Origin of the sequence: Lysinibacillus sp. NPDC096212, assembly GCF_044763105.1 — a bacterium.
Lineage (GTDB): Bacteria > Bacillota > Bacilli > Bacillales_A > Planococcaceae > Lysinibacillus.
On sequence record NZ_JBIWFQ010000014.1, the window covers coordinates 1 to 57,671 of the forward strand.

Here is a 57,671-nt window from a genome sequence, read left to right on the forward strand (position 1 = left end):
TTTGAGTACGCTTAAAAACAGTTTTTTAGATGCTTGGTAGCTTAAGAATTTCCAATTCCGATGTTTTTTATGGTTGACATATCACCACTGGGCTTTATCTACTATTGCTTAATTAAAAATGAACAGATCTGTGTATAGAATAAAAAATAAATCCCAATAGCTAAAGTGAATTAATTATGCACCAATAGTACCCCTTAACTTAATAAAGATAACCTAATAAATCTATCTTGCCATTTTCCAATTTTAAATTGCCCACTTCTTTAATCATAAGTTCATTTATAATTTCATGTCGTATTCCGTAAGTCGTTTGATTTTCATCGTCTATTTTTAACCATGTACACTCATTATTAACAGACTTAAATCCTGCATGTCCTCAATACGATCCGCAAATCGAATTAATGACTACTAAATGAATTACAACATAAATGAAAAAGGGTAAGACAAGTGATGGAATGAATTATTTTTAATAGTAGTAAATAAATTAGAAACTAGAAAAAACACAGACTATATTGAGTACATAAACTTTTCAACTACTAAATGCTAATTACTAATTCATAAATTTTTCTTTTACGAGAAAATTAAATAATAAAATTTCGGATTTTTTAAGGAAATTATTGCTTTGATAACACATATGGCCTTCTATGTTGGATGGCCTAAAGCAGCTACAGCGTTAATACTGAGTAAAAAATGACCATATGGTAACGCTTTAAAAGCGTTCATTTAACAGATAATGCTAATATGTGTAATCTAAATTATAGAAAATATTTTACTGTATTAAAGCAACTGTACCTTATTTAATAAAGGAGAGGATTCAGCAATTATTAATGTTGGAAGTGTAGCAGGTATAATCTGCTAGGCTCCTCCGTCCCATACGCAACCAAGGAACTAGTAAACTCAATTCTTTTAAGTACGTGTCAGAAATCCAATTCGATTATAGTCAAATATTTACGTGGGAGTAAAAAGAATATCCGCCTTTGCTTTTAAAAAAATCAGCGCCCTTTAGGTCGCTGGTTTTCCTAGTTTAGAAAGATTGTGAGTTAATATAACCTACTAATGCTTTTTCAGTTGATTTCATTATTTCTTCTTTGTCGTTAGTAGACATGTCTAAGCCTTGAGCACGTATTAATTTCATTTGGTTAATCCCCATCATGTGCAGAACTCCGCGCATATATTGTGGCGCAAAATCTAAATTTACATATCTGTAATTAGTATCAGATTCACTTCCACTCGTAAGGATAAATGTGACCTTAGTAGTTTCGTCTGACATTAATCCAACTGAACCAGTTTCTGTGTATTTGAATGTTTCTCTTGCTGTAAGAATATTATCCAGATAGTCTTTAAACTTTGCAGGTACATTCCAATTGTGCAAAGGCATATAAATATAAATATAGTCTACTGACTTCCATTGTTTAATTAATTTATATTGTGCTTCATGTTTTTTTAATCGTTCAGCAGTCATTTCTTTAGGATTTGTAAAATTTAAAGTGTCAGCAGTAACTTGCGGGATAAAATTATTTGGATCGTAAACGTTTAATACTTCGATTGTTCCTTGACCATTTAATTTTCCTTGTAAAGTTTTTAATCCAACATCTGCTAAGCGGTTTGCTGCTCTTTTTTGATTGTTGTAATCAGGATGAGTCATTAACTGTAAAATTTTCATTGTTCCACCTCTATTAATTTGATTATTTTTGTAGCCCCAGTCTTTTTCTAATTTACTCTTAAACACGTTTTAATTAAAGACTAAATTAATCGACGATTAACACAATCCATAATATATGTTATATTTATTTTTGTCAATTAAGTAAACTTACCAAAGAAGGAGGTTTCATTTATTTGACTAGTACTCTAAATCCTCTTAAGATACAATTGATAATACTTTATCAAAAGTAGGTGAGTTTATATGCAATATAGTGTTGGAGTTGAATATGCTTTACATTGTTTGGTCTATTTAATTGGTGTTCCTTCCAAGGAAAGTGTTGGGATTAAGGATTTGGCAGAGTTCCAAGGACTTTCTGAGACATTTCTTTCAAAAGTTTTCGGTAAATTATCTAAGGCTGGCATTGTAAGTTCTGTCCCCGGTGTAAAGGGTGGATATAGGTTATCTAAGTCCCCTGAAGAAATTTCCTTTTGGGATGTAGTTGAAGCAGTTGAAGGTCCTAAGCCTATTTTTCAATGTAAAAATATTAAAGATAATGGATATTTGTATAGAGAAAGCTGCTGTTCAGCTCCCACCTTTTGTACCATCAATTTAGTTATGCTCTCCGCTGAAGAAAAAATGCGTGATGATTTACGTAGTAAAACACTTTCATGGTTAAATGAAGAACTTGACAGAGTATTACCTAAACAAATACGTGAAGATACTCGGAAATATTTTTCGAAGAGCAACAAATAAAACAAACCTTTCTTAAATTCCTTTAAATGAGGAATTAAGTGAGGTTTTTTCTTAGTTCAAGGAAATGTTCTTTCACTATTACACCCACTCCTCAACTAATCTGCCCGTTAGCAATCCATGAAGTTCATAATCAGCGCTTCATCACAGAAAATGAAGATGGTTCAGAACCATCAATACTGATTCTACGGCTACGTATCGTAAAAAATTGATTAGATAGATAAGGAAAAAACATTTGAAAGTAACAATCTTCAGGAATTTCGAAACATTCGATTAACGAACAGTGACTACTATTGCTCACCTTTTTTTAATTCTTCTTTATTCGAAAGACATTCAGGGTAATAAACGATAACAAATGGCATATCTCTCATTCTCTTTTTAGTTGTAGTGTTTTTGAGGTTAATTGCTATTGTAAAATACATAAAACTTCATAATCAGAGAGGCTGGGACAAAAGTATTTCAGCCAACAAAAATACCGAACTATCCACTAAAACGCTCATGAAATGTTTCGGAATAGTTCGGTTTTTCTATTTATCGTGTTTTGTTAATTTAGAGATTATTCGGCTTTATGAAAGAATCTGTTAGTTATGTCTTAGCCTCTTTTTCAAAGCATACAAAAAGAAAAAACGACATACAATATGCCGTTTTTCAAAATTGATTTTATATCTTTCATTAAAACGGTGCAAAAACCCACACAGCTACTGAATCAACAACCGTTTATAGGGTGCTATCCTTCACTGATCTCGCCAGAAACTTGTCAATCTTTGATTAATTTGGCTTGTGGTCAGGATAAATGGACCTGCAAGCGCCGGAACACCAATGGATACAGCAAATTTCCCCATAAAATCTACTAAATTTGGCCCTGCCACAGCACCAAGTGTTGTTGGCTAGTAACCATATTTCAAAGAGTAATAAAATTCTTCTGCTGTGGCACTTTAGTAATCTTTTGCCTAAAACCCAACGTCTTACCATTAAATGACCAATTTCTAATTCTTTCGCTCTGTTTTGTAACTTATAATTATTACTTTTGCTTGTTCAACTAACCAGCACGTTAGTGAAATAAGAAATCCTATTAACTTTAAAGCTAATAGGATTTCTTATCAAACTTTATTTTAAAACCACACCAACAAAGTGGAAGGCATTTAGTTTTATTATGAAAAAATGATGGAGTAAATGAAAAACTAGTCCCGGATTTCAGGACTAGTCTTTGGAATAACTTATTTATTCTTTATTTGTTGCGATTACACGTGGTTCCGTCGTACTATTTGATGCATCAGTAACAATAACTGCATTTTGTTCTTTGCCTTTATTTGTTGCGATTACATGTGGTTCCGTCGTACTATTTGATGCATCAGTAACAATAACTCCATTTCGTTCTTTGCCTTTATTTGTTGCGATTACACGTGGTTCCGTCGTACTATTTGTTGCATCAGTAACAATAACTGTATTTTGTTCTTTGTCTTTATTTGTTGCGATTACATGTGGTTCCGTCGTACTATTTGTTGCATCAGTAACAATAACTCCATTTCGTTCTTTGCCTTCTTTCAGCGTTGGTGGCTCTTGACCAGTTGCCGCAAAGACGGTCATCCCTCCAATGACTAATGTACACGCTAATGCTGTTCCTAAAACCGACTTTTTCTTTAAGGTCATAATGGACACTATCCTTTCTTCAATCCCATTTTTACTAAAATGATTACAAAGCGGCGTAACCGTATAGGTTTCATCTGCCATATTGATGAGAGATAGTGCATATGTTGACTTTGCCTTATCTCCAAACTGTCTAATAACCCTTTCGTCGCAAGACAATTCAATGTCTCTGTTTACTAAAAAATACATAAACCAAACTAAGGGATTAAACCAATGCAAAGCTACCATAATCGTTAAAATTACTTTCCACAAAACGTCAAAGCGTTTAATATGAATTAATTCATGCGTGAGAATAAACTGAATACTTGCAGCGTCTTCCCAATTTGTTGATTTCGGCAATAAGATGACTGGTTTAAAGATTCCATATGTTAACGGGGTTTTAATTCTATCTGATACTGCAATTTGAATCGTTCTTTTTAATTTATGATCGTTTAGCCATCGATCGAGATACTCATTATTCTTCACTGGGATGGCAGTTTTAAATTCTTTATAAAATCTAACATAGGCCACTATAAAGAATAGAAAAACCCCGATACCCCCACAGGCCCAAAGGTACTGGACGGAATCGCTTGTCATCAAAAGCTGATGAGAAAACGTGCTTGATGTTTGTGCGATTTCGATTGTATGGTGCATACTTTCCGAATCATTTGAGTGAGTGAGCGTAACAAATACGTTTTTCAGCATAGGCTGTATGCTCAACTTTGAATAAAAAGAATAGGGGATGAGTAGTTTAAATGCAACGATTCCCCAAAGAATTAAAAATGTTTGCTTTGGCACTTTATTTCTTACTAACATCCTCATCAATAGCACAATGATGAGGATGAGAGATGCGTCTACACTCATGTTGAGAATACTCATATCATAATTCCTCACTCAAGATCTTTAACAATTTGTTTTAATTTATCAATCTCACTCGCGGACATTTTTTTCTTGTCTAGTAAGGATGCGAATAGTAAAGATTTAGAACCATTAAATATTTTATCAATCAATTCCGTCGTTTCTTGTTCTTGTATCTGTTCTTTTCTGACGATTGGATGACAGATAAAGTTAGGTTCAATTCTTTCGATGGCCTCTTTTTTTATACATTTCTTTATGACGGTATAGGTGGTATTTTTATTCCAACCTATTCGTTCGTTTAACATTTGTGAGAGCTGTTTAGCTGTCAAATCGCCTTCTTCCCATAAAATATTCATGACTTGTAATTCCGAATCAAACAATTTAACTTGCATACGCGCATGCTCCTTTTCTTAAGTGGACTATTGCAATAGTTTGCCACACCCTAATACTACTGCGATAGTCTGTAGTTGTCAAGACTATTGAGATAGTCTGTTGGAAAGAATCCATTTTAAGGGCATAATTATACAGATAAATTAACCTTTGAATACTGTGTCTAAACCCATTTATCAATACTTATCTTAATTTTTCTCTAGAAAATTGATTCTCCAGTCCACCCAACTACCCATAATTTGCAAAAAGTTTTTGGACATCAGATGACTTTCCCATTTGATTTCTACTTTCTTGATGAAATTAGTGTTCTCCTCCTAGAACTTTCCGAGCTAGTATGCCAACGCACTCGATCGAAAGGATGGGTGGTAGTTTCAACATCAAGAATAAATTCTCTTACTTTCAAAGTGACCTTTTGAACGTTTGGGAAAAAATATTATTAACAGAAGACTTTACCAACTATTTCCACAAGCCTTCGATCAGGTTAAGTTATGGGCTGTAGGGAGGCAGAAAAGCGGGTTTTAGCCTGTCTTCGGACGTATTTTTATTAGCAATGTTCCTAATGTAAAAAAGAGTGCTAGGTCCTCATTGAATTTAGATTTGCTTTAGAACCTGCACTTAAAATTCTGATTGATGTCAACTGTGAAGTGAAGCCGAAGCAAATTAAAGAGCCATCATCAAAGAAGACTTTACTAAGCTTTTATCGAATTTTAAATGTAGATAAGATAAATGGGCCTGCAAGCGCCGGAACACCAAACAGCAAATTCACCCATAATATTTACTAAATTTGGCCCTGCCACAGCCCCAAATGTTGTTATTTAGTTACCATATTACAAATAGACAAAAATTTTCTGCTATAACAATTTTAGGGCGGTCTGTTGCCTATTTAGTTACGAACAGGGCTGCCAGTATTCGGTGTATCAACGCCAACAAAGGAATCTTTTTGAATACATAAAAAATCAATGCTATACTCATAACACTTTTTTTATTTAAATCTTTAAAAAGGCTTAGGGATATCTCCTAAGCCTTTCAATCTTTCTCTTATTGTATAACGCTTGATTTGAAATCGTCTAAAGAGGTAAAGTAGTTATCAATCCTTATTCCAATCTATTGAGTTAGTATTTGTTGGTTTAAAATAAGATTTATACAAAATATTCTTATACAAACCTAATCTAACAAAATGATCAGAGCTTTGGTATATCCTTCCCGTCTCTACTTCATTAGAATGTAATTAAGGTTTAGGATGTATACTCATTATAGAAAAGTGAAATTATAAAAAAGCTTCAATTGACGCTGCTTTTTTCAATTCGAGAACAAAGGCTTTATATTTCTCTTCACGCTTTTCATATTCAAGGATGACACGAATGTATTCCTTTTGCATATCTCCGTTTTCAGGTGATTTTTGGTATTCATGTTCAATTTCTTCCTTGGATACACTGTTGTCTCCCAACTGATTATCAATAAATCGTTGCATACGCAATTCTTGCAATACTAATTGTTCAATCTCCAGTTTAGAGTAATCTTCTGATTCATCAATTCCAAACTCGTCAAATAATTCTTGCATACAATCAGTAATTTGTTCTTTATCAGGTTTCCATCCGGAAATGCTTCTATCCTCATTCATTTTTTGTACAATAAGCTCATGTTCAATGACTGATTCAAGAGCACAATAATAACACTCAAGAAGGTCTGATGAAGACATTTCAGAAGGTATGATACCCAACTTCATGTCGTTAATCAGCTCAATATTTAAATAGTTTAAATTTATTTCATAATCGTTAAATCTTGCCACGATGAATGGTAGTTGGATTTTTTCATTGTCAGTCAACATCAAAAAATCCGTAATAACTACATCCTCTCTACTTATACTTTGGCTGGAATTATTTTGTTTGTTTATCACTAATCATCACCATTTTCAGTCAATTTTTTAATTGCAGTTTCTATTTTTACAAACGACTTTTTAGCTCCAGGGATATTTCCTTTAATTAACAATAGGTTGCGTTCACTATCAACCTTTATGATTGTAAGATTTTGAATAGTGGTCTGTTTTCCACCCATACGTCCGGGCATTTTCTTTCCTTTGAATACTTTCATGCCATCATTTTTGGCGATTACACCGATGGAACCAGGAGCTCGATGGAATCTTGAACCGTGAGATGCAGGACCGCCACTTAATCTATGTCTTTTAATGACACCTTGAAATCCTTTTCCTTTAGATATACCAGTAACATCTACTATGTCGCCTTCTTGGAATATATCTGCACTAATACGTTTTCCAACATCTAATGATGCTCCACGAATTTCTTTAACATATCTTTTAGGAACGGTATTTGCCTTTTGACTTCTTCCAATTTCCGCTTTGATTGGATTCTTTTTATCAGAAAATCCAATTTGGATTGCATCGTATCCGTCATTTTCCAAGGTTTTCTTCTGTAACACCACATTCTCTTCCACTTCGACAACCGTCACAACTATGGGATTTCCACTATCACTAAACACTTGAGACATGCCTATTTTTCTCCCTAAGATTCCTTTTATCATAAATATCCTCCTAATAATTTAATTTATTGTTAGTAATAAATTATTAGGGTACTTCCCACGTTCTAAACATTACTCTCACCCTTATTTATTGGTTATTGTTTTTTGATAGTTTCCATACAACTGCCCGCAAGCAGCATCTATATCAATACCAAATTGGCTTCTAATGGTAACGTTAATTCCTGCTGACTTTAATTCTTTATAGAAGTTTACAACTTGATTCTCATTTACTTCTTCAAACCTCATAGGTGAACTAACAGTAGGGTTATATCTTATGATGTTTACATGAAACAAGTTCCCTCTCTTATATCTACCTCTTAAAAGGCTTACTACTTTTTTCGCATGGTCAATAGAATCATTAACTCCAGGCAACATAATATAAGCAATATAAACTTTTCTTGAGGTCACACGTATATGCTCATCTAATGTGTCCATTACATCCAATAATGGGTAGCGTTCATTAATTGGCATTAACTTGCTACGTTGTTCATTAAAAGGAGAATGTAATGAAAACGTCAGGTTGACCTGCGGATAGTTTTCAGTCATTTTTTTTATGCCCGGAATAATGCCTATAGTCGAAATAGATAACCTGCGAGGACTTAAAGCAAATAACTCCGGATTTGTAAGTACATTTAAAGCATCAAAAACTTGCACATTAGCTAATGCTTCTCCCATTCCCATAAAAGAAATACTATCAATTGAATGTCCTTTTAAGTGAAAGTACAAAATTTGATCAGTAATTTCATCTGACGTTAAGTTGCGTTTTAAACCTATATCTCCTGTTGCACAAAATTTACAACCAAAATTGCAACCGCACTGCGAGGATATACAAAATGACTCCCAACCAGCTTTATATTTCATATTTACCGTTTCTATTTTTTCGTCTCCTGAAATTCCAAATAAGACTTTTATAACTTGTTCAGAATGTTGTGCCTTTAAAGCAGCAATATTTAAAATCGATTCTCCAAACTCCTTAATTAACATTTTTCTTAGGGATTTAGGAAGAACCGTTATGTCATTGAAATTATTTATTCTCCCTTGGAATATAGCATTTGAGATTTGATTCATTCTAAAATTAGGAAATTTATTCTGCATCAAGAACTCTTGAATTCTTATATACTTGTTTTTTTGTTGCATGTTTTCTCATCCTTCCATAAAACTCTGGTTTGTTTGAGTAAATAGAAGGGAGTTATCATCTAACCTTTTTATAAAAATTAGGCACAAAAAAAACACCGACACAATTATCGGTGTTATGCTTAAATAAAATCACGCACAAATAAACAAGGACATTATGTCATTGAATTAGAGTTTATTTGCCGTAGAGAAAAAGCTCCGATAACTGTTTTTGTATGGTTATTTGGCTTAAAAAAGGACAGACTACTCCCTTTGTACGCCAAACCATTTCCAATTTTTGCATTTTTACCATACAAAATTCTAAAAACTGTTATCATTGCTTTCACCTCTTTCTTGTCAATATTAGTAATAAGCACCATATCATAAAGATTCCCATATGTAAAGTTTAAAACATAAACAAATGCATGACGTTAAAGTATTAACTAATCTGCACGATAGCTTAAGATACAGCAGCCAAAAATGGAGGCTGTATCTTAAGCTCTTGCAACTCATTGGTTACTTTGACACCCAGCTAATGATAATGTAGCATAACTTACATTAGCCACTACCATGCCTGATATAGCACTGCCTGAAGCCCCTGCTAGTGCAACTAAAACATCTATTTTACCTTTTGTTTTTGCGCGAGAGGAAGGCCCAGTTGAATCGACTTTTTGAGCAGTACTTGTTTCAATTTTAAAAAACGAATACGAATAGTTAAACATCTCTTCCAAAATCCGTTGAATATTTAAACACTTTTAAAATCTATTTTTATGAAATTTTTCTTTTATTACCATCATCGAGTTACGAATTACATTAATTTCACTATCCGTTAGTCCACTAAACAATTGAATTATTTGTTGATCTGACTGAATATTAATTTTCTCTAGCAATTCTTCTCCCTTTTTTGTCAATAATAGAAGGTTTTTTCTACTGTCAATCGTTGAGCTTTTTTTCTCTATTAATTCTTCCTTCTCTAACTTACGTAAAATTCTGCTCATATAGCTTCTATCAATATTAAGTTCTTGCACGAGAATATTCGCAATACACTCAGTTCTCTCGCTTATTTCAAATAGTATTCGTGCTTCAGTCAGTGAATAATCTGTATCAAGAATTTGGTTATTAAATAAACCAAGTACCTTTGTGTAAAATCTATTGAATTGTCTGATATCGTAAATAATCTCTTTATCCATATATTCTCCTTTAGTTGACTTTGTCCACTTTTAACATTAATATAACTATATCCTTAAAATGTGGACTTTGTCCATGTTTTAGGGATGCCATTTTCAAAAAATCTTTCGCAATCTTATCTTTATTATTACCGAATTAAAGGAGATTATATAATATGATTATTCGAAAAATTAGAAAAGAAGACAATGCAAAGGTAAAGGAAATAATACAAGATTCACTAAAATCACTTGGATTAGCGATTCCTGGGACAGCTTATTTTGACCCTCAACTTAACGACCTTCACCAATATTATAATAATTTAAAACATGCAAACTATTGGGTAGTAGAAATGGAAGGAGAGGTAGTTGGTGGAATTGGTATAGCACCTCTTAACGAACATGATAAAGTTTGTGAATTGCAAAAGCTATACTTAAGTACAAAAACACAAGGTTTAGGATTTGGAAAGATGCTAATGGAAACAGCTTTGTCATTTGCATCTAAACATTATGCACAGTGCTACTTAGAAACAATGCATCAATTAAAAACTGCATGTATGGTATATAAAAAATTTGGATTTACACTTTTACATGAGCCACTCTCAGGTTCTGAACATTCTACTATGAATGCCTGGTATTTAAAAGATTTGAATTAACCAGAAGTCCATTAAAAACGGCTATTTGAGGAATTTTTATCGCATATTAGAATTCTCTACTGCGGCACTTTAGTAGTTTCTTATCTGAAACCCAACGTCTTACCATTGAATCAACTTTTAATTCTTTCGCTACTGTTTTATAACTCATTCCATCTTTTGATTCGAATTAATAAAGTTATTTAGTTTTAATCAAAAAGGTAAGAGCCTTACTACAAAATAAATTAGAACAAACAACTAATGAATTACTCGAAGCGAGATATACAATTGAGAAAATTATAGCAGCCTTTAATGAGGTAATTAAGGCATGTAATCAAACAGAAGCAGATTATAAAACAAATAGCTAATTACATAGTTATTTGCTTTTATTAAGAGGAAAAGGTTCTTTTGATTTACATTTCGGAGTACCGAATGCCAACAAAAGAACCTTAAATTAAGTTATTTTTTAATAAAATTTTATTTAAGTTCACACTAAATTCTTGATTTTACTGCATGTTAAAAAAAAGATTACATTGGTTACTTAGAAACTATTTTAATAACCATTAAAAATTTTAGTATCAATAATTTATCTCAAGCTTTTCTTGACCAAATGACAACTGGAATAAGGATTAAAGATAATAGACCTCCAGCTAAAGATAATGTCGCATAACTCGCATTAGCCACTACCATCCCCGAAAGAGCACCACCTGAAGCTCCTGCTAATGCAACTAAAACATCAATTTTTCCTTGCGTCTTCGCACGAGTGGAAGGCTCTGTCGAATCAACAATTTGAGCAGTACCACTAATTAAACCAAAGTTCCAGCCCAATCCAAGTAAAGAAAGAGCTACGATTAAAAGAACCATAGAATCGCTCGGTGCGAATGCTGCTATTAAACCTGCACATAACAACGTCACTCCCGAAGCTATACTCATGGCTGTTCGTCCAATTTTATCAACAAGAATACCTGTTACGAGCGACGGAAGATACATGGAACCAACATGAAATCCTATAACAATTCCTACTTCCGATAAACCATGACCATGATGTTTCATATGTACTGGTGTCATCGTCATGATAGCAACCATTACGATCTGAGTAAGAACCATAACCGTTGCACCAACTGTAAGACCTCTTTTATTGATAGCTTTTTCACTAAGGGATTCCATCTTATTTCCATATTCATTCTCTCGTTTGTTCGCTTCTATCATTTTTGCTATTTCTAACGGATCAGGACGCAACATAACAAAAAGGACAAGACCCGCTAAAATAAATGCTGTTGCAGATAAGATAAATGGACCTGCAAGCGCCGGAACACCAATGGATACAGCAAATTTCCCCATAAAATCTACTAAATTTGGCCCTGCCACAGCACCGAACGTTGTCATCATCATTGTTGTACTGATAGCCGTTGCTCGTTGTTTATTATTGGCTAAATCTGTCCCTGCATAGCGAGCCTGTAGATTTGTTGCAGTCCCTGCACCGTAGATTACTAGAGAAGCGAATAATAAAATAACACTATTCATCATGGCGGCAATTACTACACCAATTGCACCGAGTCCTCCAACAATAAAACCTGTTGATAAACCTGTGCGACGCCCATAACGTTGTGATAATTTCCCTACAACTAAAGCCGCACCTGCCGATCCTAAAGTAAATAAAGCGGATGGTACTCCTGCATAAGCATCCGTTCCCAGCATTTGTTGAGCTAAAAGTGCCCCTACCGTAATACCTGCTGCTAGCCCTGCCCCACCAAAAACTTGTGAGAGACTAACTACGATTAGCACTCGCTTATATAAGCCCTTTAGCTTTTCAGGTGAATCAATATAACTGTCTGTCACTTCTTGTGCTTTTCCAAGCATCTTTCAACACCTTCTTTCTACTTTCCCCTACATCTGCACGAAGAAAAATCTTTCTTCTGTACCGGGGACAAATAACGAAATGATAGTAAATAATCATACGGTTGTGTCTGTTCTTCTATATTCGTTCACCTACACAATGTATCAGTTTTTTTATAAACCACAATATACATACAAAAAAGAGTGGGATTTTCGGATACTAGATGCACCACAAATCTTTCTGGTTTTAGTGGCACTCCCTATCCAAGCTCACGCTCATCCCACACCTGATGGATTGGGCATTCCCGTTCGGAAAATCAATAAAAATGTAGACTTAACTAAGAAATAAGAACTGTCAAAAACCGCTTACAGATTTGACAGTTCTTTTTCTGGTTATATTTAATGAGCATGCATAACAACATTCTTTTTCTTTGAATAAAGTAAAAAAGTGATGGTTAAACTTAAGCTAATAATTCCAAAAACAAGCCCCAATCCACTTAAACCAACTAAATCCAGCATCATGCCTGTTGATAATAAGACGACCTGAAAGATGACAGAATCAATCATATTACGAAATGAGAAAAATCGCCCATGAAAATCTTTTGGCACTTGCTTTTGAAAAATCACCATTGTCGTTGGGAAAAAACAGCCTACTGAAAAACCAAAAACTCCAAAAGCCACTAATGCCAAAATTTTAATATCCGAGAATATTAGCATTAGCTCCATCGAACCGATGATAAATGCTAATATAAAAAGTAGTGTTCCAGTGTTCAGCCGTTCTGTAATAAATTTCAAACCAGCTGCACCTAGCATAAAACCTATGCCCTCAACTGTATATAATAATCCTGATATTGTCGTTGAATGATGAATCTCAGAAATTTTCATAATAACTAAATTAAAGGAACCTAAAAATAATGTTGGAATTAACATTAAGACAAGTGTCATTAAAACAACAGGGTGCTCCCTCACCATCGGTAACACTTCTTTAAAGTCGCCATTTTCTTTAGTTGCCGACGATTGATTTGCCGTTTCATCTAATTGTAGGAAGTTCGTAATAACAAACATCATTATATAGACAATAAATGAAATGATGTACAACCATTTCAGCTCAAAGAAACTTAGCATGAATCCCGCTGCAGCAGTACCTATAATCCTTGAAATCGTTCGAGCATTCATTTGCCAAGCATTTAATGTAATTAAATCTTTATCCTTAACGATCATTGGAATAATAGATTGTAGAGCAGGCATATAAAAGGCGGCTGCTATTTGCAACGTAATTAAAAAAAGAATCATCCAAATAACCGAATTTGTATAAAGTGCCATAAACATAAATAAAACACTTATAATTCGCCCTACACTAGCCCACTGTACAACTGTTTTTTTCATCGACTTGTCAATAATACGCCCAGCCAACGGACCTACAACTAAACCCGCCAATATACCGCTAGAAATAATTAATGATTTGTGAAAGTCAGACGGAACGACCTCCTGCATAAAAGCAAGATTCCCTATAATCCCAGCCCACAAGCCAAGACCTACAACAAATTCACCTAATAAAATTATCCATACATTCCGATTATGCCACATGCGTATCTCCTTGTTGTTTCATTTAGTAATCATTACATAGTAATAAAATTACAAATATTCGCACAGAGGCGTTTTACAATAATTGTATTTTTATGAATGTTAAAAAATATTTTCTACTCTATAAATATGTATTCCGTTTAGACCTTTCATTATGTTTTCTTGCCTTTTCGAATTGCTTTAAACAGTATACTATTTTTATAGAAAGTAAAAATCAGGCAAAAGTTTGAAATAATCAACAGGCAAATGACAAAAAACATCGTTTGATTCTATTATCAAACGATGTCAGACTGTAGATAAACGTTACTTTTTTTGTATAAAACTTTATGATAATTTTAATCAGCAAACCTACCATTTAGCATTTTGTGAGGAGCGTCGATACTGTCACATTTTCCTCCTGAAGTTTATGTGGTAAGGCTAGTTTTTTATATAGTGTAAAGCATAGCCATCATATTATTTTGGTTTCAGCTTGTCGACTCTTACTGTTGATGTGGAGATTGAAGCCAAGCCCGTGGAAAGCGTCACTCGGAGTGAAAATCAACTATTTATTGATACACACTAATTTATATTTATTCTTTTGTCGACAAGCTGACATCATTTGATACATGATCAAACGATGTTTCATCTTTACATAGCTTCTAATTGACTAACGAGCGATTTTCTTCGGCGCTCGGCGATTTTTTGACCTACTAATACAATGATAAATATTAAACCCACGGTTGTTGCCATCATCCCTGCAATGGACGTATCCCAAAGCTTCGCTAAATAATAGCCTATTACCGATGCTGCAGCCCCAAATAGCATACTATACATAAACATTTGTTTAATCGTTTTGCTTATTAAATAGGAGGTGGCAGCTGGTCCTATTAACATAGCGACAACTAAAATCGCGCCGACACTATCAAATGCAGCAACGGTTGTAAAGGAAATGGTTGTCATAAAGCCATAATGTAGAAAAATTACTGGTAAACCGATGGAAGCAGCATAAACTGGGTCAAAGGTTGTTAACTTCATTTCCTTAAAGAATAATAGAAGGAACCCAATGTTAACTATCAGTACAAACAATAGCATCCATACGGCCTTTGGCATTGTGATTGACAGTAATGTCCATCTATCCCAAGGTACAAATGCAATTTCACCCATTAATACATGCTCAACATCTAAATGTACATTACCAGCAAATAATGTGATGAGTAGAACACCTGCAGCAAACAAGGACGTAAAGACAACACCAATGGCAGCGTCCTCCTGAATGCCAGAGGAATTTAGTAATTGCACAAGGTAGGCCGTCAGAATTCCTGCGAATGCTGCCCCAATTAACATCCAAAAGCCATTTAATGTTTGAGTAATAATATAAGCCATGACGATGCCAAACAATACTGTATGACTAATCGCATCTGCTATCATCGACATTTTTCGTAAAATTAGAAAGACACCTGCAATCCCGCATGTAATTCCGACTAATATGCCGGTAAAAACAACCCAAAATTCAATCAACCTAACTCACCTTGCTTTCGAAACTGCATTTTCCTACGATATTTATTAAATTGCCCAGCTGGACTAATGAAATAGGAAATAAAGAAAATGGCAGCTGCTACTAATACAATAATAGGACCTGTCGATAATCCTGTTCGTATTGAGCTAATAAAGGTTCCAGTAATACCTGACACTCCACCAATTGCTGCACTAAGTACAAGCATTGAGCTCAGCTTTCTTGTCCATAATTTAGCACTAGCGGCTGGAATGATTAATAATGCCGACATTAAAATTACACCCACTGCCTGTATGCCTGTGACAATAGTCATGACAATTAAAACAGTTAGGGTAGCTTTTAAAGCTTCAATCGGTAAGCCAATTCCCTTGGCATAAACAGGGTCAAAGATAAGGAGCTTCCATTCTTTATAAAGAAGCAGGCTGACCACAATAATTATGGTTGCACTTAAAAGTAACCACATTAAATCAGCTTTTGTCATCGTCGCTGCTTTCCCAAAAATAAAATTATTTAGACCACTTTGATTGCCTAATGGACTTCGATTGACAACTGTTAAAAATACAACGCCAATCCCAAAAAATACAGTTAAAACCAACCCAATCGCTGCATCTGCTTTCAACTTCGAAAAAGAAACAATCCATTGTATACAATACACAGACAAAGCAGATGTAATGCCAGCTCCAAGCATTAATATAGGTAATTCTTTTTGCCCTGTTAATAGAAAGGCAAGTGCGATTCCTGGCAGTGCAGCATGTGCCGCCGCATCGCCTACCAAACTTTGCTTTTGGAGGAAGGAGAAGGTCCCAGTTATACCTGCAGCTATTCCAAGTAACATCGTACCGATTAGTACCCAAAGTAAGTTACCACTTAACATATTCTCCCTCCTTATACATTTTGCAGCATGAACAGTTTACCACCATAAGTTTTTTGTAATTGCTCCGGTGTAAAAACATCTTCTGTTGCTCCTGATGCTAAAATTGTTTTATTTAAAAGAATTGTATAATCAAAGTATTCTTTTACTGTTTGTAAATCATGATGTACGACAAAAATACTTTTGCCTTGAGCTTTTAAATCTTTTAAAATATCGATTATCGTTTTTTCTGTAGCAGCATCTACCCCTGCAAATGGTTCATCTAAGAAATAAATATCTGCATTTTGGGATAGCGCTCTTGCTAAGAACACCCGTTGCTGTTGTCCGCCAGAAAGTTGACCGATAGAACGGTCAGCGAAATCCTGCATGCCTACACTAGCAAGAGCCTGTTGTGCTAAAGTTTTATCCTTCTTAGTTGGTCTTTTAAATAATCCAGTATGTCCGTAACGTCCCATTAGTACAATATCAAGAGCATTAGTTGGAAAATCCCAATCTACAGCATTGCGCTGAGGAACATACCCAACTACTAAGCTTTTTGGTTCAAAAATTTTCCCAAGAATTTCAACTCTTCCTACCTTATTTGGTAGTTGATTTAAGATGGCCTTTAAAAATGTAGATTTCCCCGCTCCATTTGGACCTATAATGGCTGAGAGATGTCCCGTAGGAACTGAAACACAGGCATTTTCTAATACTATTTTCTTATCATATGCGACTGATAAATTTTCAACTGTTAATGCATTCATATTTTTCACCTACTTCAATGAATCGACGATTGTATCGATGTTATGTTGATACATACCGATATATGTACCTTCTTTTGTTCCCTCAGCACCCATAGCATCCGAGAACAATTCTCCACCAATCACAATGTCATGACCTTTTTCTTTTGCACCTTCAATAACAGCTTTCATTGCTTTATCGGAGACACTTGATTCAATAAAAATGGCTTTAATTTTGTTTACCACTAAAAAGTCCACCATTTCTTGCACATCTTTCACACCATATTCTGAATCTGTACTTAGCCCCTGTAAGCCACGCACTTCAAATCCTTGACTTCTACCAAAATAATTAAACGCGTCATGGGCTGTTACTAATATACGCTGCTTTTCTGGGATTTCGTTTACTCGATCCTTTGCATATGTTTGTAATTCATCAAGCTTTTTCAAATAAGCTTCCTCATTTTTTTCAAAATCCTCTTTATATTGCGGATATTCTTCCTGAAGTTGGTCTCCGATTGCCTGTACGACTCCTTTCCAAAGTTCAATATCAAACCAAATATGTGGATCATGTATCAAAGTTTCATCATCACTAACAAGTAGATCCTTCTTATTTAATTTTTCACCTACAGCGAGCACAGTTTTGTTTTTTGACATTTGCTCAAAAATATCAAGCATTTGCCCCTCTAGATGTAATCCGTTATAAAAAATAACTTCTGCTTTATCTAATTTTGACAAATCACTTTGTGTAGCTTTGTATAAATGGGGATCTACCCCTGGTCCCATCAAAGCTGTTACCTTTAAATGATCGCCGCTAATTTCTTTAATTGCATCTGCAATTTGACCAGTTGTTGCAACCACAACTCCTTTCTTTTCACCCTCTATTTCAGTAGAACAACCAAATAGCAATAGTGAAAATGATAAAACAAGTACTCCTAAAAAGCGTTTCATGAATTTCAATACCTCTTCTTTCTCTTTATATTTTAGGCATAATCCGTAGTTGATATGATCATTCTGACAACTAGACATCTTTTACGGGCAATAACGCGCTACTTCCTGTTATCACTTTTTTCAGAAGGTCAATTGTTTGCTATACCCACCAAATCGAATGCTGTCAACATCTAGTTCATATCACCAATAGCCTATTTTATCTGATTTTCTTTACAAACTGGCGCCAGCTTATTCAGAAAACAATTGTCATCATTCCCGCTTCGACAGACTCAGTTATTTTCCATAAAATGCGAAAATTAATGAAATATCTCACGAAAAAATCGTCAGTTTCAAATTATCCGATTCTTTCATTCACACATTTTTATTTCCTGAATGATATTTTGTTTCCTTAAAGAAAAATATATGCCCAATACGAAAAAAAATCAACCCCTTTACAAAAATTTCTCGAAAAAAGGTTTTTTCTTCTAAAAAATTTACACATTTTTTACTTTTGCCTAGCACAAAAACGACGAGGTTGATATATAACTGCTCAAAACATTAAAAAAATGCGAGAAATCAATTTTAGACATTGATTTTTCGCGCTTTAAATTTTGAAAACACTTAAGTTCCAGCCTCTTTATATTTCTTTCATTATTGTGTAACACTTGAGTTGAAATCGGCTAAATATGGTAAAGTAACTATCAATCCTTACTCCAATCTATCGAATTAGCTTTTTAACCCTTCTACAGCAGTACAAAAATCGCACATTAACAACATTCATTTTTATAGACGCTAGAGATACAGGAGAAGATGAATTTATTGCCCTATCTGATGGTGCTGATGATTATGTAAATAATCCATTTTTTCCAAAAGTTTTATTAATGAGGGCGAAAAAATTGTTGCAACTGGAATCCATTCAACGAATATACGATATTTCAATTGATATTTCAGGCAAACGTGTTTGGAAATCCGGAAAAGAATTGATTTTAACAAAGACGAATACTAGCTTTTACGTATATTTAGCCTAAATAGAAGACAAATATTATCGCGAGATCAACTACATTTAGTATGGGGAATAGACTATGAGGGTGATCCACGAACGGTAGATACACATATTCGGCGTCTACGTGAAAAAATTGGAGAGGATATTATCCAAACGCATCATGGTGTCGGATATAGCACAAGGGAATGAAACGGAAAATTGGAACAAAATTTACTATTTATATAACTCTTGTTGTTATCATCACATTTAGCATCTCACTTGCGGTATGTCAATTTTTTCTACCAAAATATTATCTTCATCAATTGAACCAAAAAGTAACGAATGCTTTTTCAGCGTAAAAGGAATTTGAAGATAAGAGTTTGGTCGAGCATCAATTTGATGTAACTATTCTTAATATCACTAGAAGATAATATTAATGTCCTAAATGAAAATTTAAAACAGCAACTTGCAAGAGAACATATTGCACTTAATATATTTGGGTTTCCGAAAAAGTACTACAAAAAGTTGATGAGGATAAGATTGTCGGCAAGGTTTATAATTAAGGAAAACAAAAGTCCAGTTTTATCGCTAATTATGATTGGAGCCTCTATGGCTAATTTTATTGATATAGCTTATTTTATTAATCGTTTTAACATATTCTTTTTGAAAGTCAGCGTCTTGGTAATTATTGTTATTACTACCTTTCTATCTCGAAAACTAACAAGACCGTTAAATGAACTCAAAAAAGTTGTAAAAGAAATTGGCGAGTTGGATTTTAAACAGGCTAAAATTCTGACAGGAGATGAAATCGAGGATCTTGCAAAAAGTATTAATAAGATGAGTAAAGCACTAGAAAAAGCGCAGCAGGATCTATCTAGACGGAACATTGACTTAAAGCAATTTATGATAGGTTTAACACATGAGCTTAAAACTCCCTTAGCATTAGTTAGAGTATATTCCAGTGGAATTGAAGATGATATGGATGATGGAACTTATCTTGCAACCATTAACAAACAAGTTGATAGAATGAAAAAATAATTACAGATATGCTTTATTTCGCCAAAACAGAAGAAAACGATTCTAATAAAACAAACTTTATCCTGATATTGTCGTTGAATGATGAATCTCAGAAATTTTCATAATAACTAAATTAAAGGAACCTAAAAATAATGTTGGAATTAACATTAAGACAAGTGTCATTAAAACAACAGGGTGCTCCCTCACCATCGGTAACACTTCTTTAAAGTCGCCATTTTCTTTAGTTGCCGACGATTGATTTGCCGTTTCATCTAATTGTAGGGAGTTCGTAATAACAAACATCATTATATAGACAATAAATGAAATGATGTACAACCATTTCAGCTCAAAGAAACTTAGCATGAATCCCGCTGCAGCAGTACCAATAATCCTTGAAATCGTTCGAGCATTCATTTGCCAAGCATTTAATGTAATTAAATCCTTATCCTTAACGATCATTGGAATAATAGATTGTAGAGCAGGCATATAAAAAGCGGCTGCTATTTGCAACGTAATTAAAAAAAGAATCATCCAAATAACCGAATTTGTATAAAGTGCCATAAACATAAATAAAACACTTATAATTCGCCCTACACTAGCCCGCTGTATAACTGTTTTTTTCATCGACTTGTCAATAATACGCCCAGCCAACGGACCTACAACTAAACCCGCCAATATACCACTAGAAATAATTAATGATTTCTGAAAGTCAGACGGAACGACTTTTTGCATAAAAGCTAGATTCCCTATAATGCCAGCCCACAAACCAAGACCTACAACAAATTCACCTAATAAAATTATCCATACATTCCGATTACGCCACATGCTGTATCTCCTTGTTGTATCATTAATTAATAAATCGTAACAAAATTACAAATATTAACACATAGTCATTTTACAATAATTTAATTATATGTATGTCTTGAATATATTTAGTTCTTTAATTATGTAATATCGCCTTATCGATCACATCAGGAAAGCGATAAAAAACATCGTTTGATTCCATTATCAAACGATGTCCGTGTAGCTTTTATAAAAAGATTGATTGTTTATAAAGAAATGCACTTAAACTTACAGGTTAGGTTAGTCGAAGAAGAAACTTTCAAAACAATAGAAAAGACCTCTTACCCTATTCTAGGATTGTAGACTCCCAATAAACACTAATTCTGATGCATCTCTAGAATCTAAAGCACCGTTCATAATTTCTTGTACATCATTCAAAGTATCCTTAAGGCTGACAGATTGGCCCGGTTTATTTGTAAAGGGCTCAGCAGTATAAAAAGGCTGAGTTAGATATGCTTCAAGTCTCTCTCCTCTTTGATATGTTTGTAACTCAGAGGCCGGAATCCGTTCAATCCCACTAGCATTCACTAATGAACGTAGTTCCCGATAACGGCGAAGAAGTTTTAGGGCTTTTTGTTGAATTGTGAAATGTTCCTGATCTAAATGTGCTCCTTCGAGAACAGTTGATGTTGAACTAAGAGGATTAACAGCTGGATAGCGGTGTCTTGCAGCAAGATCAGCATCAAACTGCCAAAAGGTTTCAAGTGGTCCATAAGGTAAATCTTCATCAACAACTTCACCTGTTAAATCTACAAGGAAAGTTGTAACAGAATGAATTCCAATCCCTTGGAGATTCTCCTGCAGTTGTTGGATTCCTCCTGTTATAACATGGGTTCTGTCTGCAACGAACATAATATCCTTGTCTCCACCAATATTCGCAATACTCTCATACGTGTCTTCAATGGTGTTTGTAATGATTTCTACATTTTCAACAAGGTCATTTAATCCTTGATGTTCACCTTCAGGCATTAAAAGGATTGTTTTATATGCTTCATTTTTAAATCGATAGAGTAATTCTGCTAATACAACGAGCTGACCCATTCCAGGGCGTGCAACCAATCCGACAGTACCTCCTTTTGCTAAAGGAGCAAATAAATCTAAAGTTTTGATTTTAGTTTCTATCATTTCGATTTTCTCCCCTCTGATAATCAGATTATCCAAGCTGCAATCGGCTAATGATGCAAGTGCAACTAAAGTCCGAACCTCGGCTCTACCAACAGGTATTTTTCCCGTGCATAGGTTAGAAACGGTTGCTGATCGCAAGCCAACTTGCCGGGCTGCACTTGTTAAATTCGGTACTTTCCTGCGTAATAAGCTTACGTTTAATCTCAAGTCATCCATTTTTCCACAATTCCCCTCCTTTACTCTATATAGTAAATTAAATGGAGTTATAACGCAATAAAAATTTACTCCTTAAAATAATTTTAATTACTTTAGAGAGTAAATAATATACAAGGCTATTCAAACTCAAGGAAGAGGTGCATTGAATGAACGATTAAGTTGTATGAACACATAAAAATTGTTTTAATTTTTCATTAACTAACAGGGGCTTTAGTGCAACAAGCGTATCAAAAATAATCAAACTTTTTATAATAAATTTTATTTGCCACATAAAATAAGAGCATGTTTTGATTAATCTTTTTTCAAAACATGCTCTTTGAATTTGTCCTTATATCAAAGTTGATATTGTTAATTTAATCAAAATTACAAAGCTACATACAATAGATAAACGTTATGTTTTTACATAAAGCTTTATGGGAGTTTTAAGGCAAATCAGGCATTTATGAGGCACGTCAAAACTGGGTCTACGAAAAATTAGCAAGATATCTCGCTTTCAATTTATTTTAATTTTCTTACAAGGCGACGCCAGCCTATCCAGAAAATAATGACCATCATCCCTGCACCAACAGACTCGGTCAGTTTCCATAAAAGTATAAGAATTAGCAAAATAATTAACGGAAGAATCGTTAGCTTTAGATCATCTAACTCTTTCATTCATGCACTCTTCTTTCATAAGTGACATAATTAGTACTCAAATACTTCCAACAAGCATAAAACACTAAAATTTCTTGTATAAAAAGTGCTGGTGTTTACTCTCGAATTTATATTTTTTGATATGACATATCTCCCCCATCCTACATTTAAATAACATGGATATTGCTTATCTTCATCATATTCTGAAGGTAGCATAATGGAAACCTTCTGCTTTTTTATTTTCACTTGATGATTTTGCATCAAAATTTTTAGCACCATCATTAATTGTTACAAAATGATGCAACGCTTTACTAACAGTCGATGATAGCAGCACTGAATTCTTACATACTCGCTTCTTCCTGAACAATTTCGAATATTTTTGCATTTAACTTATATTTAACCTTCCGCATATTTCAGTTGATACTTTTCCATTACTCGGCTAAAGAACGAGGCTAGAACTTGCTGAAATAGCATACCAAACACTACAGGCATAACCGTCTTTGCAGGAAAGTATGTAGTCGCTACTACAACCCCTACAGCAATATTACGCATCCCTCCTGTAAAAACGAACATCGTAACAATACTTTTATCCTTCCAAAGTATATGCCCTAACACTAAACAAAAAGCATATCCTGATACAGCAAGTAGAAATACGACCAAAATAACACTAACAAGCTCCAAATTAATATTTTTAATATACGGTGCAATTGCACTACTATTAATCATTACAATACTAAATAAGCTAAGTTTTGAAAAAGGGGCTAATTTCTTATCTAGTGTCAGCTCAATTTCACCTTTAGTAAACTCATTTAACGCTACACCTATTAGAGAAGGCATAACAATCATCCAAAGTAAATCTAGAATGAGACCAACTGTATCAATTTCGATTGTTTGCCCTACAACAATATGAAGTAATGCAGGAATGACAACGGGCGAAATGAGTGTATCGATTAAAATAATTGCAAGACACAATGTAAGATGCCCCCTACAAATACTAACCCAAATAAAGCTAGTTACTCCTGTTGGTATAGCTACTGCTATAACAAAACCAATTGTTAGTAGATGATCTTGAAAGATGATGTTTGATACAAAATAAGCCCAAATTGGCATGAGTAGGTGTAAAAATGCAATAACAATTAATATAGCTGTTGGGTATTTTTCAAGATTTTTTATTCCTTCAAAATTCATGCTTAAACTACCTGCAAATGTCATAAAAGCAAACAACCACGGCACTAAAAATAAGAGCTGATGCCCTACGTTCTCAAACAACACACCAATCACTAAGCTAAGCGGTGTTAAAATAGGCATCCATTTTTGAAGGTATTTATTAAAACTATTCAACATCTCTTTTTATTCCTTCTTTCATAAAAGAATAGTTTTCTTTAGTTTATAAACTAGAAAAATTTGCAGTTTATATCCATATCCTTCAAACTATTAACATGACTAGAAAGAAAGGATGACTGTGACTAATGAAAAAATTAGTGTGCACTTTATTGCTTCCCCTACTTGTTGTGGCAACTGGATACACTGTACAAGCTGCTGGCTTTAAAGATGTGCCAGAAGATCACTATGCCTATGAAGCCATCATGTGGGCAGAGGAATATGATATCGTTAATGGCTATCCAGATGGTACATTTAAGCCCAATGCAACAATCACAGAGCAACAATTCGCAAAACTACTTGCTAATTTTTATGAGCTTGAATCACCTTATGATGAGTTAAAAAAACAAACCCCTGCTGCAAACGGGTCTGACGAATATTATAATCGTCTTGCGAGCTACGGTGTTCCATTAAACGGATATTTCGATAATAATATTCGCGCAGCTAGTGTGAAGCGAGGTGTTGTGGCACAGGCAATTACACATTTAGCTAATGGTAAAAGTGGATTAGATCAATCCATAAAGTTTTTAATCGATTATTATATTTCCACTGGTCAAAACTTCCAGTATGAAAACCGCAATTTACAGAAATTTTTTGGCGTATCTAACAATATGACACGAGCTCAAGTCGTGACAATGCTACACCGTATGGATGAAAGAAATTTTTATGAAATTTCAGAGGACGCACAGGCCATTCATGAAAATACGAGTAAGGCTTCTTTAAATACACGAGCGAAAAATGGTCAAAGTCAGCTAGATCAAACAATGCAGCTGATAACACCTTCTAAAAGTGCTTGGGATGGTAACTATTCGTATTACTATAAATGGGGTACAGGCTCAACTGATTTTAATCGTCGTGATGTCTATATTTCAAACGCAACAAGCAAAAGCTTTACTATATTTATTACTGCCAATGATGGGACAGCTACAGGGAGTGTCGACGGGACAGCAACGATTACTTCTAGCACTAAGGCTGTGATGAACAAATCCTCAAATGGCAATCGTTGTGTATTAGAATTTGAGCGCCTTAATAATGCGCTTAAAATTACCGAGGTAGATTGTCGTACAGAGCATGATGAAGGAACTAATTTTTCTGGCACTTTAAAGAAACAATGAGTTTTCCATAGGCCAACTGAAAATAAAGGAACACCCTTGAGGTACTTTTATAAATCACAATAATACTCTTTCTTAGTGAAAAGAACTAAAAAGTGCGAAATGGATAAAAAATCATTCGCACTTTTTTAATTATTTTAAAAAATCAATCAAAATGGATTCTAAATCGAAGTCTGGTACAACAAAATATACCTTTAAAACTGCTTATACATCTTCATGGCAATCTCTATAAAATCAGCGAGATACGGAGATATGTGTTTATCCTTATGCCAAGCGATATCCGTAAAAATATCAGCTAAATTCATGGATGTAGTCAGTTCTTTTAAACGATTGTTTTCTAATTCCTTCTCCACCACCATTTTGGGTAAGAATGTAATACCTAAACCAGACATCACACATTGCTTAATAGCTTCAATACTTGCAAATTCAATCATTTGTATTGGTAGCGCACCTTCCTGCTGAAGCTGTACTTCCAATTGATTACGGTAGGAGCAGCCGCTTTCCGCCAAAAGCATCGTTTCATTTGAAAGTTGCTGTACAGAAAATACCTTTTTCTCCGCGTTGTTACTAGTAGAAGCACTGACAAATACTAATTGCTCTCGAATAAGTCGCTCACGATGTAACATGGGTGTTTCCTTATACGCATCTGTAATAAACGCGATATCTAGATTGCCTGACTGCAATAATTCTTTGGCGATTTCGGTTGTATTGACAGGCTTAAAAATGATTTTTACTTGCGGATGGGCTTTCTGAAATTGTTGTAAAATACTCGGCAGACGGTACACACATTGACTTTCCTGTGCACCTATTTTTAACACTGCTTGTGCTTTTTCATTTAATACAGCTTTTTTCATATCCATATTTAAATCTAACATTTTTTGAGCATACTGTTGTAATCGCTTGCCCTCCTCTGTAAGGGTAATGCGTTTTCCAAGCCTCTCAAAAAGAACTACACCAAGCTCTTCTTCAAGCGATTTAATTTGTGCTGTAATACTCGACTGAGCATAGCCTAGTAGCTGTGCAGTCTGGGTAAAACTTAACGTTTCTGAAGCTGTTAAAAACGTTTGCAGTTGTTTAAGATCCATCTTTCCCACCTCTAAATCGTTTTTTTCGATATATATCATCGAAAGATTCTGCTTTATCGATAATAAATATAAGTTTACACTTGTTATAGTCTGAAGAATAGAGGAGGATTCTAATGAATATTACCACTTTTATCGGAAGCTCTAGAGCCGGTAGTAATAGTGAACAACTAGCTGATTATGTATTAGATGGCATAAATCATGTAAAAATAGATCTAAAAAAATTAACGATTGAGCCCATCAACGATTTACGTCATGATAACGATGGCTTTCAGTTTGTAGATGATGATTATGATCAAATTATCCATGCATTTTTAACAAGCGATCTCGTTATTTTTGCAACACTGATATATTGGTACAGCATGTCGGGAATCATGAAGAACATGGTGGATCGACTGAGTCAAGCTATCCGAGATGAGCGGTTTCCACAGCTAAAAGAGAAACTACAAACTACAGAAGCCATTGTTCTTGCTGTCGGTGGTGACGACCCATATATAAAGGGTCTACCAATGATTCAACAATTCCAATATATTTTTGACTTCTTAAAGATGCCGTTCTCCTCATATATTATCGGTGAAGCAAACAAACCTGGTGAGATAATTCATGATGAACAAGCACTGACGCAGGCATCCATATTAAATAAGAAATTAAAAGCACGTATTTATCCCATTTAAAAAACGACCTGAAAGCGGCTATGCTTTTAGGTCGTTTCATTATGTTGTAAACAAAATGGTCGAGGAAATCTTGGTGAAAATTAAGGTGTCCTAATAAATAGTAGTATGCCCCTTCGCAAAACGAGGGGTTGATTTCCGTTCCGACTGAGCGCTTTGTTGCTGACGCTTCGCTTTCGCACAGAGATAAAACATTTGCCGCTGATGCTTCGCTTTCGCACAGATAAAACATCTGCAATTTGTGCATTACGTAAAATAAAATCCGCCTCAATTTTTCCTTGCGTTGTTAATATATTTTGTGCAAGCTGTTGTCATTCTCTGCACCCCTGTTTTCTTTTTGAATTATCATGCATGAACACTCGCCTAAATTCAAGTTAAGATTTATCATTTAACAATGAATATTTTCTTCATTTTCAATAAATAATCAAAAAACGACCACAGCTTAATGGTCGTTTGTAAATTCGAGTTCCTTAGGTGGTTCCCCTTTTTTATTCATCAAACGCATACGAATTGGTTCGATTTTTAGTGTAACCATTTCATCATGATTACCAACGAAAATGCTTGTAAAAAATTCTGCTAACTTATTTTTTATTCCATCCTCTAGAATTTCTGTTAGCTTTCCTTCAATTTCAACATACGTATCACCAAAGCCTCTATTTTCGTATCCATACAATATATGTGTATATGGATTTTTACGAAGCTCCTCCATTTTTTCAGAATGTTTATTCGTTACTGTGTACAAAACAAAATCTTCATGTTGGAATGTCATATAGCGTGAGAACGGTTTGCCATTCGCAACTGTTGCCATCGTTCCTATTTTTTCCCGATTTAAAACTTCTAATATTTCATCTCGTACAGAGGTCATGTCATCTCATCCTTTCTGATTTCCTTTATTTTGTCCTTTTTTAGCGAGTCTAACCTTATTTTTTGAAAAGTGTGAAATGACAATCTTCGGCTTATTTATAAATTTATTGCTATAATATTTTGTTAGACAACACGAATTTTTAGAATGAGGTTATAATGATGAAGCAAGCTTTTTTCACACGGTGTCTGTTCTTTTTAACAGGTATTTTAGTTTTATCTTTAGGTATAACGTTAACAATTAAAGGTCAGGTTTTTGGTGTTGGTTCGTGGGATGTGTTACATATTGGGCTAGCTAATACATTAGGATTAACCATTGGTACTTGGTCAATTCTCGTCGGACTAGCCATTTTAGCATTTGATATGGTTATCACGAAGAGATTTCCACTGCCAGGCACATTTATAGATATGTTTTTAGCAGGTATTTTTATTGATATTTTTAACTATTGGATACCAGATATAGATGGTTTTTGGATGCAGCTATTCGCTTATGTATCTGGCTTAATATTACTTGGCTGGGGCTGCGGTATGTATATGGTGGCAAATTTAGGAATCGGTCCTCGAGATACATTGATGCTTCTATTTGTTAATAAGCTGGGCTGGAGTGTCACACGTGCACGAACAACTTTGGAAGTATCAGTTGCTATACTTGGTTTTTTACTTGGCGGGCCAATTGGGGTTGGAACAGCTCTAATGGCTTTTGGTCTTGGGCCAATTATACAATTCGCACTAACATTTAACGAGAAATTATTTACAAAATGGACTGGCGTGAAAAGCGCTGTGATTTAAGCTTACAAGACAATGCAAATAATGCATTGTCTTTTTTTATTCAGTTGAACTGTATATGAGGTGAACTTGTGAAAAAACATAAATTACTACCATTATCTGAAACCATGCATTATATTCTACTCGCCTTACGTGAACCGTTACATGGCTATGCAATGATGCAAAAAATCGAGGAAATGAGCGCTGGTAGTGTAAGGATTGCTGCTGGCACTATGTATGGAGCAATTGAAAATCTGTTGAAATATCATTGGATTTCGCCTGTAGAGACCCAGGATACAAGGCGCAAAGTTTATCAAACAACAGCTGAGGGACTAGAAATATTGGCGGTCGAGCAACAACGATTGCAGCGAATTTTATCTTTATATGAGGGAGTTGATGGACATGATAAAGTTTAAAATCTTTTTTGATATTGAAAAGGAAGAGCAATGGTTAAATAATATGTTGTCCAACGGTTGGGTTTGTACAAATGTGAGTTCTGGCGGATTTTATACATTTAAAAAGACAGCTGATCTCGAACAAGTTATCCGTATTGATTATCAGCAAGATCTTCGGAGTGAAAAACGAACTAACTATAAACAGTTATATGAGGATTTTGGATGGCAAGCATTAAAGGAAAAATCATATGATGGCACTTATTATTGGTTAAAAAGAAAAGATGGCAACGATGAATTATTTTCTGATAATGATTCGCAAATTGCTAAATACAAACGATTGATGAAGCATGCCAGCAATTGGGCAGTTCTCTCTTTTATATGGTTAATGATTTTTTATTCCAATGACAATTATTATTACTTTTTCAATATAAAAGATGCTTATTTTACGCCAGGTTTATGGGATGCAAAGGGTTTTGATTTTCTATTTCCTTTTTTATTTGAAACACCATTCGCCATCATGCGCACTATCCCACCATTGCTATTTTTAGCAACTGGCAGCATGTACCTAGTCACGTATTTCCGTTATCGCCAATCCATACAGAAACTTATAGAGTAAACTGCAAGGAGCTAACTTCTAATTTAAAATCATTTGTATATGAATTACTTTTTCTAAGCATCGAAAAATCCCCTTTAAGTAGAATGATAACTACAGATTACAGTAACATTTTCTACTTAAGGGGATACTATCAAAATGGCTCTTATTACATATATTCTCAGGTTCTTATCTAATGCGGGAGCAATCGAATCGTTTTTGTACGACTAATCGGTACTGCTGAATCGTGCTCGACGACAACAACGGTTGAAAATTTATTATAATAATGGTCATCGTGAACCTTAGGAGATAAAATAATAAGCTTTCGTTGTAATTCGTTTACATATAAATCAAACACTTTTTCTTTCCGTTCTTCATCTAAAGCACTATCAAATTCATCTAGGACGATGAAGCTTGGTGAAGTATTTAAATTTTGTAGCAAGGCAAGTGCAAATAATAATGAGCTTAATGACTCTTCTCCGCCTGACACACCTTTTCCAAGCTTACCATGTCTGGCCTTTGTACCAACATCATCCAAACGACCACTATGTCCAATTTTTCGTGCTTTAATATACAATTTAAAAATTGTACGACCTTTTTTATCTTCAAAACGTTCATACTCAATTTTCCCTTCAAATTGAAATTCATCCATATATTTTGAAAATAAATTATTAATTTTAAGGACATTCATATTAATGGTTGTTTCAAGACGATTCTCATTTTCTAATGCTCGATTTCTGTGGATTTCTAAGTATTCCTGTGTCTGATCTACTGTCTCTTTTTTTAGGTTAAAGTCATCTTTTACTGCAATATAATTACGCTCTGCCTCTGGATTTACATCTTCTACTCGTGCATTTTCAAAGTTGATACGGGCTGTGGTATTATCACTCTTCAACTTTGGAATAGTACTATTTAATGATAGAGGTACTTCTTGCACTGCAGCAAAAATATCCGGAATAATTGTTGCTAGCTCTTCCAAACGAAGCTGTTCTTGTAAAATGGAGGCTTCTGCCACTTCAAATTCTTCCTGATATTTGACAAGCAGCTTCTTCGTACCTTGCACTTCATTTTCCGCATCCGTTAAATCACGCTCAAGCGATCGAATATCACTTTCCTTCTGTCTACAAACATCATGAAGTTTATAGCTCTCATCCTTTAATTGATTAAGTTTGCTATTCGTCTCATCAATAGTATCATTCATGTCTTTTAACTTTGATTTCGTTTCTGCAAGCTGTTCTTGAACTTTCTTTAAAACTCCAAGTTGCTCATAAATATCTAGCTCGGTGTTTAGCTTTTCTAATTCAAATTGGATAGCTATTTTTTTCTCTTGCTCGTTTTGTAGTGCTGTTGTCGTCTGTATTTCTAGTTTCTGAAGCGTTGCAAACTGTTCGTCTAGCTTTGTTTTGTATTGTAGCTTATGATGCTTAAATTCAGCATCTATAACACTTGCTTCTGCCTTCTGTACATCCTTTATAATGCTATTTAACATTTGCAAATTAATTTGATCTTCTTTAAATTGTTTTGTCGCTTCTGATAACTGTGTTTCAAGCTGTGTTCTTAATTGACGCATTGTGTGTAACTGCTCTGTCAACATTTTATCATTTAAAATAACTGTATTTTTTTCTTGCGCACCTCGATAGCCGTGCTCGTCCACTAATAATTCACCTTGGATCTTTTTTGGCACTTGGATCTCGAAAAATTGCTGCGCCCACCATAATGCTTTTACCGCAAAATTTTGTTCTTTTTCCGATATTCCTTGTCGAATAACTAGTTTTTGCGCTGGTAAACTAGTTGTAAAACGTTCTGGTACAATGGAACGTAACGACACATGATACAAATCATTAAACGCTACTTTCTCTTTTGCATCATAAAAAATGGTGTATTTAATTGAATTTAAACGATTTTCATGCTCTATTGTGGCACCTTCATCTAACGTAACTAAATCTCGGAATGTATAAGCTGAGATGTCTCGTTGCTTGAATTGTTGTAAGCCCGCTAATTGACGAGTTGAATATATTTGATTGTTTTCACGTTGTGTAATTTCAATTGTTGTATTTTCGAGTTTCTGCTCTAAGGAAACTTTTTTCTTATAATAATTTTGAATCCGCACTTCAAGATGTGTAATTTTTTGTTGTACTTGGTGGGCACTAGTATGCTCTGATAGAAGTGCGATTGCTTCCTGTTCCTCTTTTTCAATTTTCTCTAGCTCCCATTTAAGGGTTAATCGATTTTCATTCAGCTCATCCTTTTGCATAACCAAATTTGTTAATTGCTGCTGAAATTGTTTATATTGCTGTTCAATTATAGCTATGTTTCGCTGTGCATCATTGAATTTTGCTTTTGTTACATCCTCTGTAAATCGAAGCTGTTTACGCTGTTCTTCTGTATGAACGAGTTGATTCTTTAATTCATGCTCAGTCACAATTAAGGTCTCTCGTTTCTTGGAAAACTGTTCAAGCAATGTTGATTTTGATCGCTTTTCCTCATCCATTTGCAGCTGCTTTTTACTCAAATCTTGTAATAAGAGTTTTGCTTTTTCGATTTGTTTCTTTATTATTCCAATCTTTTCTTCTATATCTATTTGAATGTCTGATTGCTTTTTCTGTTTCTCTACAAGTTCTTGCTTTTGATTGTTGTATAATTGTACAAGTGACATGGTATTAAGGATATGCGCTTTTCCTGCTTCATATAGACGAGCCTTGTTATTTTTCAAACGATCAAATTCTTCTTTTGCTAATTTCAGATTAAATTCAGCCTGCTTAACGACTGTTTTTGCAGCTACAAGTTCTTGTTCTAGCTCTTTAACACCTTCAATAGCCGTTTCCCACGACTGCTGGATTTCAGTAATATTATGCATTTCACTAAATCGACGAAAACGCTCTTCTGGTGCCATAACTGCAAACTGATTTACTTCTTGTTGATACCAAATCAAATAAAATAAATCTGAGTCAATTTTGTATTTAAACTGTAAATCTTCTTTATATGTTGTAAAATTACGTTGGTTTACATCACCTGAACGATAAATATCACTGACAGTCAAAGTATCCTCTGTTTCTCCTGTTAGGACATGATATTCACGCTGCAATGCGCCCCGATTTGCTTCCTGCTCAATCATTAAACGAAACGAAACAAAAGGTGCTGCGTCAATTCGAGAAGGCCCTTCATTTTTAAAGGTTAGCTCTACCATTCCTTTCCATCTTTGATGACTTGGCAAATTATTTGAGCGCAAGCCCTCTAAATCAATTTTTGACGAATATAATACCGCTCCCATACAAAAGGATATAGTCGATTTTCCTGTGCCATTTGGACCCGTGATTAGGATATGATCATTAGCTTGACCAAATAAAATGCGCGTTGGCTTATAGTCACGTATACCACTGAACTGCAGACGATAGGGAATCATAGTGCATCCTCCCGAATATATAGATTATAGCGTTTGAAAAATTTCAATACTTCTTCTTTATTTAGTTGAGTAGATTGGGCAAATTCAGCTGTTCTTCGTAAAAATGAATCTGAAAACATATGTACACCAATCGCTGTTAACGAGTAAGCTTTTTCATTTTTTGAAATGTCATTTTCTTCTACTGCACCGATTTTTTTCAGTTGGTCGATGTTTTTTAATAATTTAGCACTTGCATTTAACAGCTCATGTCCGAAATCTGTTAATATTTGCTGTACTAATGTATATTCATGATTTAGCACTTCCTGCTGATAAAACATATACAGTAAAATGGCCAGTGCCTCTTTGCTTAATGTCGACTTTGCATCCTTAGCAGAAACTCGCATCATCACGATCACGCGCGTTCTTTTTTCATCATAAATTACACGAAAGTAGCGATGTACTGCTGCATTTACACGCTCGATAAAAGAATAGAAAGCATTGTCATCATTTTTTATGTTTAATAGCTTTTCTAAATCCTTACGCCGTAAACCATAATTGCTGCCTAGGACACTTGCAGAGGATGAAAATAATAACTGCATGAATGCTAGCTCTTCCTCTGCCGATAAGTAGGCGCGTAAATTACTCATTGTCGCGAGTTGTGCGTTTATATTGTTGTAATGTAAATCGTCTGTCGTCATCTTCTACCCACTCCCATCGTTTATCGAATTGTTTTGTATCCGATACTTCTTTCATATTCACCTTTTGTTTACTCGTTAAAGCTGATACAGCTAAAAGTGATCGAATTGCGTCTCCCCATTCATCAGAGCTGGATTCAATTATTACTTCCTCTAGTTCACTTTCGCCATGTACGTCTAAATAGTGTTCGATTACATCCGTATTAATAACCGCCTTCGTCATTTGCCAAGCTGCATCTTCAAACAATTGTTGAACGGATTCACCTTTAACAAACGTTTCTTCAAAGTCGATGTCGATTTCCTCCTCAGTCTCTATTGGATCATTTACTTTTGGCTCATAGTTTTCTAAATAGTGAATAGCTTCATCAATATCTTGTCCACCTATTGGAGCTGCAAATTTAATTGGCATCCAAATACCGTCCAGTTCCTCATCCTTATACTGTGCTTGCTCCATAAAACTAAATAAATCGTACGCATTTGGGATATTTGAATCGATTGGTGGGTTGTACATATTTAATATAAAAGTACGTATCTTTTCTGGTGAAATCGAATCTGAGAGAGGCGTATCCTGCATCGTTACAAAGCGAATATATTTCGTAAGCATTCCTAGACTAAGCGCTGTTCCCTTTGATAAAACTGTTGTCCCACGTTGTACTAGATCACTCATCACTAAGCTCTCTTCTACTGTTTGGAATTGACTAAGTCGCTCTTGCATTTTTATTTCAAGTTCCTGCATTAGCTGATGAATAATTTCAAGCTGTGGTAAAGCATTTCGATCAGCAAAAAATTCTAATTGACGATGTTCCAGTTTTTGAATTGCATCTTCAACATTGTGAATCATAGATGCAATTTTATTGCCACCTGAGATTCCATTATCATCATAAGCTGCACTAAGCTCCGCATCTCGACGTGCTTGAAAGAGTGATCGTCCAATATCATCCTGTAAATAATAGGCTAATGAATCGTTCGCAAGACGAATAAGTGCATCCATCATCCGTTTACCACGGTCTAATAATTTTATTTGACGCGTTTGCTTTGTAAGCCAGCTATTTCGTGCCAAAATGTAAATTATGTGATCAAGCTGCTTAATAGTTGGTGGTGCATCGTCGATATATGTATTGCGATAGCGATAATACAGCATTTCTGTATCTTCAATTACGTCTGCTAAGCCTAAAGATTCTTCATATAAAAGCTGAATCGTATTCAGAAAGCGCAAGATTTCAAGCGGTGACTCATAAATTTGCTGGCTCCCAAGCTCGTTTAATACTCCAGCCAATGAGGCAATATCACGCATTGATGTTTTAAGCTCAGCTGTGTTCGATTCAACATTAAAAATAGAGATTGGTGCACGCTTTACTGTATCCATTTCATCCATTGTTCTACATCTCCTAATTGCTGCTCTTGTTCGTGTTCAGCTACTTCAAGCTCACCAAGTAGCCAATTTTTATAGACTTCAATATCAGAAAAAATCTGATTATCCCTAGCAATGATTTTATACGGTGTATTAATCATTTGTACTGCATGCATAGCTATTGTTAAGCCTGCACTATCAAAATCTGTCCAAACAATCACAGTTTGAGTGGCGACTATCTGACGAATCAACATTTTATGCGCAGATCTTATTTGACCATCTAAACATAAAATAAATGAATTAGTAATCTGCAAAAAGCTCGTTTCCTTTGCCATTCGTGTTAGAATAGCTCTATTTTCAACAAGCCAAATAATGTTCGCCTCTGTTTTATAAGTATCTTTTAGAATGGCGTCATCGGTTAATGCATGAATAACGCCTTGTTGATAATGGCTAAATGTCCCCGTTAACTCACCTGCAAAAAAGACAGGAGTAATTTTACCTAAACTAATTAATCCGCAATCGCCTGTTTGTACAGAGAAGACACGCTCTAGCTCTTCGATAAATTCCTTTTGCTCACGGTCGAAAACTTTTGAGCCACCAATTTTATCAAAAAGCGTTGCACCTATTTCTTTAAAATCGAACAGTACTCCTTCATTTGCCAATTGGAAAAAGCCGATTGAAAAATGTAAAAAACGCAATCGTTTTTCAATCGACCAATGGGACATTAATTTTGTCGTATGTGCTAATTTTTCAATCGGCATTGATACAAATTCATTTAATTGTTGCACAGCATGTTGAAGTTCTTTTATCGGTAGTATGTTAGCACTTTTTTGCAACTGCAATGCATAATTTTCTAGCCTTTGCGTCTGCTGCTCGTTCTGTGCTTCAAAATAGCACTTTAAACTTGGTCCAATTCGGTAATGGATTGCTTTTGCGGTGCGTCCATCTTGTGCAAAAACAATTTCTTCTATAATCCACCCTTCCTCTATCCAGCTTTGAATTGTAGAAAAATCTTCTGTTAGATTTCGCTTTGCATTTTTTGTGAATTTATAATTTAGAAGCTCTTGTGATGGCTTTGTTTTTGTTAGTTGCCCTACCTTTAAAAACGATACATTGCGATACGTTCGTGCAGTTTGTTTTACTACCGTATACTGCTTAATTGTATCTGTAATATACTTTGGAGATACTTCAAGGTGTTCCCCATTTTTGACAAAATACGAAGTCAAAAATTGTTCTATCATACTATCACACCCTTTCTCCTCCATTATACAAAACTAGAGTATTGAATGCAGTAAACCTATTTATATAAATAAAATCTAAAAAATCTGTTAAAACACATAATAAAAACTACATCATCCATTAGGCGAATCTGATGGAATGATGTAGCTTTTTTCTTTTTACGATTCCTCTGTATTTTTCCCAGTAGCCTCGATTACTTCAGGGGTTCCATCTACTATGTCCTCCTGCACATTTTCAGCAGCAGGCGGCGTAATCGTCACTAATGTATAATCATCTTCTTGTAAAATTTCAAAGGTAAACTTTTCGCGAATATCTCCTACATAAAGTGATGTCCCGATGGCTACATCAGTCACATCAACCTCTATTGTTTCAGGGATTTCTGTTGGACTTACTTTTATGCGAACTTCACGATTAGGCTGTAATAGGAATCCACCATCTGCAACTCCAATAGCTTTACCAGTAACCGTTACAGGAATATCAACCTCTAGTTCCTCTGCCATATTAATGGACTTGAAATCTACATGCTTAACATTACCCTTTAACGCACAACGTTGTACTTCTGTTAACACTGCGTTGATCTGTTTACCGTCTACATCTAATTGAAAAACATTTTTATTGCCGAATTGAGCTAACATTTTTGCAAATTGTCTGGCATCCAGTGATACTGCTGTTGATTCCATTTGATAGCCATATACAACGCCCGGAATAGCACCGTTTTGTCTAAGTTGAGTTAATGATGATTGACGCCCTTTATCGCGTTTTTTTACAGTTAAAACAGTATTCATCGTATTTTCCCCTTCCATAGAAACTAGTCTCATAAAAGGTTTTGCCCGTTCTATAGATTTTTATACATGAGCACAATGTATAGCTTCCTCTGACGTTCGCTCCGTTGCTCTAGTTCTTCTATCCGTTCCATTGAAAATATATCTCAACAAAAAAAGCCGAGACGTTGTTACGCTCGGCAAAATTTATCTTTATTCAGTAAGTATTTCTGTGCGAAAGCGAAGCGTCAGCAACGATTACGCCAAGGCGAAATTGATTGTAAATAATTACAATCTTCCAGCTGCGAGTAAAGTCACTGCTAACATTTTTGCAAACTCTCCACGGGTAATAAATTGATTTGGTAATAGATTTGTATTGATATCTAGAGCACCGATTGCATACAAAGTCTCAGTGTGACGCAATGCTTCCTCATGAAGATAGTAGCCATCCTGATACGGTAAAATCACATACTCTTCTTCTTGGACAAAATCAACAGCTTCTAATGTTCGACCAAGCATTAAAATTGCCTGCTGGCGTGTGATTTTTCCATTTGGATCAAATATAGTTGGCGTTTTTCCGTTTATGATTCCTAACGAATGCAAGGCACCAACATAACCTCCATACCAAGATTTTTTGACATCAATGTCTTTAAATTGTTTTGTTTGTACTTGTTGAAAGCTGAATGCACGAGTTAATAATGCACTAACTTGAGCACGTGTTAACGAATCATTAACACCAAAATTATCAGCTGTTTTGCCTTGAACTATACCCCTATTCGATAAAGTAGTAATATACGAACTATACGATGATCTCCCTATATCACGAAAATAATTAGGCGGTGAATTATCAAATTTCAATTCTGCATTATTATGAATAGTGGCAATGACTCGGTCATTTAAATCTCGATAAGCAACCGGCTCCAATTCTCCTTTTTTAGCAACTTGTTTTAAGACCCCATCCTGACCATTCTTAAAAATTTCCACTTCTAATGGCTGACGGTTATTGACAATATTTGCTTTAATACTAAAAATATCTCCTTTTTCTGATGCATTAATTGTAGCACCATATGCAGAGTACACCGTCATATTTGGCGTTTTCATATGTACATAACTGGTTGGCTCTTGATAGGCATATGCCTGCATTGGAATGGCCAATGATACGCCTAACAATCCAACCAATACACCCTTTGAAATTTTCCCCTTCATCTTATTTCTCCCTTCTTTTCATCTACAATCACATTGGATTTAACTATCAAGAATATAGTGTTTTCAGAGAATTGTTCTATCCAAAAACTACACTTCAATTGATCGAGCTTACGAACAGTTGAAGCGTAGTATAAATATTTACCTAAAATATCGCCACTTTGTTATCTAACAACAAGTTTAAATCATGAAGCTTTTTAATTTCATATTGTGGTTGAATATCGCTTGTATTTTCTATATCACGTATATTAAACCAGCATGTATCAATTCCAGCTTGTAGTCCACCTTTAACATCAGATGTTAAGGAATCACCAATAATCAAGGTTTTATCTTTATTTATATGATCGATACGTTCAAAAACATAATCGAAAAAAGCTGGCATTGGCTTTTGATAACCTGTTTGCTCCGAGACAAAAATGCCTTTGAAAAATTGTGCTAAATTTGCATCCTCTAGTCGTTTATTTTGGGTAATTGTTTTACCATTTGAAACGACATATAACTCATAGTTATCTGCAAGCTGTTCAATTACTTCGTAGGCACCGTCTACATAATGATGTGCCTCTTTCAAATATTTTTGAAAAATTGCCTCAAAATACTCTCCATCTACTTCTACGCCGAATTCCTTTAAAGCAATTGAAAATCGAGTGTTATGTAGTGCTTCTTTAGACACCTCACCACGTTCAAAAGCACGCCACATAGATTCATTAATCTCTTTATAACGAGCAATCATCGTTGGAGTTACTGCAATATTTTCCTGCTTAAATAAACGGTCAAGTGCTGCATTTTCAGCTAAGTCAAAATCTAATAATGTGTCATCCACGTCAAACAATAATGTTTCATACTTAGTCATGTCATTTCCTACTTTCTTTGGTGCTGTATTACCATTTCACTCCTTCTATCATATCGTTTTTTGAGAAAAATAACAGCAAATCTATCTATCACTCTATTTTACAGAATTTTAGGAAATCTTAGATGAAGGTAAGTTATTAAAAATATTTCCTTCATTGAGTAACAAAAATGATCATCTTGCCTAAAAATAGCCCTTTCGATAATTTCGTATTTGAAAATAACAGCGAATATGAGACAATAGAATGCTAGAAAGGAAGATGTACGAATTATGACGACTCTACAAAAAATTACGCCTGCCTTTGATCCATGGGAAGCGTATTTAGATGTTGAACAACATGGGCATATGACCCTATCTAATATTGAATTCACAACAACGACTCTTTGTAATATGCGCTGTTCACACTGCGCAGTTGGATATACTTTACAAACTAAAGATCCAGATGCTTTACCAATTGAGCTAATCATAAAGCGTCTCGATGAAATTCCACACCTTAAAACAATCTCAATCACTGGTGGAGAACCGATGATGTCTAAGAAATCCGTTCAAAACTATGTATTGCCTTTATTGAAATATGCGCATGAACGTGGCGTGCGAACACAAATCAACTCCAACTTAACATTGGAACCCGAACGTTATTTACTGATTGCACCATATTTAGATGTACTACATATTTCACATAACTGGGGTACTATCGATGAATTCGTTGAAACAGGCTTTGCCATGATGGAGCGAAAACCGACTTATGAACAACGTGCAGCTTTGTTCCAACGCATGATTGATAACTCAAAAATGCTAGCAGAACATGGCGTAATGGTATCGGCGGAAACAATGTTAAACAAGAAAACTCTACCGTACTTAGAGCATATCCATAACCAAATCATCAACGAAATGAAATGCGCACGCCACGAGGTACATCCGATGTACCCTTCAGATTTTGCTAGTGCCCTTACATCTTTATCACTTGAGGAAACTCGTGAGGCGATTCATCATCTACTCGATGTTCGAGATGAAAACACTTGGATGCTATTTGGTACGTTACCTTTCTATCCATGCAGCATGAATGAAGAAGATCAAAAGCTTCTAAAACGACTAAGAGAAGAAAAAAACGTGACGATGCGTAATGACCCAGATGGTCGCTCTCGCTTAAATGTCAATATCTTTACAGGTGATGTCATTGTAACAGACTTTGGCGACACACCTGCGCTAGGCAATATTGTAAACGACGAATTACCAGCGATTTTCGATAAATGGATGGCAACAGATTTGGCGAAATCACTAAACTGTCACTGTCCCGCAGTAAAATGCTTAGGTCCTAACGTTCTTGTTCAAAATATGTATTATAAAGATACGAAGTTTGTTAGTGGCTCTGCTAGAGTGTAAAAAGAAAAAATGTCCAATGCATACATTTGCATTGGACATTTTTTATAGGATTTATGATATTTTTGCTTTAACAATATATGTTCTGTTAAGTCCTGATGTCGATAGCTTTCCCTTGCCAACAACTATAAGAAAAAGTGATCCTTTATATGTGTGATTTTTCATATCCTTATATAATTAAAGCATACCATTGAAAAGAGTCATTTAAACTTACTAATTTCCTTTTAATGGTTTTCTGTGCTTATTCTTGAGGTGAATTTAAACTTTTTATTCTTTCAATTTCTTCTCTCGATAAGCCTATTAAATCCATTATTTCTTCAATCGGTTCATGACGTTTAAGTAATTTTTTCACTAACTCTATTCGTTCTTGTTTACGACCTTGTTCTAATCCTTGTTCTCTTCCCTTATTGATTCCATCAATGTAGCGGGCTTCTTCATCTAGGATATACTTTAAGCGTGACTGGTAAGCAAGAATTGTTTCAGGGGATTGGCTAATTTCTTCCCATGTATCAAATGCTGCACGTAAGTTTTCATCCTTCATCGCTAACCCCTCCAATTCACGATAAATCTCTGCATATACTTTCTTTTTGCGACCATCGACCATACCAAGTAATAACAACCATCGAATTAATATGTCATCAAGAGCATCCAATTTTTCTTCATGCCAAAGAGCAATAAACTTGTTCATTTCTATAAAGTGAATTTCCAGCACATCTTCTTCTGGCATTAGCCTTGATAATGTTCTGTCTTCATACAGATGATAAGTACTATGATAATTTTTGTTGTCTTTAAACATTGTAAAATTGCATATATTAATCGTAATGGTTGGACGTAATTCACTATAGCCCATACCTCTAACTAGTTGTGACTCATACATTTTTGCCCAATAATATAGCGTTCTTTTTGTCATATCTTGCTGATTGGATAGTTGAATTTCCACATTGATAAAGTCACCATTTTGTGTTTTCACAAGAATATCGAGCCGAGATTGTTTATCATTCTGAAATTCACCGCCCAATTCTTGCTGAATGAACGTTACTTCTTTAATAGTATCTCGTCCGGTAAGTTTTAAAATCGCATTCAAAAAGACAATAGTAATTTTTTTATTCTTTTTATTACCGAACAATTGCTTGAAGGCAAAATCAACCTTTAAATCAAAAAACTTTTCTAACGGAATTCTTCGTATTGCTTTTCGATTCATCAGAGATCACCTCTTTTTTATTACTAACATTATAGCATGGACGCACTACTAAACCTCTTTATAACATCAAAACGTATTTTGTTATTTATAAAATCATGAATTTCTTTAAAGACCTACACAAAGTCTTCGAAGGCAAATAAGTTTATATGAAAAAAGCGATGTTTCCGAACTAAACATCGCTTCTTTTATGTTATTTTTCATAAAAACTTCTTATATTTTTACTACCACATGAATTCAACTCGATTTTTCTTGATTATTTGCAGTACTGCCTTTTACAAGATTCATATAGTTTTTTCGCTAGCAAATTAGGAGCTTCTCTTGTTGTTTAGTAGGTTTTACTTAATGCCACTAACACTGTGTGATTCATATTAATTCCTTTGCAATTAGCTTATAAGTATTCATGCGACTTTCTAGTGCGTATTGATTGCAGTTTAGCATTACCTCGTCAAATCCATAATGCTCTTGCTCTGCTACTAAAAATTTAGCAATTTCCTTAGGAGTTCCGACAAGATTGGCTTTTCGATTATTAGCGATTGTCATTTTATCCAACTCCGTAAGTGGAAAATCTTTTGCTTCCTCAGGCGACATCGCTTGAATGATTTGTCCCTTCATGAGATGGAGGCGTGTAATATCAATCGGCTTTGCCAAATATTCCGCTTCCTCTAGTGTATCTGCAACTGTCGCCGCATAAGTAACGATAATTTGTGGCTTCTCCATGTAATAGGAAGGTATAAAGTAATCTCTATACGTATCAAATATATCCTTTGACATGTTGCCAGTGAAAAATTGCGCATATGAATAGCCCACACCTAATCTTCCTGCCTGCATAGCACTTTGACCACTAGACCCAAGTAACCAAGCCTCAGGTAATTGGATATTAGCTGGGGCCGCTATCACTTGATCATAGACATCTTCGCCTGTTTTTTGATTATTCATCAGTTTTAAAGTTATTTCGAGCTTATCGTATTGCTCTGTAAAACGTTGTCTTCTTCCCTCTGCTAGTGCATAAATAGAGGCATGGTCACCACCAGGGGCTCTGCCGACGCCAAAATCAATACGGTTCGGCGCTAAGCCACTTAATGTTTTAAAAACCTCTGCCAGCTTATATGGAGAATAGTGCATCATCATCACGCCTCCAGTACCGATACGAAGACGTTTTGTTTTCGCTGCTAGGAAAGCAGCTGTAACCTCGGGAGCTGAACTTGCCAGTGAATGGCTATTATGGTGCTCCGCTAACCACATACGATGATAGCCAAGTTCTTCACCTAAGAGCGCTATTTGTTCTGTACGCTGAAAAGCCTCCTCAGCAGTATGATCTTTTGGTATAGGCATTTGATCTAAAATACTTAATCTCATTGAAAACACCCTCTCTGTCTAAGCATTCCTCCTTACTGTAATATAGGAAGTTCTTTTTACAAAGCAAAAGACCTTACTCATAGGCAAGCCGATTTGCATGCCATGTGTCATAAACCATGCCAATAAGCAACCGGTTTTGTTTGGGACTCAATACGACATCATTAAATTTCATTGCATAAATAGAAAATTGCTTTGTTTTTTCATCCACTACGAACTGTAAAATGGCATGTCCTTTTTCATCTTCAAATGTAATATCACCTGATAATTCGACAACATGCTCGCCTGTTTTTGCCTGATAATATCGCCAATATGGTTCGAAAAATGCATAATTAAATGCATTACGCACAGATACTTCTGAAAAACCCCCCAAATACCCTTCTTTTACAGTATCGATATATTCATTATCAGTTATATCTTTTTTGGCATTATATATATATCCGACAAGTAGCCCCATAAACACAACACAAATAAATACTCTTACATGATTCCCTAAACTCAAATGCTATCACGTCCCCTTTACGCAAAAAAACATCATCACCTACATAATACATTAAAATATATACACAAAGTAGAATATTTTTGATTTTTGTAGAATTTTAAAATATTTAAAAATATTTAATTCTCAAAATTAATAGAGAAATACTATTTGAGCTATTTACAGTCACGATTCATTTCGCTACTATCAGAATATTATTATAGAAAAGAGATGACCACCGTGCCTTTTGATTTAGATGTAAACATTTTACTCATTCTTATTATTTTGGGCTTTCTAGCTGCATTTATTGATTCTGTTGTAGGAGGAGGCGGACTAATTTCATTACCAGCTCTTATGTTTGTTGGTCTTCCACCATCTGCAGCCGTGGCTACCAATAAGTTAGCGGGCACCATGGGGTCATTAACGAGCACCATTACATTTTATCGCTCCGGAAAATTGGATATTAAAGCCGTTTATAAATTGTTCCCTTTTGTTTTTATAGGTTCCATGATTGGTGCATGGATTGTCCATCTTATGGATCCCAGCGTATTAAAGCCACTTATGCTTGTCATGCTAGCAGCTGTGGCAATTTATACTATTTTCAAAAAAGACTGGGGTAGCATTTCTACCTATAAAAAATTGACACCTAAACGCTACGCATTTTTCGTGGTGATCATTACCTTAATCGGCTTTTATGATGGCTTTTTAGGGCCAGGGACAGGCTCGTTTCTACTGTTTGCCTTTTTAATTGTTGGCTTTGACTTTTTAAAATCTGCGGGAAATGCCAAGTTTTTAAATTTCGGAAGTAATATCGCCGCCCTTCTTATGTTTATATACTTAGGGCAAATAAATTATGCCTATGGTTTACCAATGGGACTTGCGCAAATTGCTGGAGCTATTGTTGGTTCTAAATTTGCCATTAAACGTGGTAGCGGGTACGTGCGTAATTTATTTATCGTTGTGACAATTCTATTACTTTTGAAAAATACATATGACTATTTTTCATGATTGATTCCTTATATCTATCAATTTTTCCATGCAGTTATAATGAAGATCAAACTAGCTGTGGCATTTTTCATTAATGAAATTGTATAAGAAGTTATCAATTTATCAACCAAATAGAAGCATGTTAAAAATACAGCATGCTTCTATTAAAGTTCAGTTACTCATACTTCTCTGTCTATAATTATTCTTTCTTACTATAAATTCCATAAGCAATAACTCCAAATAAATAACCTATTCCAGCCCCCAAGCTAATTGTAAATACTAAAAAGTTTGGTTTGAAGTACATGCCAAAAATCTCACCGAAAGCACTACCAAAAATGATTCCCAATGGTATTAAACTATCTTTTAAATCTTTAGCGTCTTTTGACTTTTTCATACCTAATGTTCCTTTCTGAGAAAAAATTCCACCTATTCCAGGGCCAAGAGCAAAACTTAAAGAAAGATATACAATCAACATACATAAAAGAAATCCTGCCAAAAAGCAGCTAAAGGAGTAATTGCTTGTATTTTCACTCTACTATATGTACGAGATGGTTCATGTAGAAAAAATTCCAGAGACACTTTCTCATTTCAATCATATTTTTAGGATATTTTCTTCGATTGCAATTCCAGCTACTCAGATGCTCTTCCTCCCCCAGCCAATTTTATTTGTAATTGTGACCAATTTACTCTTTCCCCTTTCTAAGCAATTGTAAAAGGATTATAATTTGCTATGATTTTTCACCACAGTAAAATGTACAGCATAGTGCAACTTTACCAGTGGAGGATTTCTTAATCCGCACTGATGATTATTACAAATCGATTTTTTACTGACAGTTATGCGGGGTAAATTACCAAGTACCAATGACTTATCTTTGAAGTTAACAAAAATAAGATAAGTTTTTTATGCGATAAACTTTTTTTCCCCTTTCACACGTCTAGTAGTTGTATACAATTTGAAAATGTTATAAAGGAGCTTCTTTGGACATGAAAACAAGAAATGCATTTCAACATGAAGAGGTGTTTGTCCAGTTAATTCGTGAACAGAAAGAGCGTTTTTATTTGCTCGCGTATAGCTATACGAAAAATGAACAGGACGCACTTGATGTTGTACAAGACAGTATTCAAAAAGCAATGCTTTCTCTAGATCGATTAGAAAATGTCGAGTATATGAAAAGCTGGTTTTACAAAATCGTCGTACGTACATCTATAGATTTTTTACGTAAGCATAAACGCTTACAAGTGACAGACGATGATACATTGCAATTTTTAACACCTGCACAAGAGGATGTCTACGAAAACGTTGATTTAGAACATGCGTTAGATGACTTACCCGTAATGTATCGTGAAGTTGTTATTTTACATTATTTTGAAGATTTAAAACTCGCTGATGTTGCAAATATCCTTAACATTAAGCTGAGTACTGCTAAATCACGTCTTTATAAAGCGTTAAAACTATTGAAAATACAGTTAGAAGATGTGAAGGGAGAAACAGCACATGGATGAAAAATTAAAAGAATTAGAAAAACAATATAATGAGGTATCTATCCCAAAGGAGCTTGATTTTGTGGTTGAAAACGCTTTAAAACAAGGTAAAAAGAAAAGAAAAAAACGAGCACCACAATGGTTACTTGGATCTGCGGCAGCTGCAATGCTTTTTACAGCTGGTTTAAATGTCAGTCCGGCAATGGCACGAACACTTTCAGATATTCCTGTTGTTGGTAGTGTCGTAAAAGTCTTAACTTGGACTGAATATGAAGTAAAAGAAGAAACGTATGATGCAGACATTAAGGTACCTTCTATCGAAAACTTAGAAAATAAAGATCTTGCTAATGCTTTAAATGAGAAATACCGTTCAGAAGGCAAAGCTCTTTATAATGACTTTATTGCCGAAGTTGGTGATTTAAAGGCTAACGGTGGCGGCCATCTAGGTGTAGATAGTGGCTACGACGTAAAAACAGATAATGACCAAATCTTGTCGATTGGTCGCTATACTGTCAATACAGTTGCATCATCTTCTACAACGATGCACTACGATACAATTGATAAACAAAATGAAATTTTAATTACACTACCAATGCTATTTAAAGACGATCGTTATATTAAATCGATCAGCGAAAACATTATTGAACAGATGCGTAAACAAGCTGCATCTGACTCAGATAAAGTATACTGGGTAAAAGGTGCAGGGCTTCCAGATGAAGAAGTTACGGACAACTTTACAGCTATTAAAGCAGACCAGCAATTTTATATTTCTGATAAAGGGAAACTTGTGATTTCCTTCGATAAATATGAAGTGGCACCTGGCTATATGGGCGTTGTAGAATTCGAAATCCCAACCGATGTCCTTAAAAAAGATCTTGTAAGCTCTAATTATATTCATTAATCATTTGCAATAAAGTGAAACCTAAATCCGTGGGGGTTTCTATATCCACGGATTATTAATCTTCACCAATCGGGCTTTTACGGGCAGTAAGTCTCTCACCTCACTTCTTTATGGGGGAGACTTACTGCCCTTTAAAATATAATTTTAAAAAACGAGGTATTTGAACCGTCAATTACCTCGTTTTTTTCTATAAAATATTTTTTCATGAACGATATCAATTATGCCTCGGCATAATTGTAGCTGTCGCTATCAACCGCTGAAAGAAGTTAAAAATCTCTATTCAGAGTAGTTTGTCATACTTATAATCCCCTCACTTTTTGTCTAAGCTAAAGTGTATCAATTAACGTTAGAGGGTTTTTATATGAAAGGTGTAGGATCAATTAGTATTTTACATGTTGTCTTCTTATCTATGACTGTTATCGGCTTAAAAAATCACGTGACAATTATACCCCCACTACTCGGCGTTGTAGGGAGAGATGGTTGGGCATCTGTTTTAATGGCCGCATTTATTATATTCTTCTGGCTATTTCTTTTAGTTTATATACAAAAAAAGACGAATCAGGAACCTATTAGAGACTGGTTAGATGGGGAAATCGGGAAAATGGGCTCTACAATTGTCATCTATATTATAGTTATTTTTTTACTCATTCTAGCTGCTTTTACGATGGTCGAAACATTGCAATGGGTAAACACTACGTTTTTACCTGAAACACCGGTCATTGTATTATTACTCATTTATACGATTCTTTGTCTTTTACTCGTTACAACAAGCTTACAAACCATTGTTATTTTAAATGTCTTTGTATTATTCGGTGTAATAGTCTTTGGTTTTTTCGTAGCATTTACAAATATACAGGTTAAAGATTACGAGTTATTACGTCCATTTTTTGAGCACGGATTCCAACCTGTTATAAAAGGGATGATTTACCCGGCATCAGGATTTATTGAATTATTAATGCTTATATTTTTACAGCACCAATTTAAAGAGCGCATTCGTTGGTATCATTTTGGCATCATGCTTATCATTTTAATGGGGCTTACTTTAGGACCACTAGTGGCCGCAGTTGCTGAATTTGGTCCAACCGAAGCTGCAAAACAAAGATATCCTGCCTACGAGGAATGGGGATTAGTATCGATTGGTCGCTATATTGAGCATCTTGACTTTTTCTCTATTTACCAATGGCTTACAGGAACATTTATACGAGTTAGCTTCATCTTATATATTATAGCAGATTTATTGAAGATGACTGGGGATCCGAAGCAAATATGGAAAATGATTGCTCCCCCCTTCTTTCTACTTTGTCTACCGCTAATTATTTTAAATGAAAACATATTTTTGAAGGTGAAAGGGAACTATATATTATCAATTACTTTTATTTTCTTTTTCCTTTTGTCCATATTTTTCGTACTAGTAGCTTTCTTTTCAGGTAAGTCTTCTAAAAAGGATAAACCTAAAAAACAAGAAATGGAAAGTGGTGAATCATAATGCCTCAGCAGGAGAAGGCGATAGACCTAAACACTTTAAAAAAACTATTTCAAAAATCAGCAGATATTCAATTTCAGGAATATACATTTAATCAAAAAAAGGTGCAATTCATTACCTGTGATGCGATGATAGACCAGCAACTGCTAAACGAAGTCATTATTCGGCGTATTCAATTTCTTTATGACAATTTAGCTGATACAACCTTTGAAGAAAATATTACACAACAACTTCATGTCCCAACTCTTCAAAAAATCAAAGATAAAGAAGAAGCCATTACCTTTGTATATACTGGGTTTCTACTGCTTTATTTTGAAGAGGAAGAACTTTTATACGCTAGTAACATTGCTAAAAAGCCCAATCGAAATCCCGAAGAAACGAGGATGGAGGTTATCGTTAAGGGGCCAAGGGATAACTTTATTGAAGACATCCGCGTCAACATTGCGCTATTGCGAAAACGTTTACCTACGAATTCATTTTGTGTAGAAAAAGTAGAGCTTGGTAAACGTTCGAAAACAACAGTGGCAATTCTTTATTTTGACGATATTGTCGATATGGATATTTTACACGGAATTAAAAAGCAACTGGCCGCTGTAGATACTGATATTGTCTTTAGTGGGGATATCCTGATGGAGCGAATTAACAAAAACTCGAAGCTTTTCCCAAAATTTGATTATACCGGACGACCTGATTATGCTATTCAGGCTCTAGTAAGAGGTCGTTTTCTCATTTTTGTCGATGGTGTAGCATATGCCGTCATCACACCTGTAAATTTATTTTTATTATTAAAATCCGCTGAAGATAATGAATATCCCATCGTTTTCAGTTCTATAGAACGGCTTTTAAGGATTACTGGCATATTAATTGGTTTGCTGTTACCTGCCTTTTGGCTCTCTCTGACGACTTATCACCAAAATCAATTGCCATTCCAACTTTTAGCAACAGTCGTCCAGGCAAAAACAGGTCTACCTCTCCCCTCCTCTCTCGAAATGCTAATAATGCTACTAATGTTTGAATTGTTTCGAGAAGCTGGCTTACGTCTGCCTTCTGTTATTGGAGGTACGATAAGCGTTGTTGGAGGTTTAATTATTGGTGATGCAGCCATTCGCGCAGGTGTGACAAGTCCAGAAATGATTGTAGTTATCGCGATTTCTACAATTGCATCATTTACCCTTGTCAATCAATCCCTTGTCACAACCATCAGTATATTGCGTATTACGTTCATTATTGCTAGTGCATTTTTAGGTTTATTTGGATTTTTCATCTCACTATACTTTACACTTCTTTACTTATGTAATATCCGGATTTATGGTTACTCTTACATGAATCTTGCCACAGATTTAAACTGGGCAACAATTAAAAAATCGATCTTCCGCTTATCACCAAAGGGCTACACTGAGCGCAATAAAGCACTTGCACCCCAGGATAACACGCGTACCTCAAGCAGGAAGAAGCAATGAAGAAAAAATTCATTTTACTTTCAGGCTTAGCTACTTCACTACTTCTTTCAGGATGTTGGGATATTAATGAAGCTCAAAGAATGTATTATGTAGATGGACTTGGTATTGATTATAAAGATGGTCAGTACGAAATATATTTGCAATTAATTAACTTCACCAATGTTGCAAAATCCGAATATCCTAATCCTCAAACAGTACCTGCAGAGGTTGGACAAGCGAAGGGAAAAACGTTGGAAGAAGCACTTTTTAAATTATTTCGATCCATTGACCAAAAAGTGTTTTGGGGGCATATGACATTTATAATTTTCTCCGAGGAAGCACTGAAAGATAAAAATGCCCTCTCCATTATAGACACTGTGTTGCGGTATAGGGAAACGAGGTATCAAATATGGACCTATTGTACTCAAGATTCTATAAAAGACATCCTTCTTTTAACGCCGATTTTGAATAAATCTCTTATATCATCAAAGCTTAGTACGCCTTTAGATACAGATGATCAAGAAACATTCGTTGAGCCTGTTAATTTCCGTAATTTAGTTATTGGCTTAAATGAACCAAATCACGAAATTGGTATCCCTTATGTAACGATCAATAAAAACTGGGAAACGGCAGAGCAACAAGGACAGGATACTACCTTTATAGGGGTCGGGGTTCTTTCAAAAAGTGGGTTTAAAGGCTTAATTAAGAATGATGCTGCAAGAGGCATGCAATGGATGCATAATAGAACGCACAGAGGTGAAATAACCTTTAAGTTAGATGACGAAACAGATTTTTTAACGGTAACATTGGAAAAAATAAAGGTAGATATTGAACCACTTGTTAAAAATAATCAAGTTACATTTGAAGTAGTTGTAAAATTAAATGCAACTTTAAATGGGTTAAAAACTAATGTTTCAGAAGATGAAATAAGAAAAAAGATTATAAAAGAAGTGAAGAAAGAAATTAGAACAACGTATAAAGAAGCATTAGCGAAAGATATTGATATTTATCGTCTTTCTGAACATCTATACCGAAAAAATGTGAAAGTATGGAAAAGACTGGAGAAGGATGGAAAGATCCCATTAACGCCCAGTTCTATTAGTAAATTAGAAATAGACGTTAACCAAGTAAATTCTGGCCGTAAAACATTTACGGGAACATTTAATGATTAAACTAAAAATATCCCCTTAAATGTACATAACTATTTAAGAGGATATTTTAATTTATCGACTCATCACCAAAAATTGCGGAATATATTTGTTAAAACATTTTCCAATTATCTTCATTCAGTAGAAAACTCCCAAAGGTGGTAAGATGAATGTGGATGTAGTTCCTTTTCAGTGGTTATTCAAACACCTACCGATTATAGAGGAACTCAGTCTAAAGAGCGCCACGTCCTGTGGCAATTGATTTGTGCGAAAGCGCAGCGACAGCAACAACAACACACGACTGAGTGATCAATATCGCACTAGCCCGGAAACTTTGCAGCGAGTGAAACGGCTCAGAACCGGACACCCCCATTGCCCAGTCGGAACGGAAATCAACCACATGTTATGGTGATGAGATAATGTATCAAATAACTTCCTCTTTTTGTTTATATATATCCCCTTTGAAATATCCTGCGCTATTGTCTTTATAGTTATTTATATACTGAATGCTTATTTTTATCCAATCCTCAAAAAATCATTTAAATAGAATACTGTAGAATAGCTTTTCCTAGCAACAACTTTCCGAACTTTTAACATAGCTTTACATTTTGATTTGCAATTGGTGATCAGCATGCTATAATTCATGTATAAAGAATTGAATAGCTTTTGACAATTATGTCAAAGGGGAGTAGCTAGCAGATGTGAACAAAGCATCTGATTTCACATTCGTCATTACATGGTTATTACCATCGGGTGTGAAGGCATATCTTGGCGTACAGATATTCTGTGCAACAACCAATTAATCAGCTTAGCAAGACCTTTGCCTATTTTTTAGGCATGGGTCTTTTTATTTTGCCTAAAAAAGCAAAGAATACGTTAAAGGCAGTTTATTCATTTCTGTTCAAAGTATAAAGGAGGAAATACACTTGGAGGCAATTTTACTAGAATACGCATGGGTCCTCATCGTATTAATTGTACTGGAAGGTTTATTAGCTGCAGACAATGCCGTTGTTATGGCCGTTATGGTTAAGCATTTACCAAAAAATCAACAGCAAAAAGCACTGCTATATGGTTTAGTGGGAGCATTTGTTTTTCGCTTTGCGGCACTATTTCTTATTACAACGCTCGTTAACTTTTGGCAAATTCAAGCTCTAGGTGCTGCCTATTTATTATTTATGTCGACGAAGCATATTTATGATTCCCGAAAAGCCAAACAAAATCCCGAGGAAATTCATGAGAATAAAAAACAATCTGGTTTCTGGATGACCGTACTGAAGGTTGAGTTTGCTGACATTGCCTTTGCCATAGATTCAATATTAGCTGCTGTCGCCATTGCAGTTACACTACCTCATATCGGAAATTTCGATGTTGGCGGCATTAATGCCGGGCAATTCGCCGTGATGTTTTTAGGTGGTATTATCGGTGTTATTATGATGCGTTTTGCTGCTCGTTGGTTCGTGAAAATACTCGATCAATTTCCATCACTTGAAACAGCTGCCTTCTTAATCGTTGGTTGGGTTGGTGTAAAGCTGGCTGTTCTAACATTAGCACACGAAAAACTAGGTATAATTCCACATGAATTTCCACACTCAACACTTTGGAAGGCCATTTTCTGGATTGTCTTAGTTGCAATTGCCCTTGGTGGTTATTTAGTTGGTGTGAAAAACCAAAGAAAAAATGTAAAATAATGCCCAAAAATATTACCCGGTCCTAGCGAAGGCCGGGTATTGTTTGTCTCACCAAACCAGGATACTTGGTACCCAGTGAGCACCACATTATGATAATAATACATATTTTTTATGATTGAATCTTTTTCAATGTTGATTCGTATGTTACTATATAAAAGTTATTTTACAAAAGAAAGGACTTTTCTATATGGCGTATGCTAAAAATCAAAACTTAAATAAAATCTTAAAACACTTTGCTTTTATGTGGGTATTAACAGTTGTCGGAATGTACATAGCAACATTATTACCTCCTGCAATTGTCATGCCAATATCCATTATTGCGCTTGTACTTCTGATCATTGTCATCTTTGTACGAAACCTGAAGCTTGCTAATTCCATTATGTATACAATCCCCTTTTTAATGGGAATTTTACTATTTTGGACAACACAATTTTACATTGCGGAGCTAGGACAACAGCTTGTTTTACTTGTTTTCGTAGCGACTGTAGCTATTTTTATTGTGTTAGCACTGATTGGTATGATGATGAATAAAGACATTTCCAATTGGGGAAGCTATTTATTCACCGTATTAATCGTCGTTATTGTATTTTCATTAATCTCTATGTTTATACCGGTTAGCAATATGGTCGGATTAATTATTGCAGGAATTACTGTACTACTTTTTAGTCTCTATACTGTTTATGACTTTAACCAAATCCGACATAATCACGTTTCAGATGCTGAGGTCGTTGGGATGGCTTTAAATCTTTATTTAGATTTCATTAATTTATTTATCAATCTTTTAGAAGTAATTTGGCGCATAAAAAAAATATTTGATTAAATTCCCTAATTGAGAATAAACATCAATTAAGTTTTGCAACATTGCCTTTTTTCGCTGTATACTATAAGAATAGCAGCAGGTATTTACTGCAAAGGGAGGAAAACTTTTATGTTATCTGAAAAACTACACACAGCACTAAACGAACAAATGAATTTTGAATTTTACTCTGCGCATGCTTATATGGCGATGGCGGCATATTGCACAGATCAAGATTACGATGGTTTTGCCAACTTCTTTTTAGTACAGGCTGAAGAAGAGCGCTTCCATGCGATGAAATTTTATAATTTCCTAAGTGATATGGGCTACCGTGCAACAATCCAAGGCTTCGATAGCCCAGATAATCATTTCGAGTCTATTTTACATGCCTTCAAAACTGCCCTTTCACACGAGAAAGAAGTGACTCGCCGTATTTATAATTTATCGGATATCGCTTTAGACGAACGCGAGCATGCAACAATGGCTTTCTTAAAATGGTTCATTGACGAGCAAGTGGAAGAAGAATCAACATTCGACACGTTAATCCGTAAAATTGAACGCATAGAAAATGATTCTAACGCAATCTTTATGCTTGACGCTGAATTAGCGACACGTTCATTTACACCAGATGCTGAAGCTTAAAATTTAATGTAAACAAAAAGAATCTGTATGAGCAGATTCTTTTTTGTTTGACTATTTCAATGGAATATCAACCGTTTGAGTTCCATCTAAAAAATTTTCATAATGTGAGAAATAGATGCGGACTGGATTGGCAACTCCCTTTATATCATATGTTTCTGTTTGTTCAATTACATAATCATCAGGTCTATGATAACTTCCTGAATTACTATAAACAGTTTCACCATTTGCATCTATTGCTGTACCAAGTAAACTGATATTTTTATTTTCATAAGAAGTTGGAACATTTATTGTTACCATGTGCTTATTAACTTGAACTTTTAAGCCAGAGAGAGGTGGTTTGGAAAGCACTTTCTTTTGATTAAAATCTACCTCGATAAAATCCTGACCTTTTGGCAATGCTTTTACTTTTCCAATGGATAATGTTAACTTTTTAGGCTCCCTAAAATAATTACTTTGCATAAAGAATGTTTCTTCGCCATCTATTAGATTACCTGTAGCTGTTAAGCCATTATTGATTGTCGTCCATTCCTCCCCTTTTTCATCCAATAGACGAATATCATCAAATCCTAAAATTCGCTGATCATTATGTGGATCGAGAGCGATTGTAACACCTGTACGGAGCGGTGAAATAGAGACAGACTTGATGGTGATTTGCTGTCCTTCAAAGCTCATTTTTTCATTCAATTCATAGGACTTCGTTTTCGCTATTGGCTTTTTAAGTGAGAATGGAATCGTAAACTCTGTTTGTTTTTCATCTGCAAATTGGATATATAATTCAAAATTAGCATTGTCATAATTTATAGGATTTTCAAATGAAAACTCAAATTTATCTTCAATTAAAGATGTTTCTTTTTCTCTATACCAGCTATAACTTATTCCAGCGGGTAATACCTCACCATTTAGACGGAGCTCCATTTTCTTAGTCTCTAAATCATGAACATCGAACGGCGCTGAAAATGTATAAGGCAAAATCATACCTGTTTCATCAGCAATAACTCCTTGAAGTGTAAATGATAAACCATTTTTCGTTTGTGACAGTCCTAGATCCTCATAATAGTTATTATGGAGTATATCTTTGACCCCTTTATCATACGTAATCATCTCAACTAATGGAGTAAAGCCTGGGATTTTTGCGATGGCACTAGCAAAAGCTGGAGATACACGAATAGACGTTACAAAAAGTAACAATAATGCACAAGTAACAACAATGCTTTTCCATGTACGTTGTCGATTACGCTTTTCTTTTTGGAAGCGTATGACACTGTTCCTACGCGACTCTTCTAATTGCTCATGTGGTATGTCAATTTTCGCTAGTTCTTTGACAAAAATATCATAGTCATGCTTTTCTACCTGTTTCATCTATAGCTCTCCCTTCTCCGTAAAATATAGTTTAAGTCTTTTCAATGCCGCATGTAACCTTGACTTCACAGTTCCTTCTGGAATATTTTGTAACATAGCAATATCTCGATTTTTATAATCTTGAAAATATTTTAGAAAAATAAGCTCTTGCTGCTCTTTTGGTAGCTTTGTAATAATATCTGTCATTTCAAAGCGCTCGTGATTGGGAGCGTTATCGCTGATTTCTATGTCTTCCTGGAAATCAAGACGTCTGCTTCTTTCACGCATATCATGGCAAATATTGAGTAAAATTCGGACAAGCCACGTACTAAAATAACCTGGTTCTTTTACGGTATGTATCTTTTTTAAGCTTCGATATGTAGCTTCTTGTACCGCTTCAATGGCATCATGCTCATTTTTTAAGTAGGCGAATGCCATACGGTACATCGTCTGTTCATATTGTTTTATTAGATGTAAAAAAGCATCTTCATCCCCAGCTATCGCACGCTTCACCAATGCTTGTTCATCCATCACATTCACTCCCTTCTACTTATTAGACAGTCGAGCTGCCAATTTCGTTCGATTTATTTTCAACAATTTAATCAATTGTAACAAATTTCATTTTTCATTATAATTCTGTATCCAAAACTACTTCATAGAAATATTAAAAAAGGCTTTTAAATGATTGTTGCTGTTAAAACATAAAAACAGAGTCAATCTACAAAATGTGTAGAATCAACTCTGTTTTTATGTTTGATATTTCGTAAATCGAATATTTAACTACAGCACCCCGTTAGCCACCCATGTAGCGCAAAAATTAGCACTTCACCATAGAAGATAAAAGATGATTAAGTTCTTTCAAGGGAGTTGAACAAGGTGAACACAACCTTTTAACTATTTCTACTTAGATTCGAAGGTGGTATCACATCCCTTAATATGTGATAGTTCGAGAGATGCTAAGTTTCTTAATAATATTAGGGAGAAGCCTACATCACTCAGCTATACAACACGATTTCTATGGTGTAGACTTCATATATCGTGGTGTAGTACCTATAGGATTCTGACTTGAGAAAGGCAGATGATCATTGTTCGTTACCCAGCCACCAAAACGAAATGTGAATTCCACTCGTGCGTCTGTATTCTGTGTATCAATATCTCGCATATAGTCTTTCAATCTATTTTCTAGGTAATTTGGTGTGATGAAATCTGCATATGGTATAGACTTTAACTCATTAAAAGGCAACAAATAGGCTTCGATAAGGGTATTGAGCTCATCATATTCAACAGGTGCTAGTAGCTCATAATCATATTCAATATGAATTACCGTTGTATATTTTTGTCCATTCTGTTTATGCACAATTTCAATCGGGTATCGGTATCTTGCTTCAGTTCCAATGACACCCGCTGAAAACACATCACGATAGAGCTCTTTGTTTATAGTAGGCTCAGGTGGCACAATTTTTCTATCCCCCATATTCTTTGGGTAAATAATAAATTTGTCTGATGCAAAGTTGCCTCTTGATGCACCATTTAAAATGGATTCTTTCATAAATGTTTCGTCTAAATAGTTCAACGGCTTACTGGAAATAGCAAATGCTGAACTGACAGCCATTCCACCTGTTGAAAGTAAAATTAATAGTGCCATCACAACGATTCCGGATTTCTTCTTACTCATATCCATAATGGAGAGTATTCTCTTTTTTAGAATTTGTGTACTCCCTAGAAAATTTGTAGATAAAACACCTTCTCCTCTTTTTAATTTCTCAGCATGTAGTATCGTCTGACTATACGTTTTTCTAAGTTGGATGTCAGTATTTTTTACTACTTCTTCATCACAAGCGTGTTCACAAAGGTTGTCCAGTTCTTTAGCGAATAGATAGAACAATGGATTGAACCAATGAATACTACTAATCAGCAATACAAAAGCTTTATACCATAAATCCTTTCGTTTTAAATGAACTAACTCATGCTTCAATATCATGTTTAGTTCTTCTTCTCGATAAGCATTATTAGGTAGCCAGATAGTATTTTTAGTAAATCCCACTAACATGGGGGAATGGATAAAGCT

Annotated in this window: 52 protein-coding genes and 3 pseudogenes (1 of these 55 running past the window's edge); 20 read left to right on the forward strand and 35 right to left on the reverse strand. The window is 34.9% G+C overall.

The window, feature by feature from the left end; genetic code table 11:
* Nucleotides 1–604: 604 nt before the first annotated feature.
* Nucleotides 605–691 (forward strand): annotated as a pseudogene (locus tag ACIQ7T_RS14570) (carboxymuconolactone decarboxylase family protein); the annotation flags it as partial.
* A gap of 330 nt (nt 692–1,021) precedes the next feature.
* Here the strand turns inward: ACIQ7T_RS14570 and ACIQ7T_RS14575 are convergent.
* Complete coding sequence (locus ACIQ7T_RS14575; RefSeq protein WP_370083486.1) at nt 1,022–1,660, reverse strand: NAD(P)H-dependent oxidoreductase; 639 nt, start codon at nt 1,658–1,660, stop codon at nt 1,022–1,024.
* Between the two features lie 240 nt (nt 1,661–1,900).
* Between ACIQ7T_RS14575 and ACIQ7T_RS14580 the strand changes: the two genes are divergently transcribed.
* The gene (locus tag ACIQ7T_RS14580) at nt 1,901–2,392 is read left to right on the forward strand and encodes an RrF2 family transcriptional regulator (RefSeq protein ID WP_370083485.1); all 492 of its coding nucleotides are present in this window, start codon (nt 1,901–1,903) and stop codon (nt 2,390–2,392) included.
* A gap of 199 nt (nt 2,393–2,591) precedes the next feature.
* Here ACIQ7T_RS14580 and ACIQ7T_RS14585 read toward each other — a convergent pair.
* The 8 genes and pseudogenes from ACIQ7T_RS14585 to ACIQ7T_RS14625 form a co-directional block, all read right to left on the reverse strand.
* A pseudogene (locus tag ACIQ7T_RS14585) lies at nt 2,592–2,751 on the reverse strand (tautomerase family protein); the annotation flags it as partial.
* A gap of 859 nt (nt 2,752–3,610) precedes the next feature.
* Nucleotides 3,611–4,894 carry a M56 family metallopeptidase gene (locus tag ACIQ7T_RS14590; protein WP_402871173.1) on the reverse strand — a complete coding sequence of 428 codons (1,284 nt, stop codon included), beginning with the start codon at nt 4,892–4,894 and terminating at the stop codon, nt 3,611–3,613.
* Nucleotides 4,895–4,905: 11 nt separating this feature from the next.
* Entirely contained in the window at nt 4,906–5,265 is a 360-nt protein-coding gene (locus tag ACIQ7T_RS14595; protein WP_370083475.1) for a BlaI/MecI/CopY family transcriptional regulator, read from the reverse strand.
* Between the two features lie 1,265 nt (nt 5,266–6,530).
* Entirely contained in the window at nt 6,531–7,160 is a 630-nt protein-coding gene (locus tag ACIQ7T_RS14605; RefSeq protein WP_402871177.1) for a hypothetical protein, read from the reverse strand.
* Nucleotides 7,160–7,801 (reverse strand): 50S ribosomal protein L3, encoded by a 642-nt coding sequence (gene rplC, locus ACIQ7T_RS14610; protein ID WP_370080321.1) that lies wholly within the window; start codon nt 7,799–7,801, stop codon nt 7,160–7,162. Before rplC ends, ACIQ7T_RS14605 begins: the two co-directional genes overlap by 1 nt.
* A gap of 81 nt (nt 7,802–7,882) precedes the next feature.
* On the reverse strand, nt 7,883–8,935 hold the full coding sequence (locus ACIQ7T_RS14615) for a Cfr family 23S rRNA (adenine(2503)-C(8))-methyltransferase (RefSeq protein WP_370080323.1): 1,053 nt from the start codon (nt 8,933–8,935) through the stop codon (nt 7,883–7,885).
* Nucleotides 8,936–9,420: 485 nt separating this feature from the next.
* Nucleotides 9,421–9,597 (reverse strand): annotated as a pseudogene (locus tag ACIQ7T_RS14620) (MFS transporter); the annotation flags it as partial.
* Nucleotides 9,598–9,666: 69 nt separating this feature from the next.
* Nucleotides 9,667–10,101 (reverse strand): MarR family winged helix-turn-helix transcriptional regulator, encoded by a 435-nt coding sequence (locus ACIQ7T_RS14625; protein ID WP_370080325.1) that lies wholly within the window; start codon nt 10,099–10,101, stop codon nt 9,667–9,669.
* 152 nt (nt 10,102–10,253) lie between these two features.
* Between ACIQ7T_RS14625 and ACIQ7T_RS14630 the strand changes: the two genes are divergently transcribed.
* A complete protein-coding gene (locus ACIQ7T_RS14630) occupies nt 10,254–10,730 on the forward strand; it encodes a GNAT family N-acetyltransferase (protein ID WP_370080327.1) in 477 nt (158 codons plus the stop codon).
* 567 nt (nt 10,731–11,297) lie between these two features.
* On the opposite strand, the gene ACIQ7T_RS14635 is transcribed toward ACIQ7T_RS14630, so the two are convergent.
* From ACIQ7T_RS14635 to ACIQ7T_RS14660, 6 genes are all read right to left on the reverse strand, one after another.
* The gene (locus tag ACIQ7T_RS14635; RefSeq protein WP_370080329.1) at nt 11,298–12,566 is read right to left on the reverse strand and encodes an MFS transporter; all 1,269 of its coding nucleotides are present in this window, start codon (nt 12,564–12,566) and stop codon (nt 11,298–11,300) included.
* A gap of 375 nt (nt 12,567–12,941) precedes the next feature.
* Nucleotides 12,942–14,129, reverse strand: coding sequence for an MFS transporter (locus tag ACIQ7T_RS14640; protein WP_370080331.1), 1,188 nt, complete (start codon nt 14,127–14,129; stop codon nt 12,942–12,944).
* Nucleotides 14,130–14,753: 624 nt separating this feature from the next.
* Nucleotides 14,754–15,623 (reverse strand): metal ABC transporter permease, encoded by an 870-nt coding sequence (locus ACIQ7T_RS14645; RefSeq protein WP_402871183.1) that lies wholly within the window; start codon nt 15,621–15,623, stop codon nt 14,754–14,756.
* Complete coding sequence (locus ACIQ7T_RS14650) at nt 15,620–16,492, reverse strand: metal ABC transporter permease (protein WP_370080335.1); 873 nt, start codon at nt 16,490–16,492, stop codon at nt 15,620–15,622. Before ACIQ7T_RS14650 ends, ACIQ7T_RS14645 begins: the two co-directional genes overlap by 4 nt.
* 11 nt (nt 16,493–16,503) lie before the next feature.
* Nucleotides 16,504–17,232, reverse strand: a complete 729-nt coding sequence (locus ACIQ7T_RS14655; RefSeq protein ID WP_370080337.1) for a metal ABC transporter ATP-binding protein — start codon at nt 17,230–17,232, stop codon at nt 16,504–16,506.
* Between the two features lie 9 nt (nt 17,233–17,241).
* Complete coding sequence (locus ACIQ7T_RS14660; RefSeq protein ID WP_370080339.1) at nt 17,242–18,156, reverse strand: metal ABC transporter solute-binding protein, Zn/Mn family; 915 nt, start codon at nt 18,154–18,156, stop codon at nt 17,242–17,244.
* A 1,018-nt stretch (nt 18,157–19,174) separates the two neighbouring features.
* Here ACIQ7T_RS14660 and ACIQ7T_RS14665 point away from each other — a divergent pair.
* Both ACIQ7T_RS14665 and ACIQ7T_RS14670 read left to right on the forward strand, forming a co-directional pair.
* A complete protein-coding gene (locus ACIQ7T_RS14665; RefSeq protein WP_370080485.1) occupies nt 19,175–19,327 on the forward strand; it encodes a winged helix-turn-helix domain-containing protein in 153 nt (50 codons plus the stop codon).
* Between the two features lie 330 nt (nt 19,328–19,657).
* The gene (locus ACIQ7T_RS14670) at nt 19,658–20,155 is read left to right on the forward strand and encodes a HAMP domain-containing protein (RefSeq protein ID WP_402871187.1); all 498 of its coding nucleotides are present in this window, start codon (nt 19,658–19,660) and stop codon (nt 20,153–20,155) included.
* 57 nt (nt 20,156–20,212) lie between these two features.
* Here the strand turns inward: ACIQ7T_RS14670 and ACIQ7T_RS14675 are convergent, their stop codons facing one another.
* The 4 genes from ACIQ7T_RS14675 to ACIQ7T_RS14690 all read right to left on the reverse strand — a co-directional run bounded on the left by ACIQ7T_RS14675 (nt 20,213) and on the right by ACIQ7T_RS14690 (nt 24,295).
* Nucleotides 20,213–20,959 (reverse strand): MFS transporter, encoded by a 747-nt coding sequence (locus ACIQ7T_RS14675; RefSeq protein ID WP_370080343.1) that lies wholly within the window; start codon nt 20,957–20,959, stop codon nt 20,213–20,215.
* A gap of 309 nt (nt 20,960–21,268) precedes the next feature.
* Nucleotides 21,269–22,318, reverse strand: coding sequence for a P-loop NTPase family protein (locus ACIQ7T_RS14680; RefSeq protein WP_370080345.1), 1,050 nt, complete (start codon nt 22,316–22,318; stop codon nt 21,269–21,271).
* A 498-nt stretch (nt 22,319–22,816) separates the two neighbouring features.
* Nucleotides 22,817–22,972 carry a hypothetical protein gene (locus ACIQ7T_RS14685; RefSeq protein ID WP_370080347.1) on the reverse strand — a complete coding sequence of 52 codons (156 nt, stop codon included), beginning with the start codon at nt 22,970–22,972 and terminating at the stop codon, nt 22,817–22,819.
* Between the two features lie 375 nt (nt 22,973–23,347).
* On the reverse strand, nt 23,348–24,295 hold the full coding sequence (locus ACIQ7T_RS14690) for a bile acid:sodium symporter family protein (protein WP_402871192.1): 948 nt from the start codon (nt 24,293–24,295) through the stop codon (nt 23,348–23,350).
* A 125-nt stretch (nt 24,296–24,420) separates the two neighbouring features.
* Between ACIQ7T_RS14690 and ACIQ7T_RS14695 the strand changes: the two genes are divergently transcribed.
* Nucleotides 24,421–25,446, forward strand: coding sequence for an S-layer homology domain-containing protein (locus ACIQ7T_RS14695; protein WP_402871195.1), 1,026 nt, complete (start codon nt 24,421–24,423; stop codon nt 25,444–25,446).
* Nucleotides 25,447–25,637: 191 nt separating this feature from the next.
* On the opposite strand, the gene ACIQ7T_RS14700 is transcribed toward ACIQ7T_RS14695, so the two are convergent.
* A complete protein-coding gene (locus tag ACIQ7T_RS14700; protein WP_370080487.1) occupies nt 25,638–26,528 on the reverse strand; it encodes a LysR family transcriptional regulator in 891 nt (296 codons plus the stop codon).
* A gap of 113 nt (nt 26,529–26,641) precedes the next feature.
* Here ACIQ7T_RS14700 and ACIQ7T_RS14705 point away from each other — a divergent pair, with 113 nt between their 5' ends.
* On the forward strand, nt 26,642–27,199 hold the full coding sequence (locus tag ACIQ7T_RS14705) for a flavodoxin family protein (protein ID WP_402871198.1): 558 nt from the start codon (nt 26,642–26,644) through the stop codon (nt 27,197–27,199).
* A gap of 439 nt (nt 27,200–27,638) precedes the next feature.
* On the opposite strand, the gene ACIQ7T_RS14710 is transcribed toward ACIQ7T_RS14705, so the two are convergent.
* Nucleotides 27,639–28,061: a pyridoxamine 5'-phosphate oxidase family protein gene (locus tag ACIQ7T_RS14710; RefSeq protein ID WP_402871200.1), complete on the reverse strand. Its 423-nt coding sequence runs from the start codon at nt 28,059–28,061 to the stop codon at nt 27,639–27,641.
* 158 nt (nt 28,062–28,219) lie between these two features.
* On the opposite strand from ACIQ7T_RS14710, the gene ACIQ7T_RS14715 reads away from it, so the two are divergent.
* From ACIQ7T_RS14715 to ACIQ7T_RS14725, 3 genes are all read left to right on the forward strand, one after another.
* Nucleotides 28,220–28,846, forward strand: coding sequence for a YczE/YyaS/YitT family protein (locus ACIQ7T_RS14715; protein ID WP_370080357.1), 627 nt, complete (start codon nt 28,220–28,222; stop codon nt 28,844–28,846).
* Nucleotides 28,847–28,950: 104 nt separating this feature from the next.
* The gene (locus ACIQ7T_RS14720) at nt 28,951–29,238 is read left to right on the forward strand and encodes a PadR family transcriptional regulator (RefSeq protein ID WP_370080489.1); all 288 of its coding nucleotides are present in this window, start codon (nt 28,951–28,953) and stop codon (nt 29,236–29,238) included.
* Nucleotides 29,225–29,833 carry a DUF2812 domain-containing protein gene (locus tag ACIQ7T_RS14725; RefSeq protein ID WP_370080359.1) on the forward strand — a complete coding sequence of 203 codons (609 nt, stop codon included), beginning with the start codon at nt 29,225–29,227 and terminating at the stop codon, nt 29,831–29,833. The genes ACIQ7T_RS14720 and ACIQ7T_RS14725 overlap by 14 nt, the downstream gene beginning before the upstream one ends.
* 169 nt (nt 29,834–30,002) lie before the next feature.
* Here ACIQ7T_RS14725 and ACIQ7T_RS14730 read toward each other — a convergent pair whose 3' ends face one another.
* The 7 genes from ACIQ7T_RS14730 to ACIQ7T_RS14760 form a co-directional block, all read right to left on the reverse strand.
* Nucleotides 30,003–33,212 carry an AAA family ATPase gene (locus ACIQ7T_RS14730; RefSeq protein ID WP_402871204.1) on the reverse strand — a complete coding sequence of 1,070 codons (3,210 nt, stop codon included), beginning with the start codon at nt 33,210–33,212 and terminating at the stop codon, nt 30,003–30,005.
* Nucleotides 33,209–33,889 (reverse strand): hypothetical protein, encoded by a 681-nt coding sequence (locus tag ACIQ7T_RS14735; protein ID WP_370080363.1) that lies wholly within the window; start codon nt 33,887–33,889, stop codon nt 33,209–33,211. Before ACIQ7T_RS14735 ends, ACIQ7T_RS14730 begins: the two co-directional genes overlap by 4 nt.
* On the reverse strand, nt 33,831–35,261 hold the full coding sequence (locus tag ACIQ7T_RS14740; protein WP_370080364.1) for a hypothetical protein: 1,431 nt from the start codon (nt 35,259–35,261) through the stop codon (nt 33,831–33,833). The genes ACIQ7T_RS14735 and ACIQ7T_RS14740 overlap by 59 nt, the downstream gene beginning before the upstream one ends.
* Complete coding sequence (locus tag ACIQ7T_RS14745) at nt 35,240–36,478, reverse strand: DUF2399 domain-containing protein (protein WP_370080366.1); 1,239 nt, start codon at nt 36,476–36,478, stop codon at nt 35,240–35,242. The genes ACIQ7T_RS14740 and ACIQ7T_RS14745 overlap by 22 nt, the downstream gene beginning before the upstream one ends.
* Nucleotides 36,479–36,634: 156 nt before the next feature.
* Nucleotides 36,635–37,261: a 50S ribosomal protein L25/general stress protein Ctc gene (locus ACIQ7T_RS14750; protein ID WP_402871209.1), complete on the reverse strand. Its 627-nt coding sequence runs from the start codon at nt 37,259–37,261 to the stop codon at nt 36,635–36,637.
* 264 nt (nt 37,262–37,525) lie between these two features.
* Nucleotides 37,526–38,443 carry an S-layer homology domain-containing protein gene (locus tag ACIQ7T_RS14755; protein ID WP_370080370.1) on the reverse strand — a complete coding sequence of 306 codons (918 nt, stop codon included), beginning with the start codon at nt 38,441–38,443 and terminating at the stop codon, nt 37,526–37,528.
* 142 nt (nt 38,444–38,585) lie between these two features.
* A complete protein-coding gene (locus ACIQ7T_RS14760; RefSeq protein ID WP_402871212.1) occupies nt 38,586–39,290 on the reverse strand; it encodes a YjjG family noncanonical pyrimidine nucleotidase in 705 nt (234 codons plus the stop codon).
* Nucleotides 39,291–39,557: 267 nt separating this feature from the next.
* Here ACIQ7T_RS14760 and yfkAB point away from each other — a divergent pair, with 267 nt between their 5' ends.
* Nucleotides 39,558–40,670, forward strand: a complete 1,113-nt coding sequence (yfkAB, locus tag ACIQ7T_RS14765) for a radical SAM/CxCxxxxC motif protein YfkAB (RefSeq protein ID WP_370080374.1) — start codon at nt 39,558–39,560, stop codon at nt 40,668–40,670.
* A 238-nt stretch (nt 40,671–40,908) separates the two neighbouring features.
* Here the strand turns inward: yfkAB and ACIQ7T_RS14770 are convergent, their stop codons facing one another.
* The 3 genes from ACIQ7T_RS14770 to ACIQ7T_RS14780 form a co-directional block, all read right to left on the reverse strand.
* A complete protein-coding gene (locus ACIQ7T_RS14770; protein WP_370080376.1) occupies nt 40,909–41,868 on the reverse strand; it encodes an Rpn family recombination-promoting nuclease/putative transposase in 960 nt (319 codons plus the stop codon).
* A 363-nt stretch (nt 41,869–42,231) separates the two neighbouring features.
* Nucleotides 42,232–43,224 carry an LLM class flavin-dependent oxidoreductase gene (locus tag ACIQ7T_RS14775; RefSeq protein ID WP_370080378.1) on the reverse strand — a complete coding sequence of 331 codons (993 nt, stop codon included), beginning with the start codon at nt 43,222–43,224 and terminating at the stop codon, nt 42,232–42,234.
* 73 nt (nt 43,225–43,297) lie between these two features.
* The gene (locus ACIQ7T_RS14780; protein WP_370080380.1) at nt 43,298–43,723 is read right to left on the reverse strand and encodes a hypothetical protein; all 426 of its coding nucleotides are present in this window, start codon (nt 43,721–43,723) and stop codon (nt 43,298–43,300) included.
* Between the two features lie 216 nt (nt 43,724–43,939).
* Here ACIQ7T_RS14780 and ACIQ7T_RS14785 point away from each other — a divergent pair, with 216 nt between their 5' ends.
* Nucleotides 43,940–44,707: a sulfite exporter TauE/SafE family protein gene (locus ACIQ7T_RS14785; protein ID WP_370080382.1), complete on the forward strand. Its 768-nt coding sequence runs from the start codon at nt 43,940–43,942 to the stop codon at nt 44,705–44,707.
* A gap of 178 nt (nt 44,708–44,885) precedes the next feature.
* Here ACIQ7T_RS14785 and ACIQ7T_RS14790 read toward each other — a convergent pair whose 3' ends face one another.
* Nucleotides 44,886–45,161, reverse strand: coding sequence for a hypothetical protein (locus ACIQ7T_RS14790; protein ID WP_370080384.1), 276 nt, complete (start codon nt 45,159–45,161; stop codon nt 44,886–44,888).
* A 509-nt stretch (nt 45,162–45,670) separates the two neighbouring features.
* On the opposite strand from ACIQ7T_RS14790, the gene ACIQ7T_RS14795 reads away from it, so the two are divergent.
* The 8 genes from ACIQ7T_RS14795 to ACIQ7T_RS14830 all read left to right on the forward strand — a co-directional run bounded on the left by ACIQ7T_RS14795 (nt 45,671) and on the right by ACIQ7T_RS14830 (nt 54,265).
* On the forward strand, nt 45,671–46,189 hold the full coding sequence (locus ACIQ7T_RS14795; RefSeq protein ID WP_100543794.1) for an RNA polymerase sigma factor SigV: 519 nt from the start codon (nt 45,671–45,673) through the stop codon (nt 46,187–46,189).
* The gene (rsiV, locus tag ACIQ7T_RS14800; RefSeq protein WP_370080386.1) at nt 46,182–47,069 is read left to right on the forward strand and encodes an anti-sigma-V factor RsiV; all 888 of its coding nucleotides are present in this window, start codon (nt 46,182–46,184) and stop codon (nt 47,067–47,069) included. Before ACIQ7T_RS14795 ends, rsiV begins: the two co-directional genes overlap by 8 nt.
* Nucleotides 47,070–47,430: 361 nt before the next feature.
* Complete coding sequence (locus ACIQ7T_RS14805) at nt 47,431–48,555, forward strand: endospore germination permease (RefSeq protein WP_370080388.1); 1,125 nt, start codon at nt 47,431–47,433, stop codon at nt 48,553–48,555.
* The gene (locus tag ACIQ7T_RS14810) at nt 48,555–50,012 is read left to right on the forward strand and encodes a spore germination protein (RefSeq protein WP_370080390.1); all 1,458 of its coding nucleotides are present in this window, start codon (nt 48,555–48,557) and stop codon (nt 50,010–50,012) included. The genes ACIQ7T_RS14805 and ACIQ7T_RS14810 overlap by 1 nt, the downstream gene beginning before the upstream one ends.
* Nucleotides 50,009–51,163 carry a Ger(x)C family spore germination protein gene (locus ACIQ7T_RS14815; protein ID WP_370080392.1) on the forward strand — a complete coding sequence of 385 codons (1,155 nt, stop codon included), beginning with the start codon at nt 50,009–50,011 and terminating at the stop codon, nt 51,161–51,163. The genes ACIQ7T_RS14810 and ACIQ7T_RS14815 overlap by 4 nt, the downstream gene beginning before the upstream one ends.
* Nucleotides 51,164–52,065: 902 nt before the next feature.
* Entirely contained in the window at nt 52,066–52,827 is a 762-nt protein-coding gene (locus tag ACIQ7T_RS14820; protein WP_370080394.1) for a TerC family protein, read from the forward strand.
* A 187-nt stretch (nt 52,828–53,014) separates the two neighbouring features.
* On the forward strand, nt 53,015–53,647 hold the full coding sequence (locus ACIQ7T_RS14825; protein WP_370080396.1) for a Bax inhibitor-1/YccA family protein: 633 nt from the start codon (nt 53,015–53,017) through the stop codon (nt 53,645–53,647).
* A 108-nt stretch (nt 53,648–53,755) separates the two neighbouring features.
* Nucleotides 53,756–54,265: a ferritin gene (locus tag ACIQ7T_RS14830; protein WP_370044429.1), complete on the forward strand. Its 510-nt coding sequence runs from the start codon at nt 53,756–53,758 to the stop codon at nt 54,263–54,265.
* 51 nt (nt 54,266–54,316) lie between these two features.
* Here ACIQ7T_RS14830 and ACIQ7T_RS14835 read toward each other — a convergent pair whose 3' ends face one another.
* From ACIQ7T_RS14835 to ACIQ7T_RS14845, 3 genes are all read right to left on the reverse strand, one after another.
* On the reverse strand, nt 54,317–55,624 hold the full coding sequence (locus ACIQ7T_RS14835) for a DUF4179 domain-containing protein (protein ID WP_402871222.1): 1,308 nt from the start codon (nt 55,622–55,624) through the stop codon (nt 54,317–54,319).
* Nucleotides 55,625–56,134, reverse strand: a complete 510-nt coding sequence (locus ACIQ7T_RS14840; RefSeq protein ID WP_370080400.1) for a sigma-70 family RNA polymerase sigma factor — start codon at nt 56,132–56,134, stop codon at nt 55,625–55,627. It abuts the gene before it with no gap.
* Between the two features lie 484 nt (nt 56,135–56,618).
* Nucleotides 56,619–57,671: the 3' portion of a M56 family metallopeptidase gene (locus ACIQ7T_RS14845; protein ID WP_370080402.1), read on the reverse strand. It continues 489 nt past the right edge of the window; 1,053 of the gene's 1,542 nt are visible here — the last part of the coding sequence; its start codon lies beyond the right edge, outside the window; its stop codon occupies nt 56,619–56,621.

Bases quoted from the DNA above. Each gene is read 5' to 3' on its own strand.
- ACIQ7T_RS14575 (WP_370083486.1), bottom strand. From the start codon at position 1,660: ATGAAAATTTTACAGTTAATGACTCATCCTGATTACAACAATCAAAAA.
- ACIQ7T_RS14580 (WP_370083485.1), top strand. From the start codon at position 1,901: ATGCAATATAGTGTTGGAGTTGAATATGCTTTACATTGTTTGGTCTAT.
- ACIQ7T_RS14590 (WP_402871173.1), bottom strand. From the start codon at position 4,894: ATGAGTATTCTCAACATGAGTGTAGACGCATCTCTCATCCTCATCATT.
- ACIQ7T_RS14595 (WP_370083475.1), bottom strand. From the start codon at position 5,265: ATGCAAGTTAAATTGTTTGATTCGGAATTACAAGTCATGAATATTTTA.
- rplC (WP_370080321.1), bottom strand. From the start codon at position 7,801: ATGATAAAAGGAATCTTAGGGAGAAAAATAGGCATGTCTCAAGTGTTT.
- ACIQ7T_RS14615 (WP_370080323.1), bottom strand. From the start codon at position 8,935: ATGCAACAAAAAAACAAGTATATAAGAATTCAAGAGTTCTTGATGCAG.
- ACIQ7T_RS14625 (WP_370080325.1), bottom strand. From the start codon at position 10,101: ATGGATAAAGAGATTATTTACGATATCAGACAATTCAATAGATTTTAC.
- ACIQ7T_RS14630 (WP_370080327.1), top strand. From the start codon at position 10,254: ATGATTATTCGAAAAATTAGAAAAGAAGACAATGCAAAGGTAAAGGAA.
- ACIQ7T_RS14635 (WP_370080329.1), bottom strand. From the start codon at position 12,566: ATGCTTGGAAAAGCACAAGAAGTGACAGACAGTTATATTGATTCACCT.
- ACIQ7T_RS14640 (WP_370080331.1), bottom strand. From the start codon at position 14,129: ATGTGGCATAATCGGAATGTATGGATAATTTTATTAGGTGAATTTGTT.
- ACIQ7T_RS14650 (WP_370080335.1), bottom strand. From the start codon at position 16,492: ATGTTAAGTGGTAACTTACTTTGGGTACTAATCGGTACGATGTTACTT.
- ACIQ7T_RS14655 (WP_370080337.1), bottom strand. From the start codon at position 17,232: ATGAATGCATTAACAGTTGAAAATTTATCAGTCGCATATGATAAGAAA.
- ACIQ7T_RS14660 (WP_370080339.1), bottom strand. From the start codon at position 18,156: ATGAAACGCTTTTTAGGAGTACTTGTTTTATCATTTTCACTATTGCTA.
- ACIQ7T_RS14675 (WP_370080343.1), bottom strand. From the start codon at position 20,959: ATGTGGCGTAATCGGAATGTATGGATAATTTTATTAGGTGAATTTGTT.
- ACIQ7T_RS14680 (WP_370080345.1), bottom strand. From the start codon at position 22,318: ATGGATGACTTGAGATTAAACGTAAGCTTATTACGCAGGAAAGTACCG.
- ACIQ7T_RS14685 (WP_370080347.1), bottom strand. From the start codon at position 22,972: ATGAAAGAGTTAGATGATCTAAAGCTAACGATTCTTCCGTTAATTATT.
- ACIQ7T_RS14690 (WP_402871192.1), bottom strand. From the start codon at position 24,295: ATGTTGAATAGTTTTAATAAATACCTTCAAAAATGGATGCCTATTTTA.
- ACIQ7T_RS14695 (WP_402871195.1), top strand. From the start codon at position 24,421: ATGAAAAAATTAGTGTGCACTTTATTGCTTCCCCTACTTGTTGTGGCA.
- ACIQ7T_RS14700 (WP_370080487.1), bottom strand. From the start codon at position 26,528: ATGGATCTTAAACAACTGCAAACGTTTTTAACAGCTTCAGAAACGTTA.
- ACIQ7T_RS14705 (WP_402871198.1), top strand. From the start codon at position 26,642: ATGAATATTACCACTTTTATCGGAAGCTCTAGAGCCGGTAGTAATAGT.
- ACIQ7T_RS14710 (WP_402871200.1), bottom strand. From the start codon at position 28,061: ATGACCTCTGTACGAGATGAAATATTAGAAGTTTTAAATCGGGAAAAA.
- ACIQ7T_RS14715 (WP_370080357.1), top strand. From the start codon at position 28,220: ATGAAGCAAGCTTTTTTCACACGGTGTCTGTTCTTTTTAACAGGTATT.
- ACIQ7T_RS14720 (WP_370080489.1), top strand. From the start codon at position 28,951: ATGCATTATATTCTACTCGCCTTACGTGAACCGTTACATGGCTATGCA.
- ACIQ7T_RS14725 (WP_370080359.1), top strand. From the start codon at position 29,225: ATGATAAAGTTTAAAATCTTTTTTGATATTGAAAAGGAAGAGCAATGG.
- ACIQ7T_RS14730 (WP_402871204.1), bottom strand. From the start codon at position 33,212: ATGATTCCCTATCGTCTGCAGTTCAGTGGTATACGTGACTATAAGCCA.
- ACIQ7T_RS14735 (WP_370080363.1), bottom strand. From the start codon at position 33,889: ATGACGACAGACGATTTACATTACAACAATATAAACGCACAACTCGCG.
- ACIQ7T_RS14740 (WP_370080364.1), bottom strand. From the start codon at position 35,261: ATGGATGAAATGGATACAGTAAAGCGTGCACCAATCTCTATTTTTAAT.
- ACIQ7T_RS14745 (WP_370080366.1), bottom strand. From the start codon at position 36,478: ATGATAGAACAATTTTTGACTTCGTATTTTGTCAAAAATGGGGAACAC.
- ACIQ7T_RS14750 (WP_402871209.1), bottom strand. From the start codon at position 37,261: ATGAATACTGTTTTAACTGTAAAAAAACGCGATAAAGGGCGTCAATCA.
- ACIQ7T_RS14755 (WP_370080370.1), bottom strand. From the start codon at position 38,443: ATGAAGGGGAAAATTTCAAAGGGTGTATTGGTTGGATTGTTAGGCGTA.
- ACIQ7T_RS14760 (WP_402871212.1), bottom strand. From the start codon at position 39,290: ATGACTAAGTATGAAACATTATTGTTTGACGTGGATGACACATTATTA.
- yfkAB (WP_370080374.1), top strand. From the start codon at position 39,558: ATGACGACTCTACAAAAAATTACGCCTGCCTTTGATCCATGGGAAGCG.
- ACIQ7T_RS14770 (WP_370080376.1), bottom strand. From the start codon at position 41,868: ATGAATCGAAAAGCAATACGAAGAATTCCGTTAGAAAAGTTTTTTGAT.
- ACIQ7T_RS14775 (WP_370080378.1), bottom strand. From the start codon at position 43,224: ATGAGATTAAGTATTTTAGATCAAATGCCTATACCAAAAGATCATACT.
- ACIQ7T_RS14790 (WP_370080384.1), bottom strand. From the start codon at position 45,161: ATGTTGATTGTATATCTTTCTTTAAGTTTTGCTCTTGGCCCTGGAATA.
- ACIQ7T_RS14795 (WP_100543794.1), top strand. From the start codon at position 45,671: ATGAAAACAAGAAATGCATTTCAACATGAAGAGGTGTTTGTCCAGTTA.
- rsiV (WP_370080386.1), top strand. From the start codon at position 46,182: ATGGATGAAAAATTAAAAGAATTAGAAAAACAATATAATGAGGTATCT.
- ACIQ7T_RS14805 (WP_370080388.1), top strand. From the start codon at position 47,431: ATGAAAGGTGTAGGATCAATTAGTATTTTACATGTTGTCTTCTTATCT.
- ACIQ7T_RS14810 (WP_370080390.1), top strand. From the start codon at position 48,555: ATGCCTCAGCAGGAGAAGGCGATAGACCTAAACACTTTAAAAAAACTA.
- ACIQ7T_RS14815 (WP_370080392.1), top strand. From the start codon at position 50,009: ATGAAGAAAAAATTCATTTTACTTTCAGGCTTAGCTACTTCACTACTT.
- ACIQ7T_RS14825 (WP_370080396.1), top strand. From the start codon at position 53,015: ATGGCGTATGCTAAAAATCAAAACTTAAATAAAATCTTAAAACACTTT.
- ACIQ7T_RS14830 (WP_370044429.1), top strand. From the start codon at position 53,756: ATGTTATCTGAAAAACTACACACAGCACTAAACGAACAAATGAATTTT.
- ACIQ7T_RS14835 (WP_402871222.1), bottom strand. From the start codon at position 55,624: ATGAAACAGGTAGAAAAGCATGACTATGATATTTTTGTCAAAGAACTA.
- ACIQ7T_RS14840 (WP_370080400.1), bottom strand. From the start codon at position 56,134: ATGGATGAACAAGCATTGGTGAAGCGTGCGATAGCTGGGGATGAAGAT.